General features: G+C 57.4%; 48 protein-coding genes (1 of these 48 running past the window's edge). 25 read left to right on the plus strand and 23 right to left on the minus strand.

The annotated features are described in order from the left end of the window. From ACN1C3_RS30230 to ACN1C3_RS30250, 5 genes are all read left to right on the plus strand, one after another. Nucleotides 1–3,659 (plus strand): RHS repeat-associated core domain-containing protein (locus tag ACN1C3_RS30230; RefSeq protein ID WP_419119385.1); only part of this gene is annotated, 3,659 nt, incomplete at its 5' end. Nucleotides 3,660–3,908: 249 nt separating this feature from the next. Continuing rightward, nucleotides 3,909–4,460, plus strand: coding sequence for a fimbrial protein (locus tag ACN1C3_RS30235; protein ID WP_419119386.1), 552 nt, complete (start codon nt 3,909–3,911; stop codon nt 4,458–4,460). Nucleotides 4,461–4,540: 80 nt separating this feature from the next. Then, on the plus strand, nt 4,541–5,296 hold the full coding sequence (locus ACN1C3_RS30240) for a molecular chaperone (RefSeq protein WP_419119387.1): 756 nt from the start codon (nt 4,541–4,543) through the stop codon (nt 5,294–5,296). A 19-nt stretch (nt 5,297–5,315) separates the two neighbouring features. Continuing rightward, nucleotides 5,316–7,832 (plus strand): fimbria/pilus outer membrane usher protein, encoded by a 2,517-nt coding sequence (locus ACN1C3_RS30245; protein ID WP_419119388.1) that lies wholly within the window; start codon nt 5,316–5,318, stop codon nt 7,830–7,832. Nucleotides 7,833–7,906: 74 nt separating this feature from the next. After that, the gene (locus tag ACN1C3_RS30250; protein ID WP_419119389.1) at nt 7,907–9,004 is read left to right on the plus strand and encodes a fimbrial protein; all 1,098 of its coding nucleotides are present in this window, start codon (nt 7,907–7,909) and stop codon (nt 9,002–9,004) included. Nucleotides 9,005–9,055: 51 nt separating this feature from the next. Here ACN1C3_RS30250 and ACN1C3_RS30255 read toward each other — a convergent pair whose 3' ends face one another. From ACN1C3_RS30255 to ACN1C3_RS30275, 5 genes are all read right to left on the minus strand, one after another. Beyond that, nucleotides 9,056–10,528: a hypothetical protein gene (locus ACN1C3_RS30255; RefSeq protein WP_419119390.1), complete on the minus strand. Its 1,473-nt coding sequence runs from the start codon at nt 10,526–10,528 to the stop codon at nt 9,056–9,058. A 174-nt stretch (nt 10,529–10,702) separates the two neighbouring features. Next, nucleotides 10,703–12,907: an autotransporter outer membrane beta-barrel domain-containing protein gene (locus tag ACN1C3_RS30260; protein ID WP_419119391.1), complete on the minus strand. Its 2,205-nt coding sequence runs from the start codon at nt 12,905–12,907 to the stop codon at nt 10,703–10,705. A 202-nt stretch (nt 12,908–13,109) separates the two neighbouring features. Continuing rightward, the gene (locus ACN1C3_RS30265; protein ID WP_419119392.1) at nt 13,110–15,077 is read right to left on the minus strand and encodes a hypothetical protein; all 1,968 of its coding nucleotides are present in this window, start codon (nt 15,075–15,077) and stop codon (nt 13,110–13,112) included. A gap of 270 nt (nt 15,078–15,347) precedes the next feature. Then, on the minus strand, nt 15,348–16,487 hold the full coding sequence (locus ACN1C3_RS30270; RefSeq protein WP_419119393.1) for a glycerate kinase: 1,140 nt from the start codon (nt 16,485–16,487) through the stop codon (nt 15,348–15,350). Nucleotides 16,488–16,739: 252 nt separating this feature from the next. Further along, on the minus strand, nt 16,740–17,861 hold the full coding sequence (locus tag ACN1C3_RS30275) for a sugar diacid recognition domain-containing protein (protein WP_419119394.1): 1,122 nt from the start codon (nt 17,859–17,861) through the stop codon (nt 16,740–16,742). Between the two features lie 573 nt (nt 17,862–18,434). On the opposite strand from ACN1C3_RS30275, the gene ACN1C3_RS30280 reads away from it, so the two are divergent. From ACN1C3_RS30280 to ACN1C3_RS30290, 3 genes are all read left to right on the plus strand, one after another. Beyond that, nucleotides 18,435–19,448: an aldo/keto reductase gene (locus ACN1C3_RS30280; protein ID WP_419119395.1), complete on the plus strand. Its 1,014-nt coding sequence runs from the start codon at nt 18,435–18,437 to the stop codon at nt 19,446–19,448. A 150-nt stretch (nt 19,449–19,598) separates the two neighbouring features. After that, nucleotides 19,599–19,769, plus strand: coding sequence for a hypothetical protein (locus ACN1C3_RS30285; RefSeq protein WP_419119396.1), 171 nt, complete (start codon nt 19,599–19,601; stop codon nt 19,767–19,769). A 3-nt stretch (nt 19,770–19,772) separates the two neighbouring features. Next, the gene (locus ACN1C3_RS30290; RefSeq protein ID WP_419119397.1) at nt 19,773–20,411 is read left to right on the plus strand and encodes a helix-turn-helix domain-containing protein; all 639 of its coding nucleotides are present in this window, start codon (nt 19,773–19,775) and stop codon (nt 20,409–20,411) included. A 60-nt stretch (nt 20,412–20,471) separates the two neighbouring features. Here ACN1C3_RS30290 and ACN1C3_RS30295 read toward each other — a convergent pair whose 3' ends face one another. After that, a complete protein-coding gene (locus tag ACN1C3_RS30295) occupies nt 20,472–20,984 on the minus strand; it encodes a hypothetical protein (RefSeq protein WP_419119398.1) in 513 nt (170 codons plus the stop codon). A 509-nt stretch (nt 20,985–21,493) separates the two neighbouring features. On the opposite strand from ACN1C3_RS30295, the gene rarD reads away from it, so the two are divergent. Next, nucleotides 21,494–22,375, plus strand: a complete 882-nt coding sequence (gene rarD, locus ACN1C3_RS30300) for an EamA family transporter RarD (RefSeq protein WP_419119399.1) — start codon at nt 21,494–21,496, stop codon at nt 22,373–22,375. A 66-nt stretch (nt 22,376–22,441) separates the two neighbouring features. Here the strand turns inward: rarD and hppD are convergent, their stop codons facing one another. Together hppD and ACN1C3_RS30310 are read right to left on the minus strand one after the other, a co-directional pair. Further along, nucleotides 22,442–23,518, minus strand: coding sequence for a 4-hydroxyphenylpyruvate dioxygenase (gene hppD / locus ACN1C3_RS30305; protein WP_419119400.1), 1,077 nt, complete (start codon nt 23,516–23,518; stop codon nt 22,442–22,444). 247 nt (nt 23,519–23,765) lie between these two features. Further along, nucleotides 23,766–24,710: a DMT family transporter gene (locus tag ACN1C3_RS30310; protein ID WP_419119401.1), complete on the minus strand. Its 945-nt coding sequence runs from the start codon at nt 24,708–24,710 to the stop codon at nt 23,766–23,768. A 78-nt stretch (nt 24,711–24,788) separates the two neighbouring features. Here ACN1C3_RS30310 and ACN1C3_RS30315 point away from each other — a divergent pair, with 78 nt between their 5' ends. The 3 genes from ACN1C3_RS30315 (at nt 24,789) to ACN1C3_RS30325 (ending at nt 27,938) form a co-directional block, all read left to right on the plus strand. Continuing rightward, entirely contained in the window at nt 24,789–25,661 is an 873-nt protein-coding gene (locus tag ACN1C3_RS30315) for a LysR family transcriptional regulator (RefSeq protein ID WP_419119402.1), read from the plus strand. Between the two features lie 125 nt (nt 25,662–25,786). Continuing rightward, nucleotides 25,787–27,331 carry an EAL domain-containing protein gene (locus ACN1C3_RS30320; RefSeq protein WP_419119403.1) on the plus strand — a complete coding sequence of 515 codons (1,545 nt, stop codon included), beginning with the start codon at nt 25,787–25,789 and terminating at the stop codon, nt 27,329–27,331. A gap of 244 nt (nt 27,332–27,575) precedes the next feature. Beyond that, complete coding sequence (locus ACN1C3_RS30325) at nt 27,576–27,938, plus strand: histone-like nucleoid-structuring protein, MvaT/MvaU family (RefSeq protein WP_419119404.1); 363 nt, start codon at nt 27,576–27,578, stop codon at nt 27,936–27,938. Between the two features lie 129 nt (nt 27,939–28,067). On the opposite strand, the gene ACN1C3_RS30330 is transcribed toward ACN1C3_RS30325, so the two are convergent. Beyond that, a complete protein-coding gene (locus tag ACN1C3_RS30330; protein ID WP_419119405.1) occupies nt 28,068–28,604 on the minus strand; it encodes a DUF4946 domain-containing protein in 537 nt (178 codons plus the stop codon). Nucleotides 28,605–28,797: 193 nt separating this feature from the next. Here ACN1C3_RS30330 and gloA point away from each other — a divergent pair, with 193 nt between their 5' ends. Then, nucleotides 28,798–29,319: a lactoylglutathione lyase gene (gene gloA, locus ACN1C3_RS30335; protein ID WP_419119406.1), complete on the plus strand. Its 522-nt coding sequence runs from the start codon at nt 28,798–28,800 to the stop codon at nt 29,317–29,319. A gap of 182 nt (nt 29,320–29,501) precedes the next feature. On the opposite strand, the gene ahpF is transcribed toward gloA, so the two are convergent. From ahpF to ACN1C3_RS30350, 3 genes are all read right to left on the minus strand, one after another. After that, nucleotides 29,502–31,064: an alkyl hydroperoxide reductase subunit F gene (ahpF, locus tag ACN1C3_RS30340; RefSeq protein ID WP_419119407.1), complete on the minus strand. Its 1,563-nt coding sequence runs from the start codon at nt 31,062–31,064 to the stop codon at nt 29,502–29,504. A 136-nt stretch (nt 31,065–31,200) separates the two neighbouring features. Beyond that, nucleotides 31,201–31,764, minus strand: coding sequence for an alkyl hydroperoxide reductase subunit C (gene ahpC, locus ACN1C3_RS30345; protein ID WP_419119408.1), 564 nt, complete (start codon nt 31,762–31,764; stop codon nt 31,201–31,203). A gap of 133 nt (nt 31,765–31,897) precedes the next feature. Then, entirely contained in the window at nt 31,898–32,830 is a 933-nt protein-coding gene (locus tag ACN1C3_RS30350; RefSeq protein ID WP_419119409.1) for a site-specific integrase, read from the minus strand. A 177-nt stretch (nt 32,831–33,007) separates the two neighbouring features. Between ACN1C3_RS30350 and ACN1C3_RS30355 the strand changes: the two genes are divergently transcribed. Continuing rightward, on the plus strand, nt 33,008–34,030 hold the full coding sequence (locus ACN1C3_RS30355; protein WP_419119410.1) for a DNA-binding protein: 1,023 nt from the start codon (nt 33,008–33,010) through the stop codon (nt 34,028–34,030). Here ACN1C3_RS30355 and gorA read toward each other — a convergent pair. The 10 genes from gorA to ACN1C3_RS30405 form a co-directional block, all read right to left on the minus strand. Continuing rightward, nucleotides 34,027–35,385: a glutathione-disulfide reductase gene (gene gorA / locus ACN1C3_RS30360; protein ID WP_419119411.1), complete on the minus strand. Its 1,359-nt coding sequence runs from the start codon at nt 35,383–35,385 to the stop codon at nt 34,027–34,029. The two genes, ACN1C3_RS30355 and gorA, sit on opposite strands and share 4 nt — an antisense overlap. A 564-nt stretch (nt 35,386–35,949) precedes the next feature. Continuing rightward, complete coding sequence (locus ACN1C3_RS30365; protein ID WP_419119412.1) at nt 35,950–36,900, minus strand: 2-hydroxyacid dehydrogenase; 951 nt, start codon at nt 36,898–36,900, stop codon at nt 35,950–35,952. Then, on the minus strand, nt 36,897–37,310 hold the full coding sequence (locus ACN1C3_RS30370; RefSeq protein ID WP_419119413.1) for a VOC family protein: 414 nt from the start codon (nt 37,308–37,310) through the stop codon (nt 36,897–36,899). Before ACN1C3_RS30370 ends, ACN1C3_RS30365 begins: the two co-directional genes overlap by 4 nt. A 31-nt stretch (nt 37,311–37,341) precedes the next feature. Further along, on the minus strand, nt 37,342–38,703 hold the full coding sequence (locus tag ACN1C3_RS30375; RefSeq protein ID WP_419119414.1) for an amidase: 1,362 nt from the start codon (nt 38,701–38,703) through the stop codon (nt 37,342–37,344). Nucleotides 38,704–38,812: 109 nt separating this feature from the next. After that, nucleotides 38,813–39,637 carry an aspartate dehydrogenase gene (locus tag ACN1C3_RS30380; RefSeq protein ID WP_419119415.1) on the minus strand — a complete coding sequence of 275 codons (825 nt, stop codon included), beginning with the start codon at nt 39,635–39,637 and terminating at the stop codon, nt 38,813–38,815. Beyond that, on the minus strand, nt 39,634–40,545 hold the full coding sequence (locus ACN1C3_RS30385) for a polysaccharide deacetylase family protein (RefSeq protein WP_419119416.1): 912 nt from the start codon (nt 40,543–40,545) through the stop codon (nt 39,634–39,636). The genes ACN1C3_RS30380 and ACN1C3_RS30385 overlap by 4 nt, the downstream gene beginning before the upstream one ends. Nucleotides 40,546–40,603: 58 nt before the next feature. Then, nucleotides 40,604–41,572 (minus strand): substrate-binding domain-containing protein, encoded by a 969-nt coding sequence (locus ACN1C3_RS30390; RefSeq protein ID WP_419119417.1) that lies wholly within the window; start codon nt 41,570–41,572, stop codon nt 40,604–40,606. Continuing rightward, on the minus strand, nt 41,572–42,540 hold the full coding sequence (locus ACN1C3_RS30395; RefSeq protein ID WP_419119418.1) for an ABC transporter permease: 969 nt from the start codon (nt 42,538–42,540) through the stop codon (nt 41,572–41,574). Before ACN1C3_RS30395 ends, ACN1C3_RS30390 begins: the two co-directional genes overlap by 1 nt. Then, entirely contained in the window at nt 42,537–43,523 is a 987-nt protein-coding gene (locus ACN1C3_RS30400) for an ABC transporter permease (RefSeq protein WP_419119419.1), read from the minus strand. The genes ACN1C3_RS30395 and ACN1C3_RS30400 overlap by 4 nt, the downstream gene beginning before the upstream one ends. After that, on the minus strand, nt 43,523–45,013 hold the full coding sequence (locus ACN1C3_RS30405; protein WP_419119420.1) for a sugar ABC transporter ATP-binding protein: 1,491 nt from the start codon (nt 45,011–45,013) through the stop codon (nt 43,523–43,525). The genes ACN1C3_RS30400 and ACN1C3_RS30405 overlap by 1 nt, the downstream gene beginning before the upstream one ends. A 133-nt stretch (nt 45,014–45,146) precedes the next feature. On the opposite strand from ACN1C3_RS30405, the gene ACN1C3_RS30410 reads away from it, so the two are divergent. Together ACN1C3_RS30410 and ACN1C3_RS30415 are read left to right on the plus strand one after the other, a co-directional pair. Beyond that, complete coding sequence (locus tag ACN1C3_RS30410; RefSeq protein ID WP_419119421.1) at nt 45,147–46,157, plus strand: LysR substrate-binding domain-containing protein; 1,011 nt, start codon at nt 45,147–45,149, stop codon at nt 46,155–46,157. A 199-nt stretch (nt 46,158–46,356) separates the two neighbouring features. Further along, on the plus strand, nt 46,357–46,824 hold the full coding sequence (locus ACN1C3_RS30415; protein WP_419119422.1) for a RidA family protein: 468 nt from the start codon (nt 46,357–46,359) through the stop codon (nt 46,822–46,824). Nucleotides 46,825–46,940: 116 nt separating this feature from the next. Here the strand turns inward: ACN1C3_RS30415 and ACN1C3_RS30420 are convergent, their stop codons facing one another. Further along, complete coding sequence (locus tag ACN1C3_RS30420) at nt 46,941–47,219, minus strand: aldehyde dehydrogenase family protein (protein WP_419119423.1); 279 nt, start codon at nt 47,217–47,219, stop codon at nt 46,941–46,943. Nucleotides 47,220–47,236: 17 nt separating this feature from the next. Here ACN1C3_RS30420 and ACN1C3_RS30425 point away from each other — a divergent pair, with 17 nt between their 5' ends. The 9 genes from ACN1C3_RS30425 to ACN1C3_RS30465 form a co-directional block, all read left to right on the plus strand. Then, nucleotides 47,237–47,947: a PIG-L family deacetylase gene (locus ACN1C3_RS30425; protein WP_419119424.1), complete on the plus strand. Its 711-nt coding sequence runs from the start codon at nt 47,237–47,239 to the stop codon at nt 47,945–47,947. Nucleotides 47,948–48,535: 588 nt separating this feature from the next. Continuing rightward, nucleotides 48,536–49,060: a transcription/translation regulatory transformer protein RfaH gene (gene rfaH, locus ACN1C3_RS30430; RefSeq protein ID WP_419119439.1), complete on the plus strand. Its 525-nt coding sequence runs from the start codon at nt 48,536–48,538 to the stop codon at nt 49,058–49,060. A 186-nt stretch (nt 49,061–49,246) separates the two neighbouring features. Continuing rightward, the gene (locus ACN1C3_RS30435; RefSeq protein ID WP_419119425.1) at nt 49,247–50,407 is read left to right on the plus strand and encodes an outer membrane beta-barrel protein; all 1,161 of its coding nucleotides are present in this window, start codon (nt 49,247–49,249) and stop codon (nt 50,405–50,407) included. Nucleotides 50,408–50,419: 12 nt separating this feature from the next. Next, a complete protein-coding gene (locus tag ACN1C3_RS30440) occupies nt 50,420–50,962 on the plus strand; it encodes a polysaccharide biosynthesis/export family protein (RefSeq protein WP_419119426.1) in 543 nt (180 codons plus the stop codon). 2 nt (nt 50,963–50,964) lie between these two features. Further along, a complete protein-coding gene (locus tag ACN1C3_RS30445; RefSeq protein WP_419119427.1) occupies nt 50,965–53,280 on the plus strand; it encodes a GumC family protein in 2,316 nt (771 codons plus the stop codon). 149 nt (nt 53,281–53,429) lie between these two features. Next, nucleotides 53,430–54,821 (plus strand): undecaprenyl-phosphate glucose phosphotransferase, encoded by a 1,392-nt coding sequence (locus ACN1C3_RS30450; protein ID WP_419119428.1) that lies wholly within the window; start codon nt 53,430–53,432, stop codon nt 54,819–54,821. A 160-nt stretch (nt 54,822–54,981) separates the two neighbouring features. Continuing rightward, nucleotides 54,982–55,689, plus strand: coding sequence for a WecB/TagA/CpsF family glycosyltransferase (locus ACN1C3_RS30455; RefSeq protein ID WP_419119429.1), 708 nt, complete (start codon nt 54,982–54,984; stop codon nt 55,687–55,689). A gap of 16 nt (nt 55,690–55,705) precedes the next feature. Beyond that, nucleotides 55,706–56,785: a glycosyltransferase gene (locus ACN1C3_RS30460; protein ID WP_419119430.1), complete on the plus strand. Its 1,080-nt coding sequence runs from the start codon at nt 55,706–55,708 to the stop codon at nt 56,783–56,785. Continuing rightward, nucleotides 56,782–57,671, plus strand: partial view of a glycosyltransferase gene (locus ACN1C3_RS30465; RefSeq protein ID WP_419119431.1) — the 5' portion only. The gene runs 223 nt beyond the window's last position; only the first 890 of its 1,113 coding nucleotides appear in the window; the start codon lies at nt 56,782–56,784; the stop codon falls past the right edge of the window. Before ACN1C3_RS30460 ends, ACN1C3_RS30465 begins: the two co-directional genes overlap by 4 nt.

Genomic DNA, 57,671 nt, shown 5'->3' on the forward strand with positions numbered 1-57,671 from the left:
GGTACATCGCGAAAGGTGAAGACGACGCAGACGGCAATGTGCTTTGCCCGGCCGACCCGCAAGGGTTTGTGCGCAATCTCAAGAGCAAAACTGTGACCCCGGCCCCCTCCCAATACGGTAAGGCCCCAACCCTGCAAACTGGCTATCGCTACACCGCGCAATTGGGTCTGACCGGCAGCGGGCCCTGGCTGGCACTGCGAGACGAAACCCTGACGCAATGGGTCGATGGCCGTGCGCAGACGGAATTACGGCGCATTACCCATGAGTACATCAACACTCCCGCAGACCCTCAGCAACACGGACTCATAAGCAGGATGTTGCAGACGTTGCACGGCCGGGCCGATACCCTGACCACCACCCAATACAGCTACAGCATTACGAACAATACCCGTGAGGGTGCGCTGGTCATGCGTACTGAAAGTGAGCTGATCGGGTTCGATGACACGCCGGGCAAGCCTGTACGCAAGGTCATCACCCAGGAGCACTCATTGCTCAACGGCCATAAGCTACTCAGCCAGGACGATAACGACGCCAAAGTCGCCTACGCGTATGACCGGCTCGGTCGTGTGATCGAGGAAATCGTGGCGCCAGACTCTAATGACTACAAAGCCAGTCGCACCTACACCTACACGCTGACCAACGGCGGGGTTGCTCAACAAGCCAGGCAAAGCGCCAAGGACGTGAAGGGTGTCGAAACCATCACCTGGCTGGACGGGCATAATCGAGTCATCAAAGAAGAGCGCCAGGACACCGATGCCCTGGGAGGCGATCCGCAAGCGTTTCGCGAAACCTACAAGGCGACTTACAACAACCTAGGGCAATTGATCAGCGACACCAATACCGACTGGGAAGGGGCCGCCGATAAACCCTTGCCCCGCCACATTCAATACGACGCCTGGGGAGAGCAATACAAGGTTGTCGGGGCCGATGGCGTGGCGCACGTCACCGAAATCAATCCGCCTACACAAACCCTGTGCAGCTGGACTGAAAGTACCGTGGCACCGCTCAAAGTCAGCGGTAAAAGCCGCACGACACTCAACCGCTTCGGCAAGGAAGACAAGGTCGAGGCACTGAATGCAGAGGACAAGGTCGTCAGCACGAGTAAGTTTTTGTATGACGGCTTGGGTAACTGCGTAGAGCAAATCGACGAAATGGGCGAGTCCACTCGCTTTGAGTTCGATTTGTTTGCCCGGGTACACGCCACCATCCTGCCCGACTACACCGAAGTTCGCCGCACTTACGCCGATCACAGTGCCGGTGAGCTGCCTATTGACCTGCGTGTGGTCGTCAATGAGGTGCCGGTCAGTGTTGGCGTCCAGACCTTTGACGGTCTTGAACGCCGGACGACGCTGGAAGTCGGGCAGCGTGTTCAGGCGTTCGAGTATCAAGGTGGCCAGTCCCAGGTGAGCAAGACGATCACCGCCAGCAAAAAAGAGATCACCTACGAATACACGCCAGGCCTGGTGGGCACGCCGGTGGGCAGCATTGCTCCGGACGAGCAGTCGAGCTTCAACTATGACCCCCAGAGTGCACAACTGACCCTGTCGCAAAACACCCAGGGCGAGCATACCTTCAACTACAGTTCCACCGGTCAATTGCTCAAGGAGTTCTGGAAGGAAAAGCGCTCTGGCAAACAATGGGAAACCACCTACACCCACACCTTGAACGGACGTCCGCTCACCCGTCTGGATGCCAACGGATTGGCCTGCACCTATACCTATGACGAAAAGGCTCGGCTCAAGACCATTACTCAAGACCAGCTGTTCGCCACCTTCGACTACGACAACCTGGGGCAGGTGAGCCTCATCACCACCCGCAATAAACACACCGACCAGACACTGCGAACCAACCTGACTTTCGACGATCAAGGCCGAGAGGTCACCCGGGTCATGGAGCTGGACGGTCACCCGAAGCAAACCATCAGCCAAACCTATCGCGATGACAGCAAGCTGCGTACTCGCCACTTGCAAGTGGATGAGCGCACCGAGTTGCTGGAAACCTTCAACTATGACCCGCGCGGGCGGATGGTGGAGTACAACTGCGAGGGCCCTGCTCTGCCCCAGGATCGCTATAAAAACGCCATCAAGGAGCAGCTGTTCGAGTTCGACGAATACGATAACGTCACCGGGGTCTACACACTGTTTGCGGACGGTAAACGTGACGATGCCATCAGCTATTTCTCACCGAGCGATCCGTGTCAACTGGTGGAAGTCACTCACAGCCACCCCCACTATGAGGCCAGCTGCACACTCGACTACGACGAAGACGGCAACCTGCTGCGCGATGAAAACGGCCAGACCCTGCACTATGACACCCAGGGGCGGTTGCTGCGCGTCACTGATGCCGGCGGCAAAATCATCAGCCAGTACCGCTATGACGCGCATAACCATTTGTTGGGCGTCACCCAGGGCACACAGGCCGAAACCCTGCGCTTTTATCAGGACGATCGCCTGAGCCGCACTGAGCAAGGCGACAAAAAAATCCACTACCTGTACCTCAGCGATCAGCCCCTGGGCCAGCAGCAACAGAACGACCCGGAGCAAACCCTGCTGCTGATGACTGACGGTAAAAACAGTGTGCTGGCGGAAAGTGGTCAGGATGAACTGCGAAAAGCAGTCTATGGCGCCTATGGCGAACGCAATCCAGACAATGACTTGAAATGCCTGCTCGGTTTCAACGGCGAAGTGCGTGACGAACTGAGCGGCTGGTACTTGCTGGGCCTCGGCTACCGGGCCTATAACCCGACGCTGATGCGCTTTCATAGTCCGGATTCGTTGAGCCCGTTCGGTGCCGGGGGGATCAACCCTTACGTGTACTGCGCGGGCGATCCGATCAATTTTTTCGACCCCACAGGGCATGCCAACCGGGGGGTTAACTGGATGGGCGTGGGGGGCGCGATCCTGTCGGCCATTGGTATAGCGCTTACCGTCGCGGCGGTGGTGGTTGCGCCACCAGTGGGCGCATTAGCCATCGCTAGCACCGCCGTGTTTACAACGATGGGTGTTGGCTTCGGCGCCTATGGCATCGCTGAAGGCGTCATGGCCACTACCGCAACTAAATTGACAGACCGCGAGAAACACGCGACGAGCTCCATGATCTCTGGTGGCGTGGACACTGTTCTTGGCGGAGTCTTCCTTGGTATGGCCATCAAAGGTGCTGCGAAAGCGGCCGCGAAGAAGGCTACGAATGCGAGTTTACTGACCAGGGCTAGAGATGGCTTTACTCCCATCGTGTTTCCCAAAGGGCCGGCGAACTCCGCTCAGGGAGTATCTGGGGGGACGCGCGGCCTGCAGGGTCTTCAGGGACCTCCTGGGCCTCAGGGACTACAGGGACTTCAAGGACCTCCGGGGCCTCAGGGGCCTCAGGGACTTCCGGGGACTGCAGGAGCGAGAGGAAATATCCCCGCAACTTCCGTACCTCCACCTTCACGGCCCACCGCGAGGTCAGCGCCTCCATCGGCTGAGCCAGTTGCCGGCCCTTCTGTCCGTGGGCGTGAGAGCGAATGGAATCTTGAGAAACTTTCTGCTAGGCAAAATAGTCAAAAAGTGGAATTCAACGGAGGCGAAAGAGATGCCCTCGTAACCGACAGAGTAGAGGCCAGAACAAACAGAACAGTGGCCGACCTCACTCGAAGAATCGGCAATAACATACCTATGTAGCCAACGCTGATAATGAAAGGCTCCACTTCTCGAAGTGGAGCCTTTCTATTTCCCGGGAATAGATACATATCTGCAAACACTGCATCGCCAGCACTGAGAGTTCTCTCATATCCCCCGCCCCGCCCCCTCTCTAAACTCCCGCCGCCGAGACAACACAACTACTTCTCCCTGCTCACATCGACCGTGAGCACTTCCGGCACTGTCTCGCCCAATTAACGCCGGATTCAATTAATTAAAGGATTCCGTTACATGAAGACATCTTTACTCGCACTACCGCTTGGCCTGGCATTGAGCCTGGCGGCCACTTCGGCGTTCGCCGCCGATGGCCGGATCAACTTCACCGGCAAGATCAACAGCGCCACCTGCGCCATTGAAATCGTCAACCCGGAAAACGGCGCCGTAGGCAATCTGGTTTCACTGGGCTGGGTCGATTCCAGCGCCTTCAAAGGCATCAACACTGTCGCCGGTGAGCGAGCCTTTCAGATGCGCGTAACACCGGGCACTTCCTGCGTACTGGACCCCGCCAAACTCGACGCGACCGTGACTTTCAACTCGGTGTACGGCGGTGGTGGGGATCATTACGGGCTCAAGCCGACCGGCAGCCCTGCGACCGGGATTGCAGTGGCAATCAAGGACATGACCGGTAGTTTCATCAAGAACGGTGACACCTCCACCATTTACAAGCTGGACGAAACCAATCCGACCCTCATGGACTTCACCGCCATGTACATCGCCACTGCCGCGACCGTGCGCGCTGGCCCCGCCGATTCTGATGTCGAGTTCACCCTCAGCATTAACTGATCACGCTCTCCAGTTTTAAAACAGCGGGCTTCACAGCCTGCTGTTTGAGAACGACTCCTCGACACAGGGATTCTTTTACTATGTTTGGCTTCATTAAACGTCCTGCTCAGGTCAGGTGCGGCGTTCTGTCCTGCGTGCTGTTTGGTGCCCTCGTTACATGGCTTCCAAACAGTTACGGGGCGTTAACCATCAGCAGCACGCGGGTGGTGTTCGACAGCGACAAGCGCAATGTTTCGTTGACTGTTTCTAATCCCAGCAGCAAACCCTTCGCCGTGCAGACCTGGGTCAATACCGCTGCCGACGATCAAACCACCGCAGTGCCTTTTATCGCCTCACCACCGCTGTTTCGCTTGAATGCCGGTAAAGAACAACAGGTGCAGATCAACGGTTTGCCTAATACGCTGCCCAAAGACCGCGAATCGCTGTTTTATTTCAACGTCCAGGAAATACCGCAACTGGAGGCCAATGAAGCTAACCAGTTGAATATCGCGTTGCGCACGCGCATCAAGTTGTTCTACCGGCCCGTCGAACTCAAAAGTAATGCGTTGGACACCTTAAAAGACTTGAGTTGGTCAGTAAAAAAGGTCGACGGCAAAAGCCGTCTGGTGGTGACCAATCCCACTCCCTTTCACGTGTCTTTCGTGCGCATTGAACTCAGCGCAAACGGACAGAAAATCAATCTCAAAGACACCCCTATGGCACTTCCTCTGGACTCCCAAGCCTATGAGCTGGACGGTTTGAAACCGACCCCGGGTATGCAGGTGAACTTTTCCGTGATCACCGACTACGGCGGTTACACAGCGCCCATGACCTTGCCCGTCAGCCTTGATCTTTAACATTGCGCGGACTATCACCATGCCTTTCTTCCCGCACTGGAGTTCGACTCCCGCGCAGCGCCTGTTTCATCTTTTTGTATTCACCGGCGGCAGCATTGCATTGCTGGAAACCAAACCGGCCCTGGCCTCCACACAGGTAGAGTTTCAGTCAACCTTCATGCGTCAACTGGAAAACCATGCCAGCGATGCCGGTGCGCTGGCGTTGAAAACACTTTCCAGTAGCCAGGATCTGGCGCCGGGGCGTTACCTGGTAAGTATCGATATCAACCGAAGCTTCTATGACCACCGGGAAATCGAATTCACCGCCAATGCCCAAGGTGATGGGCTTGTTCCTTGTTTGTCACAGCAACTGCTCAACGACATCGGCGTGAAGCTCGATAGCCTGGCTGAGCCTGAGGCCACGCTGGGCACTTGCGTCGACCTGCAGCGTCTGATTCCCGGTGCGCTGACCCAGCTCGATGGCGGCCGACTCGCGCTGTCGATTTCCATCCCGCAGATTGCCATGCGTCGTGACGTCGCCGGTTATGTCGATCCGCAACGCTGGGATTACGGCATCAATTCGGCGTTCGTGAACTATCAAGTATCGGCTCAACAAGGTCGCAGCCATCAGACCGGCCATAACAGCAGCCAGGACCTGTACTTGAACAGCGGCTTGAATCTGGGCGCCTGGCGCTTGCGCAGCAATAACGCCTTTCGCAGCGACGCCCAGGGCGAGCGCACATGGTCGCGCGCCTATACCTATCTTCAGCGCGACCTCCCCGGCACGCATTCGCAGCTGACGTTGGGCGAAACCTACACCCCTGGCGATGTATTCAGGAGCGTTCCCATCAAAGGCGTGCAAATTGCTTCCGACCTGAGCATGTTGCCCGACTCGCTGCAAAACTATGCGCCGATCGTTCGAGGTGTGGCACAGACCCGGGCCAGGCTCGAGATACGCCAGAACGGTTACCCTATTTATTCCACCTATGTCAGTGCCGGTCCCTATGAGATCAACGACCTTACGACCGCTGGTGGCAGCGGTGAACTGGAAATCATCCTGACCGAGGCCGATGGTCAGGTGCGGCGTTTCACTCAACCCTATGCCACCCTCAGCAACCTGCTGCGTGAAGGCGTCTGGCGCTACAGCACCAGCCTGGGCCGCTACAACGCCCCCTCGTTTTCTACCGATGACACATCGCTATGGCAAGGCACCCTTGCGACCGGCGTGGGGTGGAATTCAACGCTTTACGGCGGGTTAATGGCCAATGATTTCTATCAGGCCGGCACCCTCGGAATCGGAAAGAATCTCGGGGCGATCGGCGCACTGTCGTTCGACGTCACGCGCTCCGCTGCCGATATCGATCCCCATGACAGCAGTCGCAACGTTCAGGGCATGAGCTATGCGATTAAATACGGCAAGACGTTCGAGACCCGAACCAACCTGCGCTTTGCCGGCTATCGCTACTCCACCGAGGGTTATCGCGATTTTAGCGAAGCGGTGCGCGAGCGCAGCGCCGACCAGCGCTTTCGCGGAAGTCGACGCAGTCTGCTTGAAGCCTCGGTTTTCCAGGACATCGGAGCCAATAGTTCGCTAAACCTGACGTTATCTCAAGAAGACTTCTGGCGATCCAATTATCAGCAGCGCCAGTTCCAGTTCAATGTCAGTACCCGCCACAACGCGGTCAGCTATAACCTTTACGCGTCACAATCGCTGAATGACAAGCAGTCCAATGACCGCCAGCTCGGCTTGAGTGTCTCGTTGCCGCTGGACTTCGGACGCTCGACCACCGCCACATTCGACCTGAGGGAAAACCGTGGCCAGCTCAATGAACGCGCCTCTTTATCTGGCCGAGGCGAGGGAGATCGACTCAACTATCGAGCCTCCTTGTCCAACAATGAAAGCCACCAGCAAACCGCTGAGTTGGCGCTGGGCTATCAGACATCTTTTGCCAGTCTCGGCGCGGGTATCGCTCAAGGCAGCGCTTACAACAGCCTTTCGCTCAATGCCAGCGGTGCGATGCTGCTCCACGGCGATGGCCTTGCGTTCGGGCCTTACCTGGGTGAGACCAGTGGGCTGGCCCATGTTCCGGACATCGCCGGCGTCGGTTTGATCAACGCCTCCAGCGCCAGGACCAATAACCGTGGCTATGCCTTGATTCCCTATCTACAACCCTACCGGGTCAATCGGGTGATCCTGGACACCGACCAGCTCGATCCGAATGTCGAGATCGACAACGGCGTAACCCAGGTGGTGCCACGGCGTGGCGCGGTCGTCAAAGCGACATTCCCCGCCCGAACGGTACAAAGGCTGGTGTTGACCACCCGTGACAGCCAGGGCGCACCTTTGCCCTTTGGCGCTCAGGTCAGCAATGCCGACGACGAAGTACTCGGGATTGTCGGCCAGGCCGGTCAGGTACTGCTGGGCACTGTCGATGGTCAGCAAACCTTGAATGTGCGCTGGGGCAACACCTCCACCGAGCAGTGCCAGCTGCGGTTCGATGTCCAGAGCATGCCCATGGAGCAAGGTTATCGGGTTCAGGACTTGATTTGCCGCTGACTCAATACTTCGTTTACTCATACTCGAAGCACCCTGCGGTGCATCGAGTTGTTTTTGCCAGGAAAGAACACAGCATGTCGATCAGATTATTTCCAGGCGTTCTGTTCACGCTCGCCGCCAGTGGGTTGATGCCGTTCAGTGCCGCGTACGCAGTCACCAATACCTGTTATTGGGGGGGAGGTACGGGGCCGATTCGTTACGTGGCCAATGTGGGCGCACTGTCTATCCCCAGGGACGCCAAAGTAGGCGACCCGATAGGCCCGATCGACCAACCGTTCATTCAAGGCGCCGGAGGGTTGTCCATCAACTGCGTGACCGACGGCACCCGACTGACGTTCAACGCTTCGGCCACTGCCGCACCGGTACCCGGGCCAATCCCCAGAAGGAACGGCATGGACATTAACGGCACCTTGCTGCAGACCAACATCGCCGGGGTCGGCGCCCTGATCAAGTTTGGCAGGCCGTACGATGGTCTCACCAACGGTTTTTGGAAACTCAGTGGCCCCGACAGCACGGTGCCCTTCGATGGTTACATCGACTTCAGCACACCCTTCGTCTTGCAGCACTCGGTGTTGCACGGCGCTATCACCTTGGTCAAAACCGGGCCGATCGGCCGAGGTATGCAACCGTTGGACTCGGGAAGGGAATTGGTTAATGCCTCGTTCACTGGCGTGCCCAATGCCTTCGGTCTGGCCTTGAGCGGCTCAGTCACTCAGGCAGAATGTACCCTGTCGGTCAATCCGGTGAGCGCCGACCCCGTCAAGCTGGGTGACTGGACGACTTCGAAGTTTACCGCCGAAGGTGACACCACCGATCCGGTGCCTTTCACTATTGCCTTGAACTCATGTATTTCCGACCCGCTGCCAGGCGGCACGGTGACTAACGCGCATATTCGCCTGGAGCCCACGGCTGGCTCCACGACACTTGACGCTGGCAAAGGTTTGTTCAGTCTGGGCGGCAGTTCCACCGCACAAGGTGTCGGCATTCAAATACTGGGAGGTGATGCCCTTACGCCGGTTGCATTGGGGACCGATGTCGTTCAAGGCGCCATCCCGGCCACCGGGGGCATGCTGCTGGAGTTCAACGCTCGCTTCTATCAGACGGGCCCTACCGGGGATGTCGCGGCAGGTTCTGCGGAGGGGGCGCTGGCATTTACCATTACCTACAAATAAACCCGCTCGCCCGGCAGGTGGTCCTGCCGGGAAGCGATTGAACATGGTTGGCTACGCGATCAGTTTCATCGCCATCGATTTGAAGGAGCGATAGCTATGCCCCTGATCAAAGCTGACGCTGGCATACAGGGTAAACGTACTGTTGAGGGGCAGAGGTGCCACGTAGTCCTTGGGGAATGGCGTGGTGAACTTTCCGCTGGCATTGATCGGTGTTGGCGCATCCTTCAGGAAATCTGTTCGAACTCCGGAAGCCATCGCCCACACATTTATTCGCTGGGTGCCCTCATGGTAAGCCCATCTATCTATCTCCACATTTGCACCGGATAGCGCAACTTTGCTCTTGGAGAGCGTCGCCGGTGAGCCGATCTGCGCCTCGGGACAGTTGACTGTGCCAAACGATTCTCCGGCCAACTCGTTGATGGTCAGCGTATAAACCGCTGAATGTTGAACGTCATGACCGGCCCAGTAACGAACCTCGACCTTGCGCCCATCCCCACCCACAGGGATGTTGGCCGCAACGATCGAAGCAGGAATGGCAAACTCCAGCCCACCGGGGGTAATCGGTTTAACCGCCGTCACAGAGCCGATGCCACTTTCGCCACCAAGACCGACAAAATCCACGGTCACCTCTTCATCCGGATCGACCTCTGCCGAAGCCACTACCACGGTCACCCCTGCTGTCCCCAAGAATGGATTCAACACACCCGTGCCGCTGGGAGTACTGGTCGCCTGCTTGACGGTTGGAAATTTGCGCGGGGTGGGTGGGCGGATATTGACGTTCAGCTTCACATCACTGGACAGGACTGTCTCGTTGCCGGCTCTATCACGCACCCGGTAGGTCCCGTAATAGTCTCCGTTAGCCCGACGAAGCAGATCGCCCTTGAAGGACACTTGCACTGCCTTACCCAGGTCATCGAGCTTGAGGGTCTTTGTATCTGCGATGTCTCGTCCGCCGGGAGAACGCTCCCAATACCAGGTAATGACATCACCGACTTTTTTCCCGGTGTAATCAGGCAGTGTTGCCAGCACCTGGTCTTCATGCGCCGGATCGGCGAGGTAGACGGCGGTGATTTGGTTAGGAGGGAGAGTTGCGGAAGGGAAAATCAATTGGCTGGAAGTCGCCAGTATGGGGGCGGTTTTATCGATGGTGACATTCACCGGCAGGGATTCTCGCGGAGTCGAACCATTCCAGGGCAGAACCCGGTAATACAAGGAATGAACACCTTCATCCAGTTTAGAGACTGGCACCTGTAGCCAGAGCTCAGTCTCTGGAATGACACCTTCCAGTTTTTTTTGGTGAACCGGCTCCGCCTCCTCCCTCCAAAACAACTGGACGGTATCGAACAGGCCTGGATTCGGAGCAGAATCACTCCACAGCGCGAACTCTACCCGCAGCGGAACCAGCCATGCGTCTTTACGTAGAAGGTTGTCTTCGCCACCCGGAACCGCTGGAAGCACCCCGATAATATCGGGAGGAGAGAGATCCGTTGTATGTTCATTGAAGGGCGTTGAATTCCTGGGCATGTCTGTTCCCTCACTAAAAAGCGAGCCGGTTGTGACTACCGTGAATGGCCTGACCGGCAAGGTGTTTGAAAATTAAACGTCAAATGCCACCCATTGAGTACTGTCATAATCGACAGGATTTAAAACCTATGGGACGGGATGAGCCATCAGGCCCTCCCCTCGTGATCGGTCTGGTTACCAGCTATAGCGCACACCAACGTTCGCCCCCCACGGCTGCTCGATTTTGTCGCCGTTGCTGTAATCGAAATCAGCGTGGACCGAAACCTTATCGGTCAGCGTCATGGCCACACCCGCGCCCAACTCACCACGGGAACCCGACAGGTCGTTGTTGAACACGTTGTTGTTGACCTTGACTTCGTTGTTGTTGGCGAACTCGTGCACATAAGCAGCACGAAGATACGGCTGCACCACCTTACCTTCGCCCAGGTTGAAGTTTCGCCCGGCGGTTGCACCGACCTTGCCCAGCAACGAGCGAGTGCGGTCGCCTTCCGCGGACAGACCGTTATCCAGGTCATAATCCTTGCCCTGAATGATCACGCCCGACAGCTGAGTGAACGGTTCGACAAAATAGTCGTCAGCCAACGTGATGTGGCGACCGAACTCCAGCGACGCGCCAACACCGTTGTTGTCATAACTGCCCTTGGCTTGTTTGCCGTCGCTGAGCTGTACTTTGGATTCATTCTGAAAGCGGTTGAACTTGAGCACACCGTCGAAGTAGTAGCCACTGTCATCATCCAGCCAAGTGGTATACGCGCCGACGTAGTAGCTGTTAACCGTACCGCTGGTGCCGTGACTCAGGTCCAGATCGGATTTGCTGTAACCACCCAGCAAACCGACCAGCCACTGCCCGCCACCGATCGGTAACGGCGCGTCGGCACCGAACGACAGGCCCTGCTGGATTTGCTGATAGCCCACACCGGAACTGGCGCTGACATCGAACTTGTTGCCATACGCGCGGATCCAGCCACCGGCCTTGCCCTCGTCCATACGCACTTCGCCCATGCGACTGCGCAAGGTGCTGAGCTCGCCATACCAGACCGTCGGACCGGTATTGAACAGCGCCAGTACCGATTTTGTGCCCGGACTGATGACCCGCGAGGCGGTGTTTAGATACCAGTCGTTGTTGCCCTGCTTGATCAGATCGTAGGAGTAAGCCCCCAGATCCACCGGGCCGTTCAACAGCGAAAATTGGGCATCACCCGCAGCAATATGAATGACCGGTATCGCGCCTACGCCAGTCGGATCGGCGCCGCTGCTGCCCATCAGAACCGCATGGCTGCCGGTGGCCGTACCGGTAACGTCAAGGGTGTCGACATGGCCGGTGGAGAAGTCGGCATCCATGATGAACATACCGTTGCCCGACAGGTTGCCCACCGACAATTTGTAAAATTCGGCTGGGTTGCCGAACTGGATCGCACCGCCGTTCATGGAGAGATTCGCGATATCGCCATCACCGACCATCACCCATCTGGCACTACTATTGACCGCCAGAGTGGCGACGTTACCCAGCCGACCAGTCAGGGTTGCCTGGTTTTGCAGGGTGACATTGGCTGTTGCCCCCGAGTCGGCGATGACATCACCAATCAAATGGCTGTTGTCGACCGCCATATTGGCCGTCGATGACCTTTTGACCTCCAGAATCTTACCGTTGCCCCCGATCAGGGTTGATTTGTTGCCGACCAGAATGTTGGCCGTGGTCGCAGGTAAGCCAAAATCATTGACGACTATTGCCGAACCGGTTTGCCCCTGGACTGTTGTGCCATCGAGCACCAGGCGGCCCGGCTGCGGTACATTCTGATCGGTGGTCAGCAGGACACCATTAGTCCCCCCTCGAATCGTGCTGGCAGTCGCCGACACCTGCCCGTTGGCCAATTGCAGACCGAAGCTGCTCGCATTGCTGCCCGTCAGCACAGTTCGAGTCAGGTTCAACTGACTCAAACCACTGACCGCCGCCCCCACGGTACCGCCGGATATGACGCTGTCCGTCACTGTGGCCGAGGAACCTAAAGGGTTGGTTGCGGCATAACCCAGCGATAACCCGGTGCTGCGCCCGGTAACGGTGCTGCCGGCGATGGTCGCGTTGCTGCCGAGCATATCAATGGCGATGCTGGTTGCAGCGGATGTCACCGTCGTGCCGTTGAGCGTCAGGGACGAACCGCGTTCAGCCCGGATCTGATTGGTCGTCGCGCCATTGGCGGTCAGGCTGGCATTGTTTCTGAGAAGGTAGTTATCGGTGGCAACACTGCCATTGATCAACAGAGTGTCGTTGTCAATGATTCTTGCCAGCGAGTGGGTACTTACCAACAGCAACGGCATGATGGTCATCCACTTCAGGGATGCCGGCAAAGGGTGTAACACAAAGGGATTTTTAGCTTTCATCAGACACCGCAGAAAGAAATGTTCAAAGAGCAAATTCGCTGTGATCAATGATCACCACTTGAACTTGCAAAGGCGGCGAAGACTAACGAGACAGCTGCCATGGGTATGTAGGACTTTTCCGACAGCAGCAAAAGACGAATTACCTGACTTCAGCAGCAGGAGGGGCATGCTCCCTCCTGCTCTCACGCCGAGAAAATACAGGTCAAGGCCTCGGTATCGCGCAGTGAGCTCCACTTTCGAACACGGCAATCATGACTTCGACCAAACCGGAACTGACGTCCTCCCCGTGAATAAAGAGGGTGTATTTCGTTTTACCCCAGCCGTACTGATCTCCCGTGTCATAGGTGGGTTTTAGATATTTTTCATAAGGAATGAACCAGTCAATACCATCCTTTTCTTGCTGTTCACTGACTGTCAGTACGTCAGGCAAATGGGTATCAGGCAATGGCGTGGTCTTGTCTTTACCGTAGGTTTGCCAATCGACTGTTACCTCCACACCTTCTTTCAAGTAATCGGATGCAGGGATATGTACACGAACTCCAAACACCCCCGCCTTTTCAATCAGCGCATTGCAATTCAGTGGGTAACCGGGGTCCTGATCCGGGAAGGAGGGTTCCTCAAGATCGATCAACTGAACTTTAACGTCGACCGTTGTACGGTCCGACTCCTGCGGATTGTTGAAACCGGTGCGAGTCAGGGTGTAATACATTGGCAAACCGATCATCACGGGGGTCAATACGATATCTACCCAGGGAATGATTATCGAAACTTCCTCATTGGGATCTTCAGTGCCGTCGACTTCATAAGGAGGCGAACTTACAGCCACGCCGTTCCAGTAAAGCGTCAGTTTGTCGCCCACCTTCGGATCGTCAAATAGCCGTATTTTAGCCGTCGCGTCTTTATCGGCATCGCCCAGCGTCAACTCGGTCGCACTGCCGGAAGAACTCAAAAATATGACTGTATCCAGAACAGGATTGATCGGCTCAGGGTTGGGGTTTTCCGGACCCGGGATAGCGAGGTCCACCTTCACTTCGATTTTGGCCAGGGACGCTATCGGGTAATCGCCTCGGAGCACTTCATAGTCCACATCTGTCATCTGCACTCCTCCCGCCACAAAGTCATACACAGCCGACATTCGTGACCAAGGCACGGTGACTTTCAGAGGGAATGGAAGATGTGCGCCGACCGACGTCCGGGCCAGTTTCGTATCTCCCCACTTGATCACAATTCCATCGGTGCTCTGCCAGTTCAGGAATTCTTTGATATGAACGGTCGTTGGGAAGGCGGCATCGGCACGATCAATCAAATCATCATCAGCCAACGGAACCGTGGGTGATGCCAGACCGGTGGGGATATCCCCCAGGGCGACTTGCACTTCGACCGGCAGAGGCATATCGCTTCGGTTACCCGCCTTATCGAACAGGAAGTAGACGACGTAGTGAAGTTTCGAACCCAGCCTCGTCACCAACGCTTTGGGCACCAGTATTTGGCGATCTGCCGGGAGCAGCCCCAGGTAGGCCAGCTCGGAAGGATCCGGAATCTCTGTCCATATCTTATCCCCCCAGGCAACAGCAACAGTGACGAACTCTTTTTTGTCCTCCACGAAATCAGGAATTTCACATTTAACACCGTTATCCCGGTCCAAAATGACAGTGGTGATCAAGGGTGCGATAACGATTATAGGTTTTGGTATGTCGGGCCTGATTGGCCCGGTTCTATCGATGGTGACAGGCGCCGGGGTAGAGTCCGTTTCAGCCGGCGTGTTCCAGTTTTTCACGCGATACCTGAATTCAAACTTGCCTTCGTAGTTCTGGAAGACGGCGAGAGGGACTTCCCGTTCTAGAGGAAATTCATCGTCAGGCAGCGTGCCCGAGTCCGGTACGTCTTCGTTGTGAAATTCCCGAAACTCGGATGAGCCTGAAGGGGCCCAGTCCAGATACAGTTTGTTGGTAAAAGGAAGACCGGGATCCGGACGATCCGGCCACAGGGGAATTTTGACCTTCAGTGGAGCGCCAACTTTGCCGACCGGCATCAACCCGTCGGCATCGCCGGGTATAACGTCCACAATAGTGGGCTTATCCAGTGCCAGACCCTCGCCCGCCTTGAAGAGCCGCTTGCGATAGTTGATCCGTACCAGTTCAGCCGTTTGCCGTTTGTTTGAATCTGCCATGCTCATCGCTCCAAAACTGTTTGAGTTCAACCATGAACATACTCATGGCCTTCAAAACTTGTTTGGCAGTTCGATTCATGGCTCATACACTGCAAAAAAACGCCCTGTCGTTCTGCCAGGCCACAAAGGCCTTGAGCGAATTAAGCACACATGGTTCTGATCTGGATACTGTCAGAGTTGACGGGTGGCCGCTTATACAGTGGTTGGGTAAAAGCCCGCTATGCATTACCTGAAACAGCATTTGGGGACAGGCAGCAAGAGGCCAGGTATTCAATAATTGCGGGCCAACCGCCACACCCGCGCAATATCCCCTGCTCGTTCGCGGAGCAATAGCGGCGCATTGGCGCACGCCTGTGTAAGAGTCATCGGCCCTGAGGGCAAAGCAAACGCGGCATCGACGCCGTGTTCATACATCTGCTCGTAACCGTCACCCAAGGTGCCGGCGATGACGATCACCGGCACACCGTGCTGCCTGGCGATCCGCGCTACACCAAAGGGGGTTTTGCCACGCAAGGTCTGGGCGTCAAAGCGGCCCTCGCCGGTGATTACCAGATCGGCGTCGCGTACGGCTTCTGCCAGTCCGACCAGTTCTGCCACCACTTCCACCCCTGAGCGGAACTGCGCATTCAGAAAGGCCTTGGCGGCAAATCCCAGGCCGCCGGCGGCGCCGCTGCCGGGTTCATCACGCACGTCCTTGCCCAGCACTTGAGCGCAGTGATCGGCGAAGTGCCCGAGCGCCTGATCGAGTTGTTGCACCTGTTCAGGCGAGGCACCTTTCTGCGGGCCAAAAATCGCTGAGGCGCCATGGGGACCGCAGAGTGGATTGTTGACGTCGGCGGCGATTTCGAAACGGACCTGCTCCAGACGCGGGTCCATCCCTCCCGGATCGATTCGGGCCAGCGCTTTGAGTGCCAAACCGCCCCGGCTCAACGTTTGTCCTTGGTCGTCGAGCAAGCGCACGCCCAACGCCTGCATCGCCCCGGCGCCGCCATCGTTAGTGGCACTGCCGCCGATGGCCAGAATGATCCGTTGCGCGCCAGCGTCGAGCGCCGCGCCAATCAACTGACCTGTGCCGTAAGTGCTGCTGGAGCAGGCATCGCGCTGACCGACCGCAACCAGCTGCAAACCGCTGGCCTCGGCCATTTCGATGATCGCGGTGCAGCTCTGCGGCAGCCAGCCCCAGCGAGCCAACACCGTTGCACCTGACGGGCCTTGCACCTGAGTGCTGCGCAACTCGCCATCGCACGCGGCGAGAATTGCTTCGACCGTGCCTTCACCACCGTCCGCCATCGGGCACTTGATCAGTTGCGCATCCGGCCAGACTTCGGCCAGCCCAAGAGCGATGGCATTGGCCACCCCTTCGGCACTCAGGCTGTCCTTGAATGAATCGGGGGCGATGATGATTTTCATGTGAATTCTCCAGTTCCAGTCCCGCCATGCTGCCAGTTGGCATCAGGAATGACGCCGGTCCACTGCACAAGTCGCAGGTGGGTTTATTGTTCATTTCCACAAAGCCCCGGATCGCTTCGAGTTATGCAAAGATCAAAAGATCGCAGCCTGCGGCAGCTCCTACAGGGATCAGGGATCGTATTCACATAGGATTGCCGGTGTGTACCCGGTCGGCGTAGGAGCTGGCGAAGCCTGCGATCTTTTGATCTTTGGCTACGGGTGGGCATCGCTCTGCGGCAAGAGCTGCACACCCAAATACAACGCCAACATCCCATCCAGCCGCAACGGATCGACACCACTGATTTCGGCAATCCGCTCCATCCGGTAGCGTAGGCTGTTGCGGTGAATACCCAGGGCCTCGGCACAGGCCTGGCTCTGGCCGTCGTGTTCACACCAGCTGCGCAGGGTCGCCAGCAACTGGCCGTTGCTGTCCTTGGCGATGACCTTGCGCAACGGGTTGAGCAACTCGTCCAGTGCATCATCGTTGCGATGACGCCAGAGCATCACCGGCAGACGATAACGGTTCAGTGTCAGCAAGCGGCTCTGTGGTAACACATCCCGCCCATAAGCCAGCAGATCACCGACTCGCCGATAACAACGGCGCAACCCTTGCAGACCATCGGCCTGACCACCGACGGCGATACGCAGTATGTTCCAGCCCTGACCATCAAGTTTTTCCAGCAGCCGTTCATTTTCGATCGACTGCGTCGCCGCACGGCACCAGAGCAACGACGACTTGGCCGAACTCACGCACCAGCTGTCGGGATAGCGTGAGGTCAGCCAGGCACTCAATGCTTCAACGGTCTGTCCGGGACCATGCTCCAGCCCCAGCTCAAAGAGATAAGGGATGCGCGGCAACTGTGGCTTGAGCCCCAATTGCTGAGCCTCGTCGATCAAGCGTGGCGAATCTCCGGCCTCGCTGAGCAACAAGGCCAGCAGATCATCGCAACGCTGGCGACGCCATTGCTGTTCTTCCTGCTGGTTACGCTGACCCACGAGCATCTCGGCGGTCATACGCACGAGCTCGGCGTAGGTTCGCAACTGGTCCGGCTCACCGGTGATGCCCAACACGCCGATCAATCGCTGGTCGAGGAACAACGGCAGGTTGATCCCCGGCTGCACGCCTTTGAGGTGCTTGGCGGTCTGCGCGTCGATCTCCACGACACGACCATTGGCCAGGACCAGCTGCGCCCCTTCATGGCGGGTGTTGACCCGCTCCGGCTCGCCGCTGCCCAAAATCAGGCCCTGGCTGTCCATGACGTTGACGTTATAGGGCAGGATGGCCATCGCCCGGTCGACGATATCCTGCGCCAGGTCATGATCCAGTTCGAACATAGCAGCGAGATCCTTGAAGGCAGTTTCTTATTAGTGATTTTTCCCCGGCACAGCGCAAGCCCGCAAACCCTGTGCGCAGGCACAAAGACAGGAACCCTGGGGTGACCGAGACTCTTGGTGCGATCAACGTTACCTTCGCATCGCAAAAAATCATAATAAAGAGAGACCCGCCATGTCAGAGAGCGCCGCCACCCTGGCCACAGCTGACGACAAAAATGCCGTCTACAGGGCATTACCCAGCGCCTCATCCCGTTCATTTTCATCTGCTACCGCGGCGGTGTTCATGCTGCTGGTCGGCCGCACTGTACCTGCTGGCCGGAGTGATCGTTGCCGGTAGCCTGCTGGCATTGCGCATGACCCGTACCCTTCGTGCCTGATTAACACAAACCTAGTGTGGGAGCGGGCTTGCTCGCGAAGACGGTGTATCAGCCAACATCAATGTTGAATGTAAAACCGCTTTCGCGAGCAAGCCCGCTCCCACATTTAATCCGGGGGTGTTCAATAATTCCGTTTGCCCCGTGCAGTCGTTCTGGTATTTGATTGAGCCTTTCCCACTGGCAAAAGGATTTCATCATGAGCTACCGAACCCTCGGCCAATCCGGTCTGCAAGTGTCCGCCCTGACCCTGGGCACCATGATGTTCGGCGAACAGACCAGCACCGAAGATTCCCTGCGGATCATCGACAAGGCCTGGGATCAGGGCATCAATTTCATCGACACGGCGGACGTCTACACCAACGGGCGTTCCGAGGAAATTGTCGGTGAAGCGATTGCCAGTCACCGTCAAGAGTGGGTCGTCGCGTCCAAGGTTGGTTTCGGCCCGGTGGACGGTGTACCGAATCGCACGGGTTTGAGCCGCAAGCATCTCTTCAACGCCATCGAGGCCAGCCTGACCCGACTGGGCACCGATTACCTGGACATCTACTACCTGCACCGCGAGGACCACAACACGCCGCTGGAGGTCACCATTTCAGCCATTGGCGACTTGCTGCGCCAGGGCAAGATCCGCTACTGGGGACTGTCCAATTACCGCGGCTGGCGCATCGCCGAAGTGATTCGCGTGGCGGATAAACTCGGGGTCGACCGGCCGGTGATCAGCCAGCCGCTGTACAACATCGTCAACCGTCAGGCCGAGACAGAACAGATCACCGCCGCCCATGCCTACGGTCTCGGCGTGGTGCCCTACAGTCCATTGGCCCGTGGTGTACTCAGCGGTAAATACGCACCGGATGTCACGCCGGACGCCAACAGCCGAGCCGGGCGTCAGGACAAACGCATTCTGGAAACCGAATGGCGGGTCGAGTCACTGCGGATTGCCCAGCAGATCCAGCAATACACTCAGGGCCGAGGCGTCGGTATCGTCGAGTTCGCCATCGCCTGGGTGTTAAACAACGCGGCGGTCAGCTCGGCCATCGTCGGGCCGCGTACCGAAGAACAGTGGGACGCCTACACCAAGGCATTGGCGGTAAAAATCACTGCCGAAGACGAAGCTTTTATCGACTCGCTGGTGACACCGGGCCACGCCTCTACCCCGGGCTACAACGATGTCAGCCATTTCGTTTCCGGGCGGGTACCGCGCTCACGCTAAACGGCACTCTGTGATCATTGAAAGCTTCAGCATTGAGGATTCGGACTTTTTTATTCCATAAATGCATTAATAAATAAAAATTAAGTATTTATGGATATAACAGGATCGCAGTACTCTGAGGCCTCACAAGGACTACTGAGGAAGTGCACCATGAGCCGAGCCGACAACGTCATTGACCTCGCCAGTTACCGCAAGCGCCAGCATTCACGTCATCTGGCCGAGCTGATGTGGAACCTGTATGCCGTTCGCGCCAATTACGCAGCTTCTCAGTTGGTCGGGCAGGGTCCGGTCGGCAAATCCAGCGAGTCGAATCAGGCCTGACCCATGATCCCTTTGAGTTCGCTAGCCAGCTACGATGAGCTGGAACGCGATGGCAGCGAAAGCCAGCGCCTGGACGATGACCTGATCAGCCGGCGGGTCGGCCAGAACCTGCAACGCCTGCGCAGCAAACGTTATCTGTCGCTGGATGCGCTGGCACGTTTGTCCGGCGTCAGCCGAGCGATGCTCGCGCAAATCGAATCGGGCCGCAGCGTGCCGTCGATCAAGGTCCTGTGCAAGATTGCCAAAGGCCTCAAAGTCTCGGTCGCGGCGTTTCTGGAGAACCGTGCGTTCGAAGGCGTTGCCTTGTTGCCGGCCCGAAATAGCAAACGCCTGGTCAGTGCCAATGGCGCCTTTGTCAGCCGCGCCCTCTTCCCCTTCGACGTGGCGCGTCAGGTGGAGTTCTACGAATTGCGTATCAGCCCGTTGGGCGAAGAAGAATCGCAAGGACATGGCCCTGGCATTCAGGAAAACCTGGTGGTTGCCCAAGGTGTTCTGGAGATCAGCGTCAATCAGGAACGTTATCTGCTTTCGACCGGCGACTCGATCTTGTTCTACGCCGACCAACCCCACCGTTACCGCAACCCGGCCGACAGCGAAGCCGTCGCCTATCTGGTGATTACCCATCCGGAGCGATTGGATTGAGACAGCAAAAAGCCCGGCATCACTGCCGGGCTTTTTATTGGCCTGAACGCTCAACCTGACTCAGCAGGTGCAGCACATCATCGGCATGCCGTTGCAGCTCATCATCATCGGCATGCTGCAGTCGTTCATCATTTTCATCATCAGTGCACAGCAGTTATTGAGCATGTCCATGCTCATGCCTGGCATCGGCATGATTTTGCACATCATGCAGTCCGCTTCGACGCGGCATTCAACGATGCATTTCATCGACGGCATCGGCATGCCCATCATCGGCATCGTGTTCATCATCGAGGTCATAGGCATCATTGCCATGCCGTCCTGGGACATGCACATCATCGACATATTGGCGCAATGCATCATCATCGGCATGCCGCAGTTCATCATCATCGACATCATGTCAGCGCTGTTCTTGAACATCGCCATGTCCATGCCTGCCGCCGGCATCATTTTGCACTGCATGCCGTCTTCGAGCATTTCGCAGCTCATGGTCGCCATCATCATCGGCATGCCCATCATTGGCATCATCGGCATGTTGGTGTTCATCGGCATTTGCATCTGCATGGCGTTCATCATGTTCGAAACTCTCTGGATAGTTGGTTTGAATCTGGACAGTTGTTTGAAGCGGATGCGGCGGATTCTAGAGAGTGGCGGCTGTGGAACAAGATGACGGTCAAACAGCGCAACCGGGCGTTGCGACCGATTAAAAAGCAGTGAAACCGAATCAATTTCTGCTATGACCTGAAAATGCTCACATAAACAGAATATTTAAGGGCAATCACGATGTATTCGACGGTTTAGATATCCCTTACAGATCTATATAAATAACCCAAATGCATAAACGTTCTAAACAGTCGAAAAAAATCCTGGAAGCGCGTGCTAGAGCCCTCTTTCCTCTCTACCCTCCACCCAATGACCGCCCAAGGTCATATCGCTAACACGATGGCCTTGAGGCAGCTGTAGGTAATAGTCCCGTTAGAGGTGATAAATCCGGGTAAAAGTCTCGCGGAAAAACCCCTATATTCTCTCCGCAAAATTCCCCCTTCTTTTAAAACGCTTAATTGCCCAAGTCTCGCGAGGACAGTGTGTCAAAAGGTATTGCTTTATCGGTTCTGGCATCGGTGCTGTTTGCCGTCATGTATTTCTATACGTCGCTGCTCTCGCCCCTCAGCGGTGTAGAGATTTTTGGCTGGCGGATGCTGCTGACCGTGCCGTGTATGACCGTGTTCATGCTCGCCTCCGGCGAATGGAAACATGTGATCGCACTGGTTAAACGCCTGCCTGGAAAACCTGCTCTGGCGCTGGGCCTGTTGCTCTCTTCGGCGTTGCTCGGCGTACAGCTCTGGTTGTTCATGTGGGCACCACTGAACGGGCATAGCCTGGATGTTTCCCTGGGCTACTTTTTACTGCCGCTGACCATGGTCCTGACCGGACGACTCGTCTACGGCGAGCAGCTGTCGTACCTGCAAAAGATCGCGGTGTTCTTCGCCACCCTCGGCGGGGTCAATGAGGTGTATCAGGTCGGCAGCTTTTCCTGGGCGACCTTGCTGGTGGCCATCGGTTATCCGATCTATTTCGTGTTGCGTCGCCGCCTGGCCGCGGTCAACTTGGGTGGGCTGTGGTTCGACATGACCTTGATGCTGCCGGTGGCACTATGGTTCGTGCAAAGCAGTGAGCAGGGTTTTGGCGTGGTCGGGCAACATCCGTGGCTGTACGTGCTGATTCCGGTGCTTGGGCTGATCAGCGCCTCGGCGCTGGTGAGCTACATCATCGCCAGCCGGTTGTTGGCCTTCAGCCTGTTCGGGTTGCTCAGTTATGTCGAACCGGTACTGCTGCTCGGCGTCGCCCTGCTGCTGGGGGAAAGCATCGGACCGGGGGAATGGTTGACGTATATCCCTATCTGGCTGGCGGTGCTGGTGTTGGTTTTCGAAGGGTTTAAGCATTTGGTTCGGCATCTGCGCCCCTGATCCGGTGGCGAAAAAAAATCCCGGTCAGCATTGCTGCTGACCGGGATTTTTCACATCTGATACCGATTACTCGGTGGCAAGCACACCACGGCGAACCTGGTCGCGTTCAATGGATTCGAACAGCGCCTTGAAGTTGCCTTCGCCAAAGCCATCGTCGCCTTTACGCTGGATGAATTCGAAGAACACCGGGCCCATCAGGGTTTCGGAGAAGATTTGCAGTAACAGGCGTTTGTCGCCTGCCTCGGACGAACCGTCCAACAGAATCCCGCGCGATTGCAAGTCTTCAACCGGTTCACCGTGGTTCGGCAAACGGCCTTCAAGCATCTCGTAGTAGGTTTCAGGCGGCGCGGTCATGAAGCGCATGCCGATTTTCTTCAGGTGATCCCAGGTCTTGATCAGATCGTCGGTCAGGAAGGCAACGTGTTGAATGCCTTCGCCGTTGAACTGCATCAGGAACTCTTCAATCTGCCCTGCGCCCTTGGACGATTCTTCGTTCAGCGGGATTTTGATCATGCCATCCGGTGCGGTCATGGCCTTGGAGGTCAGGCCGGTGTATTCGCCCTTGATGTCGAAATAACGGATCTCGCGGAAGTTGAACAGCTTCTCGTAGAAACCAGCCCAGTAAGCCATGCGCCCGCGGTACACGTTGTGGGTCAGGTGATCGATGATTTGCAGACCAGCGCCTTGCGGATTGCGGTCCACGCCTTCGATGAACACGAAGTCGATGTCGTAGATCGAGCTACCTTCGCCGAAACGGTCGATCAGGTACAGCGGCGCGCCGCCAATGCCTTTGATCGCCGGCAGGTTCAACTCCATCGGGCCGGTTTCGATATGAATCGGCTGGGCGCCAAGTTCCAGAGCACGTGCAAACGCCTGCTGGGCGTTCTTGACGCGAAATGCCATGCCGCAGACCGACGGGCCATGCTCGGCAGCAAAGTACGAAGCGACGCTGTGGGGTTCGTTGTTGAGGATCAGGTTGATGTGGCCCTGACGGTACAGGTGCACGTCTTTGGAGCGATGGGTGGCGACTTTGGTGAACCCCATGATCTCGAAGATCGGTTCGAGCGTATTTGGGGTAGGCGATGCGAATTCGATGAACTCAAAGCCCATCAGGCCCATTGGGTTTTCGTATAAATCTGCCATGGTTGGCGCCTCATCATGCTTTTAGAATTAACGGATCGTTAGTTACTAGCAATGCTGAGACAGGCGGGCGGCGCGCAGGAAATCCCCCGCACGCTGCGGGCGAGGAAATCACCGAAAATCAGTTGGAACCCTAGTAGCTTCATGTCGACCCATTCTCTTACGGGCGAGGCTTCTGCTGCCAGAAGACTTATTCTTATATGCGTAAACCGATTCTACACAGCGTAAATCAGTTTGTCCGCATTCTGTATCAAATCCCCTTTTTCGATGTCAGCGCAAGGGGTTTGTTGCACAGGTAGATGCCTCCCAGAATCAGCCCGCCTCCCAGATACATAGGCAGTGTCAGTTGCTCGCCCAGCAACAGCGCGCCGAAGATGACAGCGGTCAGCGGGTTGAGAGCGATGAAGACACCGGAACGGGTTGCGCCGATTTTTTGGATGCCGTCGTAGTACCAGATGTAGGCCAGCGCTGAACCCAGTACACCCAAATACAGCAGACTAAAAAACTGCCCGGGATCAAGGCTCGCCAACGCTTCGATACTCAGCTCGCCGCGCACGGCGCTAGTCACCCAGAGCATCACTGTGCCTATCAGGATCGAATAGGTCACGGTTTGCAGCGACCCCAACGCCTGGTTCAGGCCTTTGGAATACAGCGAGTAGATTCCCCAACCCAACACGCAACCGAGAATCAGCAGGTCACCCATCCAGGCATTCGCAGCGCCGTTAAACAGTTGTTGATTTCGAACGACGATCACCAGGCCCGCCCCTGCCAGGCAAATCGTTATGCCAATGACTTTTGCCCGACTCAAGCGCTCCTTGAACAGTAGCCAGGACGCCAGAGCGATGGCTGCCGGGTTCAATGCCACGATCAGCGAAGCGCGCGAAGCATTGATGTAATGCAACCCATAGAAGAAGCACAGGTTATAGAAAAAGATCCCGAAGAATCCCAGCACGGCCAGCTGCAACCATTGCTTCAAGTTGGGACGCGCCAACGGGATACGGGCCAACGCCATGAATAGCAGCAATGCCAGACTGGCCAGCAGAAAACGCATGCTCGCCGCGAGCAATGGATTGAGCGTACCGGCCAGGAATCGACCGGCGACAAACGTCCCGCCCCAGATCATCGTGACCGTGGCCAGCTTCAGGTAAACCGGAAAATCGGAGTCAATCGGCGCTGCTTTTACATCAGTTCTCATGTAACTCTCGGGCGCAAAGGCATGGGCATGGCGTATTCTTTGACTAATACTTGATCATCGTAAAATGAGTAAAAGCTCATGACCCTGACCCAACTCGAGATTTTTTCACTGGTCGCCGAGCTGCGCGGCTTTACCAGCGCCGCGATCCGCCTGGGCATTACCCAATCGGCGGTGTCCCATGCCATCAAATCCCTGGAGCAAGAACTCGGTGTCGAGTTGTTTAGAAGGCATCAGTCTCTGGTCGAACCGAGTGATATCGGCCAGCAACTGTTGTTGCGCGCCCGAGCCATGCTCGGGCTGGCCAACACCCTGCAACAGGAAGCCGCCGATGCGCGCGGCATGAAACGTGGCACGTTGCGTATTGGCTCCTTTGGGCCAACGTCATCAATGAAGCTGTTGCCGATGATTCTGCAGCAGTATCGCGCGGCCCATCCGGGGATTGAGGTACACGTCGACGAAGGTCCGGATCGCCAAGTCCTACAGTGGCTTGAAGAACGGCGGATCGATATCGGATTTGTGGTGTTGCCTGAAGAGCGCTTTGACACGTTTGCGTTGGTCGAAGACCAGATGGTCGCGTTGGTCCCTGCTGCTCATGCGCTGGCCGCGAAGGAAAGCGTGACCTTGCGTGAACTGTGCAGCGACCCGTTCATTCTCACGCAGGCGGGTTCTTCGGAGCTGGTTTCAAGGATGTTCACAGCCGCCGGATTGACACCGGACATTCGTTATCGAAGCTCGCAGTTGCTCAGCACACTGGAGAGCGTCAGCCGCGGCGACGCGCTGACGATCGTCGCCGAGTTATCGTTACCGGAATCCACAGACGGTCGGTACGTGAGAAAGGCGCTTTGTCCTCAAGTCAAACGTCAGGTGGGTCTGGCGGTACTGGATCAACGACAGTCATCGCCGGCCACGCTGGCGTTCATCAAGTTGGCGTTAAGCCTTAATTACCCATGAAAAGGCATAAAAAAACGCCACCACCCTCTATCATGCTCGGTACATGAACTCATTTTGGGAGGAAAGTCGTTGCCCTGCCTGCATTTGAGAGCCCTATCGTTCTTGCCCCGTTACAGGTTTCGCAAATGCCATTGACTGTTAAAGGCCCAAGGAATCGGACCACACGGTATGCAATAACCGTGTTGAGCGCAGCGCTGCCCATCGTGCTCGGGGTCGTCATCCTGTACCTGCAAGCCGAACGCACACTGGAACAGGCCACCGCGCAAACCGCCGAAGAGGCTGTCCGTCAATTCGACCTGATGCTCGACAATGCTGCCCAGGCAGCGCAAGAGATTCTTCCGCTCGCGGGCCAACCCTGTGATAACGACGAGCGACTTGCCTTGCGTGAACAAGTCACCCGCCGCCCTTTCGTTCGTTCTACCAACCTGATCTGGAATAACAGCAACTATTGCAGCTCGCTGTTTGGCGACTACGTAGCAGAGCAAGCGCTGAACCCGAATGACTATGTCGAGGGCAAGTTGTGGCTGATGAGCGGCAATCCTGTCACGCCCAATACCGCAGTGCTGGTCTATCGGTTGAGCGAAGGCAATAAAGCCGCTCTCGCAACCATCGATGGTTTTTACCTGAGCAACGCACTGCGACTGATAAGCCGCTATACCGACCTGGTGCTGCAAGTGGGACCCCACTGGCTATCAGCCGATGGACAGGTCCATGACTCAAGCCTGCCGGTTTCCCCCGTGGCCCCCACCCATCTCCAGTCGTCCCGCTACGCCTACGGCGTCGAGGCCGGCATGCCTGAGGGAGAAGTCTGGCGCTATATGAAGGCCAGGTACCCAGCGTTGTTCAGCCTGCTGATCTTCTTCGGGGCGATTTCCGCAACCCTCGGCCATTGGGTACAGAAACGTTCATCGTCACCGAGCCATGAGTTGCAACGTGCATTGGAGGCGGCTGAGTTCATTCCCTGGTTCCAACCCGTAGTACGTGGCGATAACCAGCAATGGGCAGGCATCGAAGTGTTGATGCGCTGGAAACACCCGAAAGAAGGCCTGGTGCGCCCGGACTTGTTTATCCCGTTTGCCGAGCACTGCGGATTGATCGTCCCGATGACCCGCTCGTTGATGCGACAAACCGCTGCAGTGCTTGCACCTCATGCCCAGTCGCTCATTGATGGTTTCCATATCGGCATCAATATCACCGCCAGCCACTGCCGTGACCTTGAGCTCGTTGAAGACTGCCGGGAGTTTCTCGGCGCATTCGCACCCGGTAAAGTCACGCTCGTTCTGGAGCTGACTGAACGCGAGCTGATCGAGCCCACGGACATCACTCACCAGCTCTTTGAACAACTGCACGGACTGGGGGTCATGATCGCTATCGACGATTTCGGCACGGGCCACTCGAGTCTGGGTTATTTGCGCCAATTCAATGTGGACTTCCTGAAAATTGACCAAAGTTTTGTGGCGATGATCGGTGTCGACGCGCTGTCCCGACATATACTCGACAGCATCATTGAGCTGTCAGGCAAGCTCGATCTGGGCATCGTTGCTGAAGGTGTCGAAACACCTGAACAGCGTGACTATCTTGCGGCACAAGGTGTGGATTTCCTGCAAGGCTATCTATTCGGACGGCCCATGCCTGGCGATGAGTTCCTTCATGCATTAAATCATCATTAAATAGCGACGCCTGGCGGACAAGAACCTCTATAGTGCAATTGAACACCTGCCCAATTGCATCGGGCGACTCTTACCCGGCACATAAAGAAAAGACGTGATTTACTCTGGGCGCGTTAACTACTACAATTTTTCTTGCCTGTGCAAGATAGCAGGTGAGCCATTATCACCGAGTCGTCCTAAGGCGCTTGGCTTATAGCTTTGTTTGCGGTTGGTATCAGCCAAATACACTATTGGAGTAAAGATATTGTCCAGACTCGCTGAATTTCGTGCCGCTGAAAAGGCCCTTCAACAACAGCTCGCGCAGCTGGAATCGCTGAAGAATGACGCTGGGCTCAAGAAAGAAATCGAATTCGAAGAAAAGCTCCAGGGCCTGATGAAAACCTATGGCAAGAGCCTGCGCGACATCATTGCCATCCTCGATCCGCACCCGAGCAAATCCAGCCAGCTGGCGGCTGCTCCAAAAACGCGCCGTGCCCGTGTGGTCAAGGTTTACCACAACCCGCATACCGGTGAACTGATTGAAACCAAGGGTGGCAATCACCGCGGTTTGAAAGCCTGGAAGGAACAGTACGGTGCCGCCACCGTAGAGTCCTGGCTACGCGCTTAAGCGATTTCGCCCTACAAAGGCCCTGCATTTGCAGGGCCTTTTTTTATAGCGCAAATCGATGTAACGATGATCGCCGATCCACTTGGAAACATCCGGCAAATACCGACTAATGAATGCGTGAACGAGCAACTAAAATTTCAGGCTGTTTCGGGCAGCGACTATCTCGTCCTGGCTCGCCGCATAAGCCTCTGCTTGCCCAGCATAGGAAAGAACATACGCTTTATCGGCATCGACCGCGGCGACTAGTGTTTGAGACAGGACATGCCGCCCGTTCTGCGTAATGGTACAAGTGGTTTCAAGCGCCGACAGCCGACTCAATGTGGTTGAGTGAATCCGGGTGCAAACACTTTGATAGCCGCCCGAAACAAAATCCTTCTGCACTGACTTGCGCATCTCCAGTAACACCGCTTGCAGATTGACCTCATGCCCGGCTTCAACCTGAGTCATAGTTAACTCCATGACCATGACCGGGGTCCCATATTGATCATTTTTAACCGCTCGCTGCCTGGACACTTTGGGCGGCGACTCAGTCGTTGCATCATCTTGCGGCAACGCTTCTACTTCCCAGCCATTGGGCCAGGTGACGATTGGATCGGCCGCCTGAACACCGACACTGCCCACCAGCAGGCCTAGCAAAACGAATACGGTTTTATACGGTCGGATCATTGCAATGAGCACTCGAAGGTCGAACGATAAAGTCTGAGCCTCACAACCTCACCAGGCAATAGGCCAATGGGTTTGGTGCTGCCGCAACCCTTGCGTATCATTGGCCCACTGCAAGCAAACCCAGTCAACCGCAAGCCAAGGGGCTGCTCGTGATATCGAGCACCGCTTGCCCCACTTATTCTCCGGAGGGCCCATGAGCCTGCAAGAACTGAACACTTTCCCGGGCGTGACCGCTCAACCTGACACCGCTACTCAGAAATTTGTCTTCAACCACACCATGTTGCGTGTGAAGGACATCACCAGGTCGCTGGATTTCTACACTCGCATCCTGGGTTTCTCCCTGGTGGAAAAACGCGACTTCCCGGAAGCCGAATTCAGCCTGTACTTCCTGGCCCTGGTTGATAAAGCACAGATCCCGGCTGACGCTGCGACGCGTACCGAGTGGATGAAGTCGATTCCTGGCATTCTCGAACTGACCCACAACCACGGCACCGAGAACGACGCGGATTTTGCCTACCACAACGGCAATACCGACCCACGAGGCTTCGGCCATATCTGTATCTCGGTGCCGGATATCCGCGCCGCGTGCGAACGCTTTGAAGCACTGGGTGTGGACTTCCAGAAACGCCTGAACGACGGCCGCATGAAGAGCCTGGCCTTCATCAAGGACCCGGACGCTTACTGGGTTGAAATCATTCAGCCTGCGGCAATGTGAACCACCCATAAGTGATCCAACACAGGGCTAGTGTGGGAGCGGGCTTGCTCGCGATAGCGGTCTGACAGTCACATCAGTATTGAATGTGCTGCCATCATCGCGAGCAAGCCCGCTCCCACATTAGAGCTGCGCAACGACAAAACCCCATGATCGCTCATGGGGTTTTGTTTTTAGGCATCGGTTTACGCTGGTGCGGAGGTGCGAATCAAATGATCGAACGCGCTGAGCGATGCTTTGGCGCCCTCGCCCACTGCAATAACAATCTGCTTGTACGGCACCGTGGTCACGTCACCGGCAGCAAACACACCCGGCGCTGAAGTCTCGCCACGGGCATCGACAATAATCTCACCGCGAGGCGACAGCTCGAGGGTGCCTTTGAGCCAATCGGTGTTGGGCAGCAAACCGATCTGCACAAAGATCCCTTCCAGTTCGACATTCAACACTTCACCTGACTGCCGATCCTTGTAGCGCAAACCGTTGACCTTCTGTCCGTCACCGGTCACTTCAGTGGTTTGTGCGCTCGTGATCACGGTCACGTTCGGCAGGCTATGCAATTTGCGCTGCAACACCGCATCGGCGCGCAACTGCACATCGAACTCCAGCAGCGTGACGTGAGCCACGATACCGGCCAAATCAATGGCCGCCTCGACACCCGAATTGCCGCCACCGATCACTGCCACACGCTTGCCCTTGAACAACGGGCCGTCGCAGTGCGGGCAGTAGGCAACGCCGCGATTGCGGTATTGCTGCTCGCCCGGGACGTTCATTTCACGCCAGCGTGCGCCGGTGGCAAGGATGACCGTCCTGGCTTTGAGCGATGCACCGCTGGCGAATTTGACCTCATGCAGCGCCCCGTTCTTGCCGGGAATCAGCGTGTCGGCGCGCTGTAGGTTCATGATGTCGACGTCGTATTGTTTGACGTGTTCTTCCAGGGCCACGGCCAGCTTCGGCCCTTCGGTTTCCTGGACCGAGATGAAGTTTTCGATGGCCATGGTGTCCAGCACCTGCCCACCAAAACGCTCGGCAGCAACACCGGTGCGAATGCCTTTACGGGCCGCGTAGATCGCCGCCGAAGCACCCGCCGGGCCACCGCCAACCACCAACACATCAAAGGCCTTTTTGGCGCTGATCTTTTCAGCCTGGCGTTCAATGCCGCTGGTGTCGATCTTGCCGAGGATTTCTTCCAGGCCCATACGGCCCTGGCCGAAGTTGACCCCGTTCAGGTAGACGCTTGGCACGGCCATGATCTGACGATCATTGACTTCGTCCTGGAACAACGCGCCGTCGATGGCGACGTGGCGGATGTTCGGGTTCAGCACGGCCATCAGGTTCAGCGCCTGGACCACGTCCGGGCAGTTCTGACACGACAGCGAAAAATAAGTCTCAAAGTTGAACTCGCCTTTGAGCGAGCGGATCTGTTCGATCACCTCACTACTGGCCTTAGAGGGGTGGCCGCCGACTTGCAGCAACGCCAACACCAACGAAGTAAATTCATGGCCCATGGGGATGCCGGCGAAGCGCAGGCTGATATCGCTTCCCGGGCGGTTCAACGAGAACGATGGCTTGCGTGCATCGGTACCGTTGTCGAGCAATGTAATCTGGTTCGAAAGACTGGCAACGTCTTTGAGTAACGCGAGCATTTCCTGGGATTTCGCACCGTCGTCGAGGGAGGCGACGATCTCGATCGGCTGGGTGACCCGTTCCAGGTATGACTTCAACTGAGCTTTAAGATTGGCGTCCAACATACGGGCGATTTCCATGTTTTTGATAAAAGGTGATTCGTAGAAAAAACAACGCCCGAGCGAATTCCGCCCGGGCGTTTTTTTGGGGCGATGCGGTTTACGTGCTTAAGAGCTCATCGCCCTCAGTCGACTCACAGACTTAGATCTTGCCGACCAGGTCCAGAGACGGAGCCAGAGTGGCCTCGCCTTCTTTCCACTTGGCCGGGCAAACTTCGCCTGGGTGAGCGGCGACGTACTGAGCAGCCTTGATTTTGCGCAGCAGCTCGGAAGCGTCACGGCCAACACCGCCGTCGTTCAGTTCGACGATTTTGATCTGACCTTCAGGGTTGATCACGAAGGTACCGCGGTCAGCCAGACCGACTTCTTCGATCAGCACGTCGAAGTTGCGGGAGATCACGTGGGTCGGGTCACCGATCATGGTGTAGCGGATTTTTTCGATTGCAGGCGAAGTGTTGTGCCATGCGGCGTGGGCAAAGTGGGTGTCGGTCGACACGCTGTAGATTTCAACGCCCAGCTTCTGGAACTCGGCGTAGTTATCAGCCAGGTCTTCCAGCTCGGTCGGGCATACGAAAGTGAAGTCGGCCGGGTAGAAGAACACGACAGACCATTTGCCTTTCAGATCGGCGTCCGACACTTCGACGAATGCGCCGTTTTTGAATGCGGTTGCTTTGAACGGTTTAACGTGGCTGTTGATGATAGGCATCGGTGACTCTCCGTCAGGGTTGAAAAGTTGATGAGGTGAATCCTACCCACTCAACTTCCTGATGGCTCATTGGCAAAGCTGATGCTGCTGATTGGTTTTGGCTATTAGCAGGCTGTATTAATAGAAGAAAACGTTAGATAGGCTTCTCAGCGATTTGGGTCATCCCGAGAAACGGGCTGGCTTCTATATAGCGCATCGCTGACTTCATATCCTTCCAGCCGACATAACTCATCAACGACTTCAAGTCCCAGCCACTGCGATGAGCCCAGGTGGCGAAGCCCCGGCGCAATGAGTGACTGGTGTACTGCTCGGCGGGAATCCCCGCGCGCTGCAATGCCTGACGCAACAGTGGAATCACGCTATTGGCGTGCAAACCCTCTTCGCTCAGGTTGCCCCAGCGATCGATCCCTCGAAACACCGGACCGCGCACCAACGCGGCAGCATTGATCCATTCGATGTAAGCCTGCACCGGACACAAGCGCTGCAGCGCCGGGGTTTGATAGGTCTTTCCCAGGTTGTCGCGATCACTTTTGCTGCGCGGCAAATACAGAGTGATGCCCGACCCGGCGGTTGCCTGCACATGTTCGATGCGCACCCGGCACAACTCATCGCTACGAAAACCCCGCCAGAAGCCCAACAAGATCAGTGCGGCGTCGCGCCTGGCCCGCAGCAGCGTGGGTTGATCGCCGTCAGCCATGGCTTGCAACGCTTCTTGATCGAGAGACGTGATGACTTGCTCCAGATGCTCGAGCTGCAACGGCTCGGCCTGCTTTTCCTGGACCGGGTGCAAGGCGCGGATGCCCTTGAAGACCTTGCGCACCACGGGCGCCTTGGTGGGATCAGCAAAGCCCTGGCTGTTATGCCACTGCGCCAGTGCAGACAGACGCAGCTTCAATGTGTTGATCGACAGCACACCCGCGTGGGCGACGAGGTAGCGCGCCACGCTGTCGCTGGTTGCCGGCAGAAACCCGCCCCAACTGACTTCGAAGTGCTCGATCGCCGCCCGGTAGCTGCGTCGGGTGTTCTCGCGGGTTGCAGCGTGCAGATAGCGATCCAGATCGCTCATGGGCTCAACTCTCGGTGACGTACTGAAATACAACGTTAAACCGTGCTTTTTCTGCCATCACACGGGGTAATACCAGTATATCCCATGCCAAAAATACAAATCTTTAACTTTAATATTTGCGTGATACAGTACAACTATACGTGGTACATACCACAGTACGAAATCGTAGGAGAAAACATGGCTCGCGGCGGCGTAAATAAGGCGGTAGTACAAACAGCACGCTTGGCGATCCTCGCCCGCGGCGAGCATCCAAGTATCGATGCGGTACGTATTGAGATGGGCAATACCGGCTCAAAGACCACGATTCATCGTTATCTGAAGGAGCTGGACGATGGCGACGAACGCCTGAGCGCCCCGCAAGAGCAGATCGACGATGAGTTGACGGGCCTGGTTGCGCGTCTGGCGCAACGCCTTAAGGAGCAGGCTCAGGAGCCTATCGATCGAGCTGAAGCGCGATTCGAGTCGCAAAGAAAAGTGCTGGAAGCGCAACTGACTGAAGCCCTCCACGCTCAGGCTCAGCTCAAGCAACAACTCGAGATTCAGCACATAGCGCTCACCAATGAGACCGCCACATTGCAGAGCACCCGCTCCATGCTGCAGACCGAGCAAACCCGCAACGCCGGGCTGAACCAGGCATTGAGCGACTTCGAATTACGCTTGAAAGACAAGGATGAGCAGATTCGCTCACTGGAAGAAAAGCACCTGCATGCCCGCGACGCCCTGGAACATTATCGCAACGCCATCAAGGAACAGCGCGAGCAAGAACAACGCCGCCATGAAGGTCAGCTGCAGCAGGTTCAAATGGAGTTGCGCCAGGCCCAGCAGAGCGCGCTGGTGCGCCAGGATGAAATCACCCAGCTGCACCGCGACAATGAACGCCTATTAACCGAGAACCGCGGCACCCTCAGAGAGTTGAGTCTGATCCAGGAGCAGCTCAAGCAGATCAATAGCCGCCATCAGCAGCTGCTGGAGCATTCAAGCCGCGTCGACAGTGAGCGCACCCTCCTCCAGGAACGCTTGCGCGTCGCCTTGCTGGAAAGCCAATCACTCAAGCACACCGTCGACGAGCAGGCCCAAACCCACAGGGAGCTGGAGCTTTCGCTAGCAAAAGCCGAAGCAGGCCTGGCCCTGCACCTGACGTCCGTGACGATCACCGAGCCAGATGCGGAGCAAGCGTCAGGACCTGCTAAAGACGATTAACTGGCCACCGGCGTACGCATGGTGACGAACTCTTCGGCGGCCGTAGGATGCACGCCGATGGTTTCGTCAAAATCACGCTTGGTTGCGCCTGCCTTCAAGGCAATCGCCAAACCCTGAACGATCTCGCCGGCATCCGGCCCGACCATGTGACACCCCAGAACCTTGTCGGTTTTGGCATCTACCACCAGCTTCATCAGTGTGCGTTCCTGACACTCGGTCATCGTCAGCTTCATTGGCCGGAAACGACTTTCGAAAATCTGCACGGTATAGCCGTCTTCTCTGGCCTGCTCTTCAGTCAGGCCGACAGTGCCGATATTCGGCAAGCTGAACACCGCCGTCGGGATCATCTTGTAATCCACAGGACGGTATTGCTCAGGCTTGAACAAGCGTCGTGCCACGGCCATGCCTTCAGCCAAGGCCACCGGTGTCAGCTGAACCCGGCCAATCACATCGCCGATGGCCAGAATCGATGGTTCACTGCTTTGGTATTGCTCATCGACTTCGACGAAACCGCGCTCATCCAGTTTCACCGCAGTGTTTTCCAGGCCGAGATTGTCCAGCATCGGACGGCGACCTGTGGCGTAGAACACGCAATCAGCCTCCAGTTCGCGACCATCCTTGAGCGTCACGTTCAAACTGCCATCGGCTTGTTTGTCGATGCGCTCGATATCCGCGTTGAACTGCAGATCCATCCCGCGCTTGGTCAACTCTTCCTGCAAATGTGCGCGCACCGCACCATCGAAACCACGCAAGAACAGATTCCCGCGATACAACAGCGTGGTTTCCGCGCCCAGACCATGGAAGATCCCGGCGAACTCGACCGCGATATAACCGCCGCCCACCACCAGAACGCGTTTGGGCAGCTCTTTCAGGAAGAACGCTTGGTTGGAACTGATGGCATGCTCGTGACCCGGAATATCCGGGATCTGCGGCCAGCCACCGGTGGCAATCAGAATGTGCCTGGCAGTGAAACGTTCGCCATTGATTTCCACTTGATGCGGGTCGATCAGCCTGGCGTGACCTTCATGAAGCGTTACGCCACTGTTGACCAGCAGATTTCGATAGATACCGTTCAATCGGTTGATTTCGCGGTCCTTGTTAGCAATCAGCGTCGGCCAATCAAATTCGGCCTCTCCCGGCGACCAGCCAAAACCCTGAGCCTGCTCAAAGTCTTCAGCGAAGTGGGCGCCATACACCAACAGCTTTTTCGGCACGCAACCCACGTTGACACAGGTACCGCCCAAATAGCGGCTCTCCGCTATTGCCACTTTCGCACCAAAGCCGGCGGAAAAACGTGCAGCACGAACACCGCCAGAACCGGCACCAATCACATAAAGGTCAAAATCGTAGGCCATTTCAATCTCCTCGGCAGGTCACAATCATAACCGCTGCAGCCTTTTTGGGCAGCGCTGTGAACTACATGAGGCGGGAATCGAGTAGGAGGCAGATTTACATCCGCCGTCCTCTCAAATACCACCGTACGTACGGTTCCGTAGACGGCGGTTCAGGTCACACTGTTAAGCCGGTTTATCGTATCCAGTATCGAGACCAACCACTGTGAGTCAGTTAGTTATACGCGGGGTGTTTTCCGTGGCCAGGCGTGAGGCGCTACGTTCTTTTCTTTTCTTCCAGAAGGAGGAAAAGACTCGATTCGCGACTTGTTTTCAGGGGGTATCAAGAGCAAAAAAGGAGCAATTCCAAGCCACGCTATTGGATTTTTCTCATAGTCAACTGGAGGAGCAGCCAGCAGGCTGCAGGTATCGACTTATCACTGGCACCATACCTTCATGATCACTGTGTACCCCCTCGCACAAGAGCCCATAATCCTCTGGCGATTGTAAGGGCGCTATGCACCCTCACCCTCCAGGATAATGAACAGGACCACCCCCATGAATCTTACCGGGATGGCGGTGCCTGAATCAGTAACCTGCTTGCGTATCGACGCTTGCCGGGATCAAACCGCTGCTGCGAAATGCCTGAATGTTGGATGCGACGATGGCTGATGCGGTTCGATGATGGGTCGGGGCGGAACAATGTGGCAGCACCAACACCTGCGGGTGCGTCCACTGCCATTGGTCTTGGGGTAAGGGTTCGACGGCAAAGACGTCCAGCACCGCATGGCCAATATGGCCACTGTCCAGTGCGCTCGACAGCGCTGCGTCATCGATGATCGGCCCTCTGGCAAAGTTGATCAGGCTGGCGCCCGCCGGTAACCAGCCGAGGGTTTGAGCGTTGAGCAACCCGGTGGTGTGCTCGGTTAATGGCAGCAGGCAGATCAGGATGTCGGTCGTGGCGAGCATCGATTGCAATTCTGCAGCGCCGGCGAAGCACTCGACATTCGCCAGTGCCTTGCGCTCGCGACTCCAGCCTCTGACCTTGAAGTTCGCCGCATGCAAACGCTGTGCGGCCGCTTCGCCCAGCACGCCCATGCCAAGCAAGCCGACCGTCCGCTCTTGAGCGCGCACGGCAGGCAGTGGCTGCCAACGTTTGTGCCGTTGCTGACGGATATAGCTGGGCATGTCGCGATGCAGATACAGCGTCCAGGCCAGTACGGCTTCGGCCATGGTTTCGGCGAGTTGCGGGTCGATCAGGCGAACGATCTTCAGTTCAGCCTGAGTCTGCTTCAGGTCGGCAACAAGGCGTTCGACGCCCGCCCAGACGCTGTGTACCCAGCGCAACTCAGGCAACTGCTTCAAGTCCGCGGGGTTGGGATTGGCCACGATGGCCAGGGTGCACGCGGCTTTATCAGCATCATTGAGTTGGCTGAACGTGACAATACGTTCGCCAGGCATCGCCTCTTGCAGGGCTGCGATCCATTGTTGCGTCGCCGGATAGCCAGGCGCGGCGAGAAACGGAATCGGCGGATTCATACGGCATACACCTGCTGCAGATCCGCAAAGCCTTTCACTTCAATCGGGTTTCCCGCCGGGTCGAGGAAGAACATCGTCGCCTGCTCGCCCGGTTGGCCGGCAAAACGAATGCTCGGCGCCATGACAAATGCAAGCCCCTGCTCTACCAGTCGATCAGCCAGCGCCTGCCAGTCGGGCATTGCGAGAATCACCCCCAGGTGTGGCATCGGCACCCAATGTTCGCCGACGCGTCCGGTGTTGGTCACGGCGAAAGGCTCGCCAAGGTGCAATGAGAGCTGGTGACCGAAAAAGTCGATATCAACCCAGGTCTCGGTACTCCGCCCCTCCTTGCACCCCAACAACGTGCAGTAGAAATGACGCGATTCATCAAGGTCGCGAACGTGATAAGCCAGGTGAAAAATTGACTGCATAATATTCTCCAGATAACAACTGAACGTTAGGTCACACGCGGTTTTCGACACGTCGTAAAAGTCGTTGCACGGACTGAGCCACACTCAGCAACGGCTCATCGCGGCCATGCCGAGCGATCAGCATCAACCCCACAGGGGCTGTGCCGGGTTCATGGCAAGGGATGGAAACAGAGCAGCCATCAAGAAAATTGGCGAGCATGGGATTGCGCAGCAATAGCAGGTTGAAGTGTTGGAAATCCCTGTTGTCTGCCACTTGGGAGAAGGTCGGTGCGATGATCGGGACCGTGGGGCATATCAACAGATCCACGTCCTGCATGCGCCGCTGCACACGCGTGATCCAGTCCCGGCGAGCGTTACAGGCATCCTCATAGTCATCCTGGTGGTACAACGCACCGTTCTCGATACGCGCCCGTACATTGGGGTCGTACTGATCCGCACGGGTGCGCAATATTTCCTGATGCAAGGCATAAGCTTCAAACGCCACAATCGCTCCCCGGCGATTGATCGTGGCTACTTCGGCCAACTCATCAAGCGCCATCTCCCGCAGCTCGGCGCCGGCATCGTGCAAGCGCTTCAAGACTGCCGAATACGTCTGCGCCACGTGCTGATCGAGGCCATCGAGCACCAGGGTCTGGGGCACGCCGAACTTCACTCCACGCAGATTGATTTCAGCGGGCAGGCGGATGTCTGTTCCGGCAACGATGCTATCGATAATCGCGCAACAGCCCGCATCAGGCGCCAGTACGCCTACTGAGTCGAGGCTCTTGGACAATCCAAACACGCCCCTGCCATTGACCCTCGATGCACTGGGTTTGAAGCCGCTAATGCCGGTCAAGGCCGCAGGAATCCGGCACGAGCCACCGGTATCGGTACCGAGCCCCGCCGCCGCCATCCCGTCAGTGACAGATATCGCCGCCCCCGAAGACGAGCCCCCGGGGATGCGTTTGAGTGCCCGCTCGAAGGGGTTGGCCGGCGTCCCGTAATGGGGGTTGAGGCCAATGCCCGTATAGGCAAACTCGCTCATATTGGTTCGGCCGATGATGATCAAGCCCGCGGCCTTCAGTCGCGCAACGGCGACGGCGTCCTCGTGGGCCGGCGGTGCGCTGGATAGCACCCAGGAGCCGGCGGCCGTGACTTGCCCCGCCACGTCAAACAGGTCCTTGACCGAGACCACGAGCCCCGCGTAAGGCGACATCTGTTGGCCCTTCTGCCGCCAGGCATCGACCGCATCCGCCCGCAACCGGGCGCCTCTCACATCAATATGCAAAAAGGTGCGCGCACCTTCACCGTCTGGATCGAGTGCGCGTTCCAGGCAGGTTTCAAGCAGCGCGCGGCTGGTGGTTCGACCGCGCGCCAACTCAATACGCAATGACTCCAGCGACATCATGCTCATGACGGACAATGCTCCATGATCAATCGGGCGATTAGCCAGGGCCGACCGCTCGGCGTCGGCACTGGCAAGCAGCAGGCGGCCAATTGACAGACGCCATGGGGCTGCGGCTTCACGTACCGATGCGCAGTGGCGCGTTCATTTTGCGTAGCAGAGCCACCACACTCTGCGCGGTGATGCGACCGGTCTTGGGGTTGTCCGAGGGGATGTTCTCGATGGTCATGGTCAGGCTCGCCGAATCGGCATCGACCTCGATCAAATGAGTATTGCGGGTCACCGACGGGTCTGCCCAGATTTCCAGGGTCGTGCGGTCAGGGCCGATCCCCGCCAGCGATAGGGCCACCACCACATTGAGGTTGGCCGGAAACCCGCGAGCGGCCTCGCGTGCACTGCCCTTGAACACGCGCTTGGGCTTATCGAGCCCTTCGATGCTGATGAAGTTCTCCAGCAGATAAGGCGCCCCCACCAGGCCACGAGGTGGCTTGCGCGTGATCATTCGTACGGAGTGAATCACGCCCTCCGCCGCTGCGGTCACTGCATCCAGCCCAAGCAAGGCACCGGTGGGCACAAGAATCTGGCCACCATGCAGGCGCGCCAGCTCGATCAGGTGCGGGTTTTCCAGCAAGGCGCCGGAGCTGAGCACCACCAGCTTTTTACCGGCGCTCAGAACAGGCAGCGCAATCTGCGGCAACAGCGCCGCGGGTGCGCATTCGATGACCACATCGCTGGCCTGCGCCAATTCATCCAGGTCCAGCAGCGCCGGTGGATTCTTCAAGTTGGCTAACACCCCTGCTGCGCGCTCGGGGTTGCGCACGGTGATGCCCACCAGGCGGATGCCGGGGATGCCTGCGTCGAAGGTTCGCGCCAACGACGCACCGACAGCGCCCAGACCGACGATGCCGATGCGCAAATCGGAAGAATATGGGCTAGTGGTCATGCTGGGGCTCCCTGAGGGCTATCGTTGAAATCCGGCGTAATCTGCTGCGCGTAATGCTTGGCAATTTGCCCGGCGGTGGTGAACCAAACGGCATCGTCCCGGCGCTTGATGTGTTCGAGCAGTTTGCGCAAGGCTTGTAGCCGAAACGGCTGACCCATGATGAAGGTGTGCAGGGTCATGCCGTAGACGAGGGACTGCTGGGTGGACTGGACCAGCATTTCATCGAAATTGGCGATCGCCATTTGCGCGAAGGCCGGTGCGGTTCCGTGGTGCAGAACGACCATGGGCACATCGTTGACTTCATGCGGGTAAGGCAGGCTCAGCAGCTTGCCTTCACGGGTTTTCATCCATACCGGCTGGTCATCCATCGGCCAGTCCAGCGTGTATAAATAGCCGGCTTCTTGCAGCAGGTCTTCGGTCACGGCGCTGGGGTTGGCACCGGGGCTCATCCAGCCGGCGGGCTGTAAGCCGCTGTGTTGCTTGATCGATTCGGTCGCCGAATGGATCAACTGCCGTTCCTGCTCTTCTGACAAACCGTTCTGTATTTCGGAGTTGCTGCGCCCATGGGCAACGATTTCCGCTCCGGCGTCTACCAGTGCCTGTACCAGCTCAGGGCAGTGCTCATAGCATTCAGTGTTGAGCAGCACCGTGAGTGGAATGCCCAACTCCTTGCACAGTGCCAGAATGCGCCAGCCGCCGACGCGATTGCCGTACTCGCGCCACGCCCAGTTGTAGGTGTTGGGTTGAGAAATACCGGGCGAGTAAGACAGCCCGAGCCCGCCGCTGCCGTAGGAAAAATGCTCGACGCAGAGCGCGACATAAAACGCCAGTCGCTTGCCCTCCGGCCATTGGAAATCTGTGCGTGACTCTATGCCTGAATAAGCGAAACGATTAGGTCCAGGTAGCATGAGCAAGCCTCTTTTGATGACAGTTCTTGAAGGAGTGGGAGAAACCGTTGGCCGATGGTCACGGGGTGTAACTGGCAGGCGCCATGACCTGGTCCAGGTTGATTGTTGCCACGTCCTGGGGCGAGATTTTCAGGGCGGGCAGCGACACGACTTTTTCGACGCTTTGCTTGTGCGCTGCCGCAACGGCCAGGCGCAAGGCGGAACGCCCCTGCTCGACCACCTGTTGCACCGAACTGCACACCACCTCGTTGTTGGCCAACAGCTCCCGGGTGGTCGGGCTGAAGTTAGAGGTGGAAACCTTGACTTGCTCCAGACGGCCCGAGGCACGCAGCGCGGCCACGGCACCTGCGGCCATGTCTTCGGTGGCCGAGTAGATGCCTTTGAGGTTGGCGAATCGCTGCAACCAGTCTTCGGTGGTATTGAGCGAGGCGTTGCGGTTGTCTGCCAGGCGCGATTGCGCTACCACGTTGATCCCGGGGAATTTGTCTTTGAGGGTCTGGCGAAAACCCTGGGCGCGCAGGTCCGACCACGCTTGCCCGGCGGGACCTGCGAGCATTGCCACATCGCCCTGCCCTTGCAGCGCCTCACCGAGGCATTCGGCCTGCATGCGGCCCATGTCGTAATGATCGGCGGTGACGATGGAGGTCAGGTGCTGGCTGTTGGGCGGCGACGAAATACCGATCACCGCAATCCCCTGGCGCACCGCCTGATCGACCACCGCGCGCACCGCGTCACCATTGGTTGCCCCGACGACGATGGCCCCGACACGTCGCTGGATCAACGACTGCAACTGGGAGATCTGCTGGGCGACATTGCCATCCCCGCCAGCACTGAGCTTGATCAGTTTGACACCCTCCTTGCTCGCCTCGTCCTGCGCGCCATAGGCGCTGGATATCCAGAAAGACTGCGACAGGCTTGGCACGGCATAACCGATCGTCAACTCCTCGGCGCCCACTCCGGCGACGCACGATAGGGTCACGGCAAGCATTGCAAGTGGCGCACGCCAAGGCTGTATGAACGTCTTCATCATGATTCACCGTATGCGGTAGAGGAGGAAAAAAGCCGCAGGATCAAACGATCCAGGCCGCCAGCAACGAGAATGATCAGGCCCATCACGATCTCCGCAATGAACGGTGACACCCCTTCGATATTCAATGCGGTCTCCAGCGCCTGGATCAGCAGCACGCCGAAAAACACCGGCCAGACACTCGCCGTCCCGCCCTGCAACGCGGTGCCGCCGATCACGGCCGCGGCCACCGACTGCAGCGCCCAACTGACGCCCTCGGTGGGCAAGCCGGTGCCGGTCTTGCAAAAGAGCACGGCGCCGGCCAGGCCTGCCAATGCGCCACAGGCCAGATAGGCGATGCACGTCACCCGGCGACTGTCGACGCCCACCAGTGACGCGGCCTGCGGGTCGCAGCCGACCATGAACAGGTGCCGCCCGAGGGTGAATTTCTTCAGGATCAGCCCGACCAGCAGCATGCAGATCAAGGCCGGGGCCAGCAGCAGCGGGATCCCCGCGACGTTTTGAAAGGCCAGGTCTGTCAGTGCGCTGGCGTCGATGGGCACCACCGGTTGACCGTCATCGGAAATCAGCCGCGCCAGGCCTTGAGCCGCGATCATGCTGCACAGTGTCGCGACAATCGGCTGCACCCGAAGGTAGGCAATCAGCAGCCCATTGAGGCCACCGAACAGCAAACCGACCACCACCGCGAGGGCGATCGAGGGCGTGCCCAGCCAATCCATGGTCAGTGCCGCGACGGTGCTCGAACAGGCCGCGACCGCCCCCACCGAAATATCAAAGCCGCGCACCAGCATCACCAGCATCTGCCCCAACGCCAGCAGCGCGAGGATGGCGGCTTGCGAGCCGATGTTTTGCAGGTTGCCCAGGCTTGCGTAATCGGCAACCAGGGCCCCTGCCATCAATAAAACCAGGAGCAAAGCACCGGGGGCCACCAGAAAACGTGCCTGGCGGTTGATCGTTGATGCCTTCATTGAGCGTTGCCCCTGAGCAGGTGAATGCAGCGTCGACGAACGTTGGGCAATTGCGGCAGCACCACCGCGGCACCGATAACCAGCGCCATCAGCAACTGCTGCCAGGCCGAGGTCAGGTTGAGCAGCACCACAGCGTTATTGAGCATGGCGATGATCAGCGCGCCGCACACCACCTGCACCGCAGAACCACGCCCGCCATTCAACGGAATCCCGCCAATGGCACAGACCGCGATGGTGGCGAACGCCAGGTCGGGATAAAGATTGGGCTGACCGGAGCCGACGCGGCTGGTCAGAATCGCCCCGGCCAGTGCGCAAAACAGCCCGGCGACGATATAGGCCAGCAACACCATGCGCCGTGCCGGCAGCCCGGCATTCAGCGCGGCGTTGAAGTTGGTCCCGACCAGGTACCAGCTGCGCCCGACCAGCGTGTACCGCAACAGGCCATGCAGGCTCAGTACCGCCAGCAGTGCGAGGATGATCGGCACCGGTATACCCGCGACGTGCCCGCTGCCCAGCCACAAGAAGCCCGGCGAAGGTGCGGCGTCCAGCGGCATTCCGCCGGACAGCAGCGACGCCAGGCCATGCAGTACCAGCAACATGCCCAGGGTCACCAGAAAGGCCGGAAGCTTCAGGTACGCGATCAGTAAACCGTTGCATAAGCCGACCAGCACCGCGACACCGATACCGCCGGCAAATGCCAGGGTGACACCCAGCTCGGGCGCCAGTATCACGGTCACAACGCTGAGCAGCGCGACTGCCGAGCCCATTGAGAAATCGATTCCGCCGACGATCAGGATCCCGGTCTGCCCGCAGGCCGCAATCAGCAGAATCGAGCCGACACGCATTACGTTCTGCAGGTTGTCCACGGACAGGAATCTCGGCACGAACAGTACACACAAGACAAACACCACCAGCGGCACGGCAATCACACCGATCCGCGAGCCCAGCGCAATCGCCGGACGCTGTTTGATCAACGTCGTCATCAGCACGCTCCCGCCATCATTGAAAGGACTGCATCGGTTTGCGCATCGGCCATCATTCGGCCCGCGACCTGATGGGAGGCGACCACCAGCAATTGATGACACAAGGTGTTCACCTCCAGCAGATCGGACGACACCACGATGATCGCAATGCCGCGACAGGCCAGTGCACGAAGCGCTTGATGAATGCTTTCGCGGGCCCCCACATCCACCCCTCGGGTCGGCTCCAACACCACCAGGACCCGCAGGTTCGGTAGCACCAGGTTGCGCAGGAACAGCAGCTTTTGTTGATTGCCACCGCTGTAATACGCCGCGTCCAGATCCAGCCGTGGCGGGTTGAGATTGAATTGAGCGATCAAGGCATCGAACGGACCGGCCTCCTCGCGCAAGCGCAGGACGCCCCAGTTCGAAAAGCCACGCAAGACCGATGCCGAGGCGTTTTGCAGCGCGGGCAAGCCGAGGAACAAACCATCGGCATGTCGATCCGAGGGCACGTAGCCGATACCGGCGCGCATTGCCGACTGGCGATCATTGACCACCTCGCACGTTACATTGAGCGAGACCGTCCCGCCGTGGCCGCTGGCCGCACCCGCCAGCACCTCGCCCAGACGCAGGGCGCCAGAACCGGCGACACCGACGATGCCGAGCACTTCACCCTGGTGCACGCAAAGCGATAACGGTTGCGCCGTGGGTGTCAGCCGGATGTCCTTGGCCTCAAGCACCACCTCACCTCGGGTACTCACGCACAACGCTTGCGGCTCAAAGGTTTGCCCGAGCATGTGCTGGACGATCTGCGCCGCTGAAATATCGTCACGGGCAGCGGCATTCACCACCGTCAGACCGTCGCGCAGAATGGTCACGGCGTCCGCCATGCGCTTGATATCGTCGATCTTGTGCGAGATGTAGAGAATCGCCGTGCCTTTGGCGCACAGCACCTGCAACGCCTGGTGCAGGCGATCGGCTTCCCTGGCGCCCAGGGCGGCGGTCGGTTCGTCGAGAATCAGCACCGAACAGCGCCGGCCCACGCCACGGGCGATTTCCAGCAACTGCCGCTCGCCCAGCGACAGCTCATTGACCAGGCTGTCCAGCGATACGTCCAGGCCGACCAGGTTCAGCACTTCAGTCGCTTGCTGGCGATCCAGGCAGTTGTTCCCGGCCCACGAACGTTGCGCGCTACCCAGGCCAAAGGCACTCAGGTTTTCAAGCACGGTCAATGGGGTGAACAAGGTGGAGTGCTGATAAACCGGAACCACGCCCTGTTTCAATGCATCACGCACCGAACCGAAGACCACCGGCTGCCCGTCCAGCACCAGTGCCCCGCCATCCGGGCGAATGGCGCCGACCAGGATTTTGACGAATGTCGATTTTCCTGCGCCGTTCTCCCCCATCAATGCGTGAATCTGCCCTGCTTTCAACACCAGGTTCGCATCGCGCAGAGCGCAGGTGGTGCCGTAGTGTTTGGAAATTCCTGACGCCTGAAAAATGGTTTTCATTGTAATTAGGCTCTTCCAACTCTGGGTTTGCACGCCCCAGCCGGCATTGGTCGCCGGCTGATGGGGTGATCGTAGGGCCGACCTGCGAGGCCTGACAAACAACTTGTTGCACCTCTATGCATGAGCCAGAATCATGCATAAACCTTTCCCAGGTGGTGCCCACATGTCGCCTCAGTTGCCCCCGCTCGCTGCGCTCAAAGTGTTCGAAGTCGCCGCCCGTCATCTGTCTTTCACCGACGCGGGCAAGGAGCTGTTCATTACCCAAAGCGCCGTCAGTCGCCAGATCCGCGCCCTGGAATCCTTCCTGGGCTGCAAGCTGTTCGTGCGCATGACCCGACGCATTGAGCTGACGGATGCCGGCAGCCAATACCTGCAGAGCATTCAGGCCGCGTTTCAGGCCATCGCCAAAGCCACTGCCAAAGTCAGGAACAGCAAGGACCCGCAAATAGTGACGGTCAACGTGCTGCCGACGCTCGCCACACTCTGGCTGATGCCACGCCTGGGCAAGTTCACCCAGGCTTATCCGGACATCGAGCTACGCCTGATCACCTCGATCCATCCGGTGGATTTTCATTCAGGCACCGTCGACGTCGCCCTACGGGTGGGGAGGCTGCCGGGCAAGGTCTATCAGAAGAACCAGCCACGCATAGAAATGGAGATGGTCGAAAGTTGGGCCGGCGTCAGGGCTGAGCCGTTGTTTGCCGACGTGCTGGTGCCGGTCATAGCCCGCCGCCTACTGTCCCAGGGCGCACCGCTGGAGACGCCCAAGGATCTGCTGCATTACCGGCTGATAAATACCTCAAGCCGCAAGCATGCCTGGCCTGACTGGCTTGGCCAGCACAAGCTCAATTACGAAAAATTCAAGGAGACGGTGGATTTCGGGCACTTCTTTATTGCGTTGCAGGCGGCACGCGATTGCAAGGGCGTGGCGATCGTGCCACTGGTGCTGCTCCAGCAATGCGATTTTCGCCATGAACTGCAGTGCCCTTTCGAGCCTGGGCCTGAGAGTGCCGGGGAGTATTACCTGCTGACCGGCAAAGACGCCGCGGAGGACCGCTCCCTGAGATTGTTCTGCAAATGGGTACAGAGTGAGGCGGCGCAGATTCGTGACCTGGCGAGCAAGATCATTCATGAAACCAAGTGAATTCCACCACGCATGCCCCCAGCTCATACCTGCGTGCAATCAAATCGTTTGTCACTGCATGAGCACCTGCCGATGATCGGTTGCTGCGCCGCAATCCCTGATGACAGGGCTGCTCGGCGCGGCAATGCCAAGACATCAAAGGGAAACTCCGATGCGTGTTGCAACCTTCGCTCTCGTACTAACTGGAATGCTGACCATCATGCCCACTCAAGCCAGTGACAACATCATTCGCCACCTGAACCCCGCCAATGTCAGCGAGCCCTGGGCTCGGGAGTTCGCCGAAGCCATCGAGGTCCCTGCCAATGCCAGGCAGATCGTCCTCAGCGGGGTCGGACCGGCGCTTGCCGACCCCAGCGCCGCAGCCGGTTCGATCAAGGCCTACGGCGACACTAAGGCGCAAACCCTGAGTGTCATCAAGCAGATCGAGGCCACACTGAAGCGTCACGGTTATACCCTGGGTGACGTGGTGAGCATGCAAGCGCTTGTTGTCGGCGACCCGGCGTTGAATGGAGAGGCCGACTTCGAGGGGTTCTCCGAGGTTTACAACCAGTACTTCGGAACGCAGGCCCAGCCTAACGTGCCTGCGCGTACCCGCGCTCAAGTCATACGCCTGGTACCGCCGGGCTGGTTGGTGGAGATCACGGTTACAGCGATCAAGGCGCAGTAACGCCACGCCTGAAAGTGCCGGCCTGACGAACACCAGGCCGGTTTTCTTTTACTCCTGCAGCAGGAATGGACTCAATTCTGGACTTCGCCAACTTCACCCGAATTCAGCCCCCGCCTCTATTTCAGGTACCAGCCCCAAGGGCCGCCGTTGTACTGAGTGATCTGCTTGGTCTCCAGGTAATTGTTGTAGCCCCATTCACCCAGTTCTCGACCCATACCGCTCTGTTTATAGCCGCCCCAGGGCGCCTCGACGAACGTCGGCTGCGAGCAGTTGACCCAGACAATCCCGGCACGGAGGCCGCCCAAAGCAGTCATCATGGGAGAGGATGCCTGCCCAGACAGCGGTGTAATGCCACCTATACTACGAGCTATGTACCCTAGCGACAGGCCTGACAATCAGGAAGTGGGATCAAATGCTGTTGCCAATCCCCAAGAAAATTACAGTGATTTCCCCGCATTTGGATGATGCTGTGTTCAGTTGCGGCTGCCTTTTGGCAGACAGTCCGGACGCTCTCGTTATCACGGTACTCGCTGGCGTGCCTGATCCTGACATTGAAGCTCCAGCTTGGGATAGAGCGGCAGGATTTAGCAGCGGGCACCAGGCCGTGCTCGCGCGACGTAAGGAGGATGCGGAATCGATGCGCAGACTCGGTGCGAAAAGCACATGGCTCAGTTTCTGGGATGGCCAGTACGGGCGCAGCTATGAGCCGACCGACCTCGTACCGTCGCTAAGAACGATCCTGGAGCAAAGGGGCGGGACTATTGTCATGCCAATGGGGCTTATCCATCCCGATCATCTGCTGACAAGCAACGCCTGTTTGGCGGTGCGCGAAGCGCTCCTTCTCGCGCAACAGTCGACAGGATGTGGAGCGACTGGCCACCCAGCATCCTGGTTCGTCTATGAGGAGGCCATCTATAGGCGCATTCCAGGCGTAGTAGATACTCGGCTCGCTGCCTGGAAGCAGGCTGGCTTGGGAATGTGTGCGGTTAAATTCCCCACCTCCAGTGCAGAAAAAAAAACCTACGCCGCACGCGCGTATCAGAGTCAGCTTCCGCTGTTTGGTTTAGTCAAACGTACCGATATCGGCTTGGCTGAACGCTATTGGCGGCTCGGCACAGATTAGCCGTTGCACGGCTGAATCAGCCTGAGTCGGGTAGGAGCATCAATCGCGTTCAGGTATCTATTCCTCCAAACCACGATGCTAAACAGTGCCGAAAGTTCAAAAAATCGGACAACTAAAAAAACACTTGGAAAACAATTAGTTGACGACTCCGAAATACACCAGTGGATAGAAGGCCTGTTTTTTGACTAGTAACGTTTGACAGGCCGCTTAGAGTGGTCGATAAATATATGACCTATCCGTATACCCTTGGAGTGCAAAGTTAATCGGCATTTGCCGATCCTGGCATTTCAGGTCGCGAGCGTTTGAAATATTTGTTTTTAAAGGGCCGAAGATTCGGACCGTGCGGTAGCTTTGGCCATGGCAAAGTATGCCCTTGCGCCTAATGCCGACGGCGATATTACGTATAGCGTTAAGTAATTTACCGCTGCACCTTACACCTTATATGTGCTTCATTATTGATACATCACGCGCTTCGTTATTGATACATCACATGTTTCATTATTGGCACACATTACAACCGTTTGGCATCCCTACTGCGCGAGCAGGCCAGACATGTTTGAACTGTCGCTTTGTACGGAGGTTGCCAGCATGCTAACACATAGCACCAAAGGCTCTAACTGGTACCTTTTGCAGTGTAAGCCGCGGCAGGATGAACGGGCACAAATCAACCTGTTGCGGCAGAACTATGTCATTTTTCGCCCGCAACTCGTTAGTGAGTACCTGATTCGTGGCAAACCGCATAAGACGGCGGAATCCCTCTTCCCTGGGTATCTTTTCATTCAGTTGAGCCATGACGACAATTGGGTGCCTTTGCGTTCTACCCGTGGTGTCAGCCGAATCGTCGATTTCAATCACGTCCCGGCAATAGTGGCCGACGATGTCATCGAGCATCTGCGCGTGCGATGCTTTAAACCACTGGCACTGCAGACAACCCAAGCACTCAAGCCCGGCGAAACACTGCACATTATCCGAGGCCCACTGTCGACATTCGAAGGTGTTTTCTTGTCAATGGCAGGTGCTGAGCGAGTCATGATTCTGCTTCAGTTTCTCAATCGAGAACAGCGTGTCCGTGTTCCATTGTGTGATCTTGAACGACAGCGATCTTCATTATAAATTTCGCCCTTTATATTACTGAGCCCTTTATATTCCTGAAAAGCCTGTCATTGAAAGAGCGCACTTTAATTGTTCATCTATGCAGTGCTGACGCTCCCTTTTTATATGACCCCGCCTTGCACTGATCGCGTTCGCCCAACGCCTGTGCGATTGAATATTCATTGACGTCATCCCCAGGAGCACGATATGGCCATGAAGTCACGCGGCTCTTTCGCACTGATGATGGCCTCTTTATGCCCTGGAATGGCCTGGAGCCTCGATCCGCAGCATATTGATGTCTATGGGTTCAACTTTACGCCCACTCTGGAGTTATCAGAAAGTTATGACGACAACTTCCGGGAACTGCAGAGAAATCGCCAGTCATCCCTGGTGACCAAGTTGGCGCCTTACTTCGAGCTCAAGGCTGAAGACCGCAACAGCGCCACCCGACTGATCTGGCAGCCTACCCAGTACATTTATCATGACGAGCCAGATGCCTCGAACACAGCACAACGTGTACGGCTGGACAGCATCATGGAATTCACCGACCGTCATCGCCTGAAACTTGACGTGGAAGCGCGTAAATACGAACAGACGAATTCGACCGCTGTCGATGGCATCAATGACAAGATCCGCAGTAACCGCGTTAATGGCCTCTATACCTACGGCGCCAGGAGCGCTGCCAATCAGATCGATCTAGGCGCAAATTACGCTCAACTGCGCTACGACAATTCCGACGGTATCAACAACGATAAAGAGCGCAATACCACCGGCCTGAACACTACCTGGTACCACCGCATCGGCAGCAACACCCGTGGCGTGCTGGAGTACGACCACACTATCTTCGACTACCTCCAATCCAACAGCCCCCGCAGTAGCAAATCCGATGCAGTGCTCGCCGGCGCCGAATGGGACTTCACCGCACGCACTACCGGCAACGTCCGCGTTGGTTTTGAGCGAAAGAACTTCGATAACAGTAGTTCCAAAGACCTCAATAATCCGACCTGGCAGGTGGATCTGCGATGGAAGCCACGAACCTACTCGACCTTTACTTTTGTTGCCAGCCAAGCCATGGCCGAGGGCGACGATGGTTCTCAAGCCGTCAAGGCCACCTCTGTCCTGCTCGGTTGGCGCCATGGCTGGACCGAACGGATCACCACGGAGGCCGAAGCCGGGCTGGCCCGCTATGTCTACGAGGGCCAGAGCCGCACCGACAACTTTCGTGACGCCAACCTTGCTCTGGTGTACGCGATGCGCCGCTGGCTGGACATCAAGCTGGGCTATCGCTACCGCAACGACAACTCCGATGCCGACAATCAAAGCTTCGTTCGCAATGTTTTCCTGATCAGTTTCAACGTAAGTCTTTAAGGGGATTTGCACATGAACTCACGCATTCTTGGCCTGCTGTTCGTGCTGTGTCTGTTACCCGCAACTTATGCAGCGGATGCAGCAGACTCCGGCGCCCAGTACAAACTGGCCTCCGGCGATGTGTTGCGCATTACCGTATTCGGTGAGCCGGACCTGAGCTTCGCGAAAATCCGTCTCAACGATGCCGGAACGTTTTCCTACCCATTTCTGGGTGAGATTTCCGCCAAGGGGCTAACCCCCAATCAGGTCGAAAAGATCATCGTCAATGGGCTCAAGCAAGGTTACCTGGTTGACCCTAAGGTTAGCCTGAGCCTGATCGCCTACCGCTCGTTCTACATCAATGGAGAAGTGCAGAAACCCGGCAGCTATCCGTTCGAGCCTGGGTTGACGCTGGAAAAAGCCATCGCCTTGGGCGGTGGCCTGACCGAGCGAGCCTCGATCAAGCGTGTGACCATCGTGCGCGGCGATGGGTCCCCCACACTGACCGACACGGTCACGCGCAGTACCGCAATTGCCCCCGGTGACACCATATCCATTGCACAAGGCTTTTTCTAATCATGGACAACAGCCCAAGCACATACGTCGAGCGTCCGCTCCAGTCGCCGCTGCACCAGCATCTGCATCAGCAGCACAGCGAAGAAAAGGACACCATTGATTTTCTCAAACTGTGGAGGGTGATCTGGCGCGCCAAATGGAACATCGTATGGTTGATACTGCTTAGCTGTGCGCTCGCGATCGCCGCGGTGTACATCATTACCCCACAGTACATGGGCAGCACCACCCTGCTGATCAAAGAAAAAACGTCACCGCTGTTGGCCTTCCAGCAAGTAACGGATTCGGGCTCCAGTACCATCGATTACTTACAGACACAACAAGCGCTCCTGCAATCGCGGGACCTGGCCGAACGTGCGGTAAGAACGCTGCACCTCACTACCCACCCAGTGACCGACCCACGCCAGCAACCGGAGCCATGGTTCACGCCGCGAAAGTGGTTAGCAAACCTTGACCTTGGCCAATGGCTACCCGTCCTTGGCTTTTTGACGCCACTGCCTGCACCCACTGAAGAAGACATCTTCAATGAAGTCACTCAGAACCTCATGCTGCGTACCAACGTCAAATTCGTTGGCAAGAGCCAACTAATCGAAATTGACGTGGAGCTGCCCGACCCTGATCTGGCTGCCGCTGCCTCCAACGCGCTTGCCCAGGGTTTCATCGATAGCCAGCTCGACAGCAGCCTGAAATCCTCACAGACCACCACCAGCTGGATGAACACACGCCTGATCGAGTTGCGCAATGATCTACGCCATGCCGAGAAAAAGCTTCAGGCCTACCGGGAAGAGCAAGGCTTGGTGGACGTCGACGGTGTCGCGACCATCAGCGCCAACGAACTGGAAATGACCGGCAACCGCATGATCGACGCCCGCCGTAACCGGGCAGAAGCCGAGAGCCAATTCCGTCAGGTGCAGGCCCTGAGCAACGGCAACCTGAGCAAACTTTCCAGCGTGCCCGCCGTCTTGAGTAACCCTTTGGTGCAACAATTCCAGGCTGAACGGGCCAAGGCACAAGCCAAGGTCGAGGAATTGTCGGGGCGCTACGGTCCAAAACATCCGGCCTTGGTGTCCGCTCTCTCTGAGTTGCGTACCGCCACCACCAGTCTGCGCCTACAGGTACAACAGGTGGTTGCCGGCATCGAGCGTGAATACCAGCTAGCCCAGGCCAATGAAGCCTCACTTCGTCAATCATTCAACAGCAACAAGGCGCAGATACAGAACATTTCGCGCAAGGAGTTCCAGCTGCGTGAGTTCCAGCGTGAGGTGGACAGCAGCCGCGCGCTGTATGAGACCTTCCTCACCCGTTTAAAGGAAACCACGGCAACGTCAGACATTGACTCAACCAAGGCGCGCATCGTCGACCCTGCGCTTGTTCCTTTAGAAGCGAGCAAGCCCCGTAAAACACTGATTGTGGCGATTGTCGCTGTTGTGGCTGCGGTGATCGGCGTAGCGCTGGCATTTCTGTTCGAAACCCTGAGCAATACCTTCAAGACCGACGAAACGATCGAAAGCACGCTCAACATGCCACTGCTCAGCGTGGTGCCGTTGGTCACGAAGAAAAGCCGCCGGCAACTGGCGCGGTTGTTCGACGACAACGACCATCCGCGTTTTTGCGAAACCATTCGCAACCTGCGCACTTGGCTGATGTTGCACAGTGGCGAAAGGCCGACGCAGGTGGTACTGGTCACTTCGACCATTGCAGATGAGGGCAAAAGCACCATCGCCAACAACCTGGCATGCTCGCTCACCCGGCTTGAGCGTGTCCTGTTAATCGACGCCGACATGCGCAAACCCACCCTTTCGCTGAACTTCGATTTTCCGCCAGACAGCCCAGGCTTGGCCAACGTCATTGCTGGCACTGCCCGGCTCGAAGACTGTATCCGTACTGTTGGCAATCTCGACATGCTGCCGGCCGGGAAGCTTTCGCCCCCCCCACTGGACGGCTCGCTGCGCCTGCCCCCACCGCTGGGTTTGCTCAGCTCGCCGCACCAGCCCCCACCGCTGGATCTGCTCAGCTCGCCGCGCGTGGTCCTCATGCTTGAGGCGCTCAAGTCACGGTACCAGTACATCATTATCGACTCCCCCCCTGCCCAGATGGTCAGCGACGCGCTGTTGCTGGCCAAGCATTCGGATGCGGTGATCTATGTGGTCAAGGCCGAAAGCACCCCTATCAGCGAGGTGCAAAAGTGCCTCGCAATGCTGCAGCAGAGCCACGCGCCAGTGTTTGGTGTGGTGCTCAACCAGGTTGACCTGCGCAAGGCACGCAAGTATGGCTACAGGCATTCCGACACCTTTTATAACTACGACTACTTGTCCAGGTAAACGCCGGAGCCTGAGCCTGCCGTAACCTCCCTTCCAACAATCACCAAAAACCACTTCATCTCAGTCGAGCGACACAACAGCGTGCGGGAGCGAGGGCGTGCAGTACCCGATCGGCGCCGATGTATAACCCATGTCTGGAGATTGAGTCGATGACATCGCACTATGCAGCTCAAATGGCAAATCGCCGAGGTCTGGCCTTCTGGGGGCAGTGGCTGTGCGCACTCAGCCTGACCAATCTGCTGCTCATGCTGCTCGTGTATTGGCGCGTCGGCAGTCTAAACAGTGAATACCGCGTTCTGATGACGCTCACTGTCCTCGGCTCAATTCCGATCTACAGCGTCATGCAGGTTTACCACAAGCGCAATGGGCTGCTGTCCGGGCTCGGCAGGTTGCTGGTCAGCTGGTTGATCCTGCTGGCCGTTCTGATCACCATTGCCTTCATAACCCAGACCAGCGTGATTTTCTCGCGACAAGTGATCATCGTCTGGGCCGTGCTGGGTTACCTGATCCAGGCCGCCAGTTTTTTGCCCCTGCAGTACCTTATCCGACTGCATTCGCGCAAGGTCTGCAACGAGCGCCGCTCGGTGATAATCGGCACCTGCCCGACCGCACATAAGCTGGCCAAGAAACTTTCCAGACCGGACCGCGTACGGGTACTGGGTTTCATCGCAACCGCTGACAAAACCGGCCCGGCACCAAGCATTCTGCCGCTGCTGGGCCGCGTCGACGGGATTCGCGAGATCATCACCCGCCTGGAAGTACGCCGCGTCTACATCGTCCTGCCAATAGCACAAGCAGCAACCATCGAAGCCCTGTACATCGATCTGCTGGACATGAACGTCGACGTGGTCTGGATCCCTGATTTCGGCAGCATGGTGCTGCTTAATCAGTCGATCTCGGAAATAGAGCGAATGCCGGCAATCTACCTCAACGAAAGCCTGATCAGTTCGCACCCCGGCAGCCTGCTCTGCAAGGATCTATTCGAACGCAGCATCGCCGCCGTGGCGATTATTTTGCTCAGCCCGTTGCTGCTGGTAGTTGCGGCAGCCGTCAAGCTCTCTTCACCCGGCCCGGTGTTGTTCAAGCAAAACCGTCACGGTTGTAACGCTGAGGTAATCAAGGTTTGGAAGTTCCGTTCGATGCGCCTGCACGACGACAGCGAAGTGCGCCAGGCCACTCGTGAGGATGACCGCGTCACCCCGCTTGGGCGCTTTTTGCGCCGTAGCTCCATCGACGAGCTGCCGCAGCTGTTCAACGTGCTGTTCGGCGATATGGCCCTTGTCGGCCCCCGACCGCACGCCGTCACCCACAACATTTACTACACCGGAAAGATACGCGCCTACATGGCCCGTCATCGCCTCAAACCGGGAATAACCGGGTTGGCCCAGATCACCGGGCATCGAGGTGAAACCGAAACACTGGAAAAAATGCAGCAGCGCGTCGCTCAAGACCTCAAATACATTAATCAATGGTCGCTGTGGCTGGACTTCAAGATTCTCGTCAAGACGCCGTTCACGTTGTTCTCAAAAAACATTTTCTGACGCCGTGCCCACTCTCCCTGCACCCACATCCACCGGGTCTCCTGTCTATCGGGTTCAAGCCCTTCACCAGCGTGCGCCCTGGCATCAACGCATTTGTCGAGGGGTGCATAAGTTACGTCTCGATAAAGACCTATGAAGGAACTTCATAAGGAGTCAGGCAATGATTAGCTTGGAATTAATCGGGCATTACACACCGCATTTGCTGGAGGCCAACAAGGCATATTCCTTCATTAATTTTGCGTCCATCGGCAGTTTTTTCGAGCAACCCCCGAATACCATCGCCTATTTTTGCGACGGCCTGCTGATGTCTACGTTCATGTCTCGCGTCACCGGTCGGGCTATCGGCCGAGTCAGCTTCGACTTCACGTCCATCGCCGACCCTGTGTTCAGTTATGCCGAGAAACAAGGCAAGCGTGTGTATTTAGTCGGTGCCAGGCAAGCCGAACTGGATCTGTTTATCAATAAGATCAAAGTCCGCTACCCGGCGTTGATTATCGCAGGTAGTCACCACGGCTACTTCGATGCAACCCAGGCCGCGTGCATTCAAGCAGACATCTGCCGCAGCGAAGCGAACATCCTGATCACAGGCCTGGGCGCCGGGCTTCAAGAGCAGTTCGTGCAGGATGCCCTGAGCGCAGGCTTCACCGGTGTGGCATTCACCTGTGGCGGCTTCATTCGACAGGAGGCCATGGCCACTCATCATTACTACCCTGAGCCGGTCAACCGCCTGCATCTGCGCGCGTTCTATCGAATGTACCGCGAACCGCACACCATCAAACGCTACCTGGTCGACTACCCGACCAACTTTATTCATTTATCGGAAATGATCGTTCGGCACGAAGTGGCCATCAACCTCACTGCACCCTGAGCGCCGAGTAATGACCATGCATATCCTATTCATTCTCAAGGACTTCAAGCCGGGTGGTGGCGTCGAATGCGTCCAGCAACGCCTGGCCGAGCAATTTCTCAAGGATGGCCAGCGTGTCAGTTTTTTCGTCATGAACGGCGATACTCCGGACGCCGAAGGTGCTGAAATCCTCAACGGCGGCGGCAGTGGAATTGTCGGTCTGCTCAAGTCCATCGTGCTTCTGCGCCAGATCATTCGCGGCGATGGGGTGACCCACCTCATCGCCGCCAAGGAACAAGCCAACCTCTGCACCTGGTTTGCCACCTTGGGTAGCCCCTGCAAGGTCATCTATAGCCGCCACGCGGCACTGGATTGTGGCGAGCAGAAGATCGGCTCCACCAGCCTGCGCTTGCTCTACGCGTTGTACCTCTGCGGTAACGGTAAGGTGGTGACGGTTTCCAATGGCCTGCGCCTGTCCCTCGCCGAATTGATGCCCTGGGGTCGTCAGCGCATCCGCTATTGCCCCAACGCGGTCGTCACCGAACAACTGCTCAGTGCCGCACAGGCGCCTTTGCCCACCGGTTTGCCAATCGAGTACTGGTTAGGTGTGGGCCGGCTGGTGGAGCCGAAGGGTTTCCACCTGCTGCTCGACGCCTACGCCATGGCATTGCTCAGCGATGCGCTGCCAGATCTGGTGATCGCCGGCGACGGCCCGCAGCTCAAAGCGCTGACCTCGCAGGCACGCCGCCTGGGCATCGAGAGCCGTGTGCATTTCACCGGTTATCTGAGTAACCCCTACCCGCTGATCAGGCATGCACGACTGCTCATCCTGAGCTCTTTCCATGAAGGCCTGCCGACGGTACTGATTGAGGCCCTGGCGCTGGGTACGCCAGTGTTGGCCTGCGACTGCGAAACCGGGCCCAGGGAACTACTTGATAACGGCCGCCTCGGCCACCTGGTCAAAGTCAACGATGTACCGGCGCTGGCCGAAGGGATGCTGCACAGCCTGGTCGTGAACGGCCAGGCTGCGCAAAGCGAACACGTTGTCGCTGATACGGTCCGCCAGTACACCAGTCAGTATGCCGCGCAGGCGTACTACCAGGTATGGAACCAATGAAAAAGCTGCTGATCATTCTGCATGACTTGAGCGCGGGCGGGGCCGAAAAGATGATGGCGCGCCTCGCCGGTGCGCTGGCTGACGCGGGCAACGACGTTACCTTACTGATGCTCACCGGCGGAGGTGTACATTCAGCGAGCCTCGACCCGCGGGTCAAACAGGTCGAATTGCACAGTGCGCGCAGCTCGAGTGCGGTGCCGGCACTGGCACGCTTTCTTCGCAACAATCGCTTTGACGCGCAACTGGCCGCCCTCACCCATGTCAACGTGGTGGCCATCGCCGCTGCCACGCTGTCAGGTACCCTGACGCACCTGCACGTCAGTGAGCGCAACGCGTTTTCCTACGACAAACACGTCAACCCGGCGTTGAGGGTGCGGGTAGCCTACTGGTTGGCGCCGCTGCTGTATCGGCTCATCCCCAACCCGGTGATCTGCGTCTCGCGCGGCGTCGCCCAAGACTTGGTCGATACCACCGTTACGCGCCGGCAGGACGTCACCATCGCCGACAATCCGGTACTCGACAACGACTTTCGCGACAAGACGCCGGGACCTCCAAGCCACCGCTGGCTGCTGGAAAAATCCACCCCGGTGATTGTCGCTGTGGGTCGCCTGGCTCGGCAAAAAGGCTTTGACATATTGATCGCTGCATTCGCCCAGTTACCCGATCTCAGTGTGCGATTGATCATTTTCGGCGAAGGCGCGCTCAGGGACCAGTTGCTCGAGCAGGCACTCGCCCTGGGCGTGGCCGATCGGTTCGATCTGCCGGGCTATGCCAGTGATCCATTGGCGGAAGTGGCAGCGGCCAATTGCTTTGTGCTGTCGTCGCGTTTCGAGGGCAGTCCCAACGCGCTGGTCGAAGCCATGTCTACGGGCACTCCGGTGGTGTC

Origin of the sequence: Pseudomonas sp. H11T01 (genome assembly GCF_048515765.1) — a bacterium.
In the GTDB taxonomy this organism is placed as follows: Bacteria; Pseudomonadota; Gammaproteobacteria; order Pseudomonadales; family Pseudomonadaceae; genus Aquipseudomonas.

What these genes read in the sequence shown, in the direction of transcription:
- ACN1C3_RS30235 (WP_419119386.1), top strand. Translation starts at nt 3,909, where the DNA reads ATGAAGACATCTTTACTCGCACTACCGCTTGGCCTGGCATTGAGCCTG.
- ACN1C3_RS30240 (WP_419119387.1), top strand. Translation starts at nt 4,541, where the DNA reads ATGTTTGGCTTCATTAAACGTCCTGCTCAGGTCAGGTGCGGCGTTCTG.
- ACN1C3_RS30245 (WP_419119388.1), top strand. Translation starts at nt 5,316, where the DNA reads ATGCCTTTCTTCCCGCACTGGAGTTCGACTCCCGCGCAGCGCCTGTTT.
- ACN1C3_RS30250 (WP_419119389.1), top strand. Translation starts at nt 7,907, where the DNA reads ATGTCGATCAGATTATTTCCAGGCGTTCTGTTCACGCTCGCCGCCAGT.
- ACN1C3_RS30255 (WP_419119390.1), bottom strand. Translation starts at nt 10,528, where the DNA reads ATGCCCAGGAATTCAACGCCCTTCAATGAACATACAACGGATCTCTCT.
- ACN1C3_RS30260 (WP_419119391.1), bottom strand. Translation starts at nt 12,907, where the DNA reads ATGAAAGCTAAAAATCCCTTTGTGTTACACCCTTTGCCGGCATCCCTG.
- ACN1C3_RS30265 (WP_419119392.1), bottom strand. Translation starts at nt 15,077, where the DNA reads ATGGCAGATTCAAACAAACGGCAAACGGCTGAACTGGTACGGATCAAC.
- ACN1C3_RS30270 (WP_419119393.1), bottom strand. Translation starts at nt 16,487, where the DNA reads ATGAAAATCATCATCGCCCCCGATTCATTCAAGGACAGCCTGAGTGCC.
- ACN1C3_RS30275 (WP_419119394.1), bottom strand. Translation starts at nt 17,861, where the DNA reads ATGTTCGAACTGGATCATGACCTGGCGCAGGATATCGTCGACCGGGCG.
- ACN1C3_RS30280 (WP_419119395.1), top strand. Translation starts at nt 18,435, where the DNA reads ATGAGCTACCGAACCCTCGGCCAATCCGGTCTGCAAGTGTCCGCCCTG.
- ACN1C3_RS30285 (WP_419119396.1), top strand. Translation starts at nt 19,599, where the DNA reads ATGAGCCGAGCCGACAACGTCATTGACCTCGCCAGTTACCGCAAGCGC.
- ACN1C3_RS30290 (WP_419119397.1), top strand. Translation starts at nt 19,773, where the DNA reads ATGATCCCTTTGAGTTCGCTAGCCAGCTACGATGAGCTGGAACGCGAT.
- ACN1C3_RS30295 (WP_419119398.1), bottom strand. Translation starts at nt 20,984, where the DNA reads ATGATGAACGCCATGCAGATGCAAATGCCGATGAACACCAACATGCCG.
- hppD (WP_419119400.1), bottom strand. Translation starts at nt 23,518, where the DNA reads ATGGCAGATTTATACGAAAACCCAATGGGCCTGATGGGCTTTGAGTTC.
- ACN1C3_RS30310 (WP_419119401.1), bottom strand. Translation starts at nt 24,710, where the DNA reads ATGAGAACTGATGTAAAAGCAGCGCCGATTGACTCCGATTTTCCGGTT.
- ACN1C3_RS30315 (WP_419119402.1), top strand. Translation starts at nt 24,789, where the DNA reads ATGACCCTGACCCAACTCGAGATTTTTTCACTGGTCGCCGAGCTGCGC.
- ACN1C3_RS30320 (WP_419119403.1), top strand. Translation starts at nt 25,787, where the DNA reads ATGCCATTGACTGTTAAAGGCCCAAGGAATCGGACCACACGGTATGCA.
- ACN1C3_RS30330 (WP_419119405.1), bottom strand. Translation starts at nt 28,604, where the DNA reads ATGATCCGACCGTATAAAACCGTATTCGTTTTGCTAGGCCTGCTGGTG.
- gloA (WP_419119406.1), top strand. Translation starts at nt 28,798, where the DNA reads ATGAGCCTGCAAGAACTGAACACTTTCCCGGGCGTGACCGCTCAACCT.
- ahpF (WP_419119407.1), bottom strand. Translation starts at nt 31,064, where the DNA reads ATGTTGGACGCCAATCTTAAAGCTCAGTTGAAGTCATACCTGGAACGG.
- ahpC (WP_419119408.1), bottom strand. Translation starts at nt 31,764, where the DNA reads ATGCCTATCATCAACAGCCACGTTAAACCGTTCAAAGCAACCGCATTC.
- ACN1C3_RS30350 (WP_419119409.1), bottom strand. Translation starts at nt 32,830, where the DNA reads ATGAGCGATCTGGATCGCTATCTGCACGCTGCAACCCGCGAGAACACC.
- ACN1C3_RS30355 (WP_419119410.1), top strand. Translation starts at nt 33,008, where the DNA reads ATGGCTCGCGGCGGCGTAAATAAGGCGGTAGTACAAACAGCACGCTTG.
- gorA (WP_419119411.1), bottom strand. Translation starts at nt 35,385, where the DNA reads ATGGCCTACGATTTTGACCTTTATGTGATTGGTGCCGGTTCTGGCGGT.
- ACN1C3_RS30365 (WP_419119412.1), bottom strand. Translation starts at nt 36,900, where the DNA reads ATGAATCCGCCGATTCCGTTTCTCGCCGCGCCTGGCTATCCGGCGACG.
- ACN1C3_RS30370 (WP_419119413.1), bottom strand. Translation starts at nt 37,310, where the DNA reads ATGCAGTCAATTTTTCACCTGGCTTATCACGTTCGCGACCTTGATGAA.
- ACN1C3_RS30375 (WP_419119414.1), bottom strand. Translation starts at nt 38,703, where the DNA reads ATGAGCATGATGTCGCTGGAGTCATTGCGTATTGAGTTGGCGCGCGGT.
- ACN1C3_RS30380 (WP_419119415.1), bottom strand. Translation starts at nt 39,637, where the DNA reads ATGACCACTAGCCCATATTCTTCCGATTTGCGCATCGGCATCGTCGGT.
- ACN1C3_RS30385 (WP_419119416.1), bottom strand. Translation starts at nt 40,545, where the DNA reads ATGCTACCTGGACCTAATCGTTTCGCTTATTCAGGCATAGAGTCACGC.
- ACN1C3_RS30390 (WP_419119417.1), bottom strand. Translation starts at nt 41,572, where the DNA reads ATGAAGACGTTCATACAGCCTTGGCGTGCGCCACTTGCAATGCTTGCC.
- ACN1C3_RS30395 (WP_419119418.1), bottom strand. Translation starts at nt 42,540, where the DNA reads ATGAAGGCATCAACGATCAACCGCCAGGCACGTTTTCTGGTGGCCCCC.
- ACN1C3_RS30400 (WP_419119419.1), bottom strand. Translation starts at nt 43,523, where the DNA reads ATGACGACGTTGATCAAACAGCGTCCGGCGATTGCGCTGGGCTCGCGG.
- ACN1C3_RS30405 (WP_419119420.1), bottom strand. Translation starts at nt 45,013, where the DNA reads ATGAAAACCATTTTTCAGGCGTCAGGAATTTCCAAACACTACGGCACC.
- ACN1C3_RS30410 (WP_419119421.1), top strand. Translation starts at nt 45,147, where the DNA reads ATGCATAAACCTTTCCCAGGTGGTGCCCACATGTCGCCTCAGTTGCCC.
- ACN1C3_RS30415 (WP_419119422.1), top strand. Translation starts at nt 46,357, where the DNA reads ATGCCCACTCAAGCCAGTGACAACATCATTCGCCACCTGAACCCCGCC.
- ACN1C3_RS30425 (WP_419119424.1), top strand. Translation starts at nt 47,237, where the DNA reads ATGCTGTTGCCAATCCCCAAGAAAATTACAGTGATTTCCCCGCATTTG.
- rfaH (WP_419119439.1), top strand. Translation starts at nt 48,536, where the DNA reads ATGCTAACACATAGCACCAAAGGCTCTAACTGGTACCTTTTGCAGTGT.
- ACN1C3_RS30435 (WP_419119425.1), top strand. Translation starts at nt 49,247, where the DNA reads ATGGCCATGAAGTCACGCGGCTCTTTCGCACTGATGATGGCCTCTTTA.
- ACN1C3_RS30440 (WP_419119426.1), top strand. Translation starts at nt 50,420, where the DNA reads ATGAACTCACGCATTCTTGGCCTGCTGTTCGTGCTGTGTCTGTTACCC.
- ACN1C3_RS30445 (WP_419119427.1), top strand. Translation starts at nt 50,965, where the DNA reads ATGGACAACAGCCCAAGCACATACGTCGAGCGTCCGCTCCAGTCGCCG.
- ACN1C3_RS30450 (WP_419119428.1), top strand. Translation starts at nt 53,430, where the DNA reads ATGACATCGCACTATGCAGCTCAAATGGCAAATCGCCGAGGTCTGGCC.
- ACN1C3_RS30455 (WP_419119429.1), top strand. Translation starts at nt 54,982, where the DNA reads ATGATTAGCTTGGAATTAATCGGGCATTACACACCGCATTTGCTGGAG.
- ACN1C3_RS30460 (WP_419119430.1), top strand. Translation starts at nt 55,706, where the DNA reads ATGCATATCCTATTCATTCTCAAGGACTTCAAGCCGGGTGGTGGCGTC.